At 65.5% G+C, this 56,047-nt stretch carries 57 protein-coding genes and 2 tRNA genes (2 of these 59 cut by a window edge); 37 read left to right on the forward strand and 22 right to left on the reverse strand.

Going from position 1 to position 56,047, the window contains the following annotated elements; translation table 11 throughout:
• From BUA41_RS01790 to BUA41_RS01820, 8 genes are all read right to left on the reverse strand, one after another.
• Positions 1-1,903, reverse strand: the 5' portion of a protein-coding gene (locus tag BUA41_RS01790) for an ABC transporter permease (RefSeq protein WP_072819121.1). 461 nt of this gene lie to the left of the window's left edge; only the first 1,903 of its 2,364 coding nucleotides appear in the window; the start codon lies at positions 1,901-1,903; the stop codon falls past the left edge of the window.
• A 7-nt stretch (positions 1,904-1,910) separates the two neighbouring features.
• Positions 1,911-2,639, reverse strand: coding sequence for an ABC transporter ATP-binding protein (locus tag BUA41_RS01795; protein ID WP_072819124.1), 729 nt, complete (start codon positions 2,637-2,639; stop codon positions 1,911-1,913).
• A gap of 27 nt (positions 2,640-2,666) precedes the next feature.
• Positions 2,667-3,176, reverse strand: coding sequence for a SpoIIAA family protein (locus BUA41_RS01800; protein WP_072819126.1), 510 nt, complete (start codon positions 3,174-3,176; stop codon positions 2,667-2,669).
• Between the two features lie 185 nt (positions 3,177-3,361).
• A tRNA-Leu gene (locus tag BUA41_RS19150) sits at positions 3,362-3,444 on the reverse strand.
• 107 nt (positions 3,445-3,551) lie between these two features.
• Complete coding sequence (locus BUA41_RS01805; RefSeq protein WP_072819128.1) at positions 3,552-3,839, reverse strand: type II toxin-antitoxin system RelE/ParE family toxin; 288 nt, start codon at positions 3,837-3,839, stop codon at positions 3,552-3,554.
• Positions 3,836-4,030 (reverse strand): type II toxin-antitoxin system RelB family antitoxin, encoded by a 195-nt coding sequence (gene relB / locus BUA41_RS01810; RefSeq protein ID WP_072819131.1) that lies wholly within the window; start codon positions 4,028-4,030, stop codon positions 3,836-3,838. The genes BUA41_RS01805 and relB overlap by 4 nt, the downstream gene beginning before the upstream one ends.
• Before the next feature lie 120 nt (positions 4,031-4,150).
• Positions 4,151-4,480: an addiction module antidote protein gene (locus tag BUA41_RS01815; RefSeq protein ID WP_072819132.1), complete on the reverse strand. Its 330-nt coding sequence runs from the start codon at positions 4,478-4,480 to the stop codon at positions 4,151-4,153.
• A 163-nt stretch (positions 4,481-4,643) separates the two neighbouring features.
• A tRNA-Leu gene (locus BUA41_RS01820) sits at positions 4,644-4,730 on the reverse strand.
• 151 nt (positions 4,731-4,881) lie between these two features.
• Between BUA41_RS01820 and queA the strand changes: the two genes are divergently transcribed.
• The 5 genes from queA (at position 4,882) to secF (ending at position 10,373) form a co-directional block, all read left to right on the forward strand.
• Positions 4,882-5,922, forward strand: a complete 1,041-nt coding sequence (gene queA, locus BUA41_RS01825; RefSeq protein ID WP_072819441.1) for a tRNA preQ1(34) S-adenosylmethionine ribosyltransferase-isomerase QueA — start codon at positions 4,882-4,884, stop codon at positions 5,920-5,922.
• A 35-nt stretch (positions 5,923-5,957) separates the two neighbouring features.
• Positions 5,958-7,076 carry a tRNA guanosine(34) transglycosylase Tgt gene (tgt, locus tag BUA41_RS01830; RefSeq protein ID WP_072819133.1) on the forward strand — a complete coding sequence of 373 codons (1,119 nt, stop codon included), beginning with the start codon at positions 5,958-5,960 and terminating at the stop codon, positions 7,074-7,076.
• 125 nt (positions 7,077-7,201) lie between these two features.
• Entirely contained in the window at positions 7,202-7,531 is a 330-nt protein-coding gene (yajC, locus tag BUA41_RS01835) for a preprotein translocase subunit YajC (protein WP_072819134.1), read from the forward strand.
• 70 nt (positions 7,532-7,601) lie between these two features.
• Complete coding sequence (gene secD / locus BUA41_RS01840; RefSeq protein ID WP_072819135.1) at positions 7,602-9,452, forward strand: protein translocase subunit SecD; 1,851 nt, start codon at positions 7,602-7,604, stop codon at positions 9,450-9,452.
• Positions 9,453-9,464: 12 nt separating this feature from the next.
• Positions 9,465-10,373: a protein translocase subunit SecF gene (secF, locus tag BUA41_RS01845; RefSeq protein ID WP_072819136.1), complete on the forward strand. Its 909-nt coding sequence runs from the start codon at positions 9,465-9,467 to the stop codon at positions 10,371-10,373.
• A gap of 26 nt (positions 10,374-10,399) precedes the next feature.
• On the opposite strand, the gene BUA41_RS01850 is transcribed toward secF, so the two are convergent.
• Positions 10,400-11,842 carry a sigma-54 interaction domain-containing protein gene (locus BUA41_RS01850; protein ID WP_072819137.1) on the reverse strand — a complete coding sequence of 481 codons (1,443 nt, stop codon included), beginning with the start codon at positions 11,840-11,842 and terminating at the stop codon, positions 10,400-10,402.
• Between the two features lie 199 nt (positions 11,843-12,041).
• On the opposite strand from BUA41_RS01850, the gene speB reads away from it, so the two are divergent.
• The 4 genes from speB (at position 12,042) to BUA41_RS01870 (ending at position 17,683) form a co-directional block, all read left to right on the forward strand.
• Positions 12,042-12,995 carry an agmatinase gene (gene speB, locus BUA41_RS01855; protein WP_072819138.1) on the forward strand — a complete coding sequence of 318 codons (954 nt, stop codon included), beginning with the start codon at positions 12,042-12,044 and terminating at the stop codon, positions 12,993-12,995.
• Positions 12,996-13,029: 34 nt separating this feature from the next.
• Entirely contained in the window at positions 13,030-14,415 is a 1,386-nt protein-coding gene (locus BUA41_RS01860; protein WP_084671043.1) for a YjiH family protein, read from the forward strand.
• Positions 14,416-14,579: 164 nt separating this feature from the next.
• Positions 14,580-16,187: a 5-guanidino-2-oxopentanoate decarboxylase gene (locus tag BUA41_RS01865; RefSeq protein WP_072819139.1), complete on the forward strand. Its 1,608-nt coding sequence runs from the start codon at positions 14,580-14,582 to the stop codon at positions 16,185-16,187.
• Between the two features lie 35 nt (positions 16,188-16,222).
• Positions 16,223-17,683, forward strand: a complete 1,461-nt coding sequence (locus BUA41_RS01870) for an aldehyde dehydrogenase family protein (RefSeq protein WP_072819140.1) — start codon at positions 16,223-16,225, stop codon at positions 17,681-17,683.
• Positions 17,684-17,752: 69 nt separating this feature from the next.
• On the opposite strand, the gene BUA41_RS01875 is transcribed toward BUA41_RS01870, so the two are convergent.
• Positions 17,753-18,547, reverse strand: a complete 795-nt coding sequence (locus BUA41_RS01875; protein WP_072819143.1) for an inositol monophosphatase family protein — start codon at positions 18,545-18,547, stop codon at positions 17,753-17,755.
• A 159-nt stretch (positions 18,548-18,706) separates the two neighbouring features.
• On the opposite strand from BUA41_RS01875, the gene BUA41_RS01880 reads away from it, so the two are divergent.
• The 14 genes from BUA41_RS01880 to der all read left to right on the forward strand — a co-directional run bounded on the left by BUA41_RS01880 (position 18,707) and on the right by der (position 32,103).
• Complete coding sequence (locus BUA41_RS01880) at positions 18,707-19,486, forward strand: RNA methyltransferase (RefSeq protein ID WP_072819145.1); 780 nt, start codon at positions 18,707-18,709, stop codon at positions 19,484-19,486.
• A gap of 112 nt (positions 19,487-19,598) precedes the next feature.
• Positions 19,599-20,516, forward strand: coding sequence for a serine O-acetyltransferase (cysE, locus tag BUA41_RS01885; RefSeq protein WP_072819148.1), 918 nt, complete (start codon positions 19,599-19,601; stop codon positions 20,514-20,516).
• Between the two features lie 131 nt (positions 20,517-20,647).
• Positions 20,648-21,118: a Fe-S cluster assembly transcription factor gene (locus BUA41_RS01890; RefSeq protein ID WP_072819150.1), complete on the forward strand. Its 471-nt coding sequence runs from the start codon at positions 20,648-20,650 to the stop codon at positions 21,116-21,118.
• A 29-nt stretch (positions 21,119-21,147) separates the two neighbouring features.
• Entirely contained in the window at positions 21,148-22,305 is a 1,158-nt protein-coding gene (locus BUA41_RS01895; protein WP_072819152.1) for an aminotransferase class V-fold PLP-dependent enzyme, read from the forward strand.
• 10 nt (positions 22,306-22,315) lie between these two features.
• A complete protein-coding gene (locus BUA41_RS01900) occupies positions 22,316-22,642 on the forward strand; it encodes a HesB/IscA family protein (RefSeq protein ID WP_072819155.1) in 327 nt (108 codons plus the stop codon).
• Between the two features lie 112 nt (positions 22,643-22,754).
• Positions 22,755-23,183, forward strand: coding sequence for a nucleoside-diphosphate kinase (ndk, locus tag BUA41_RS01905; protein ID WP_072819156.1), 429 nt, complete (start codon positions 22,755-22,757; stop codon positions 23,181-23,183).
• A 60-nt stretch (positions 23,184-23,243) separates the two neighbouring features.
• Positions 23,244-24,383 carry a dual-specificity RNA methyltransferase RlmN gene (gene rlmN, locus BUA41_RS01910; RefSeq protein ID WP_072819158.1) on the forward strand — a complete coding sequence of 380 codons (1,140 nt, stop codon included), beginning with the start codon at positions 23,244-23,246 and terminating at the stop codon, positions 24,381-24,383.
• 122 nt (positions 24,384-24,505) lie between these two features.
• A complete protein-coding gene (gene pilW / locus BUA41_RS01915; RefSeq protein WP_072819162.1) occupies positions 24,506-25,252 on the forward strand; it encodes a type IV pilus biogenesis/stability protein PilW in 747 nt (248 codons plus the stop codon).
• Positions 25,253-25,277: 25 nt separating this feature from the next.
• The gene (locus BUA41_RS01920; protein ID WP_072819164.1) at positions 25,278-26,315 is read left to right on the forward strand and encodes a RodZ domain-containing protein; all 1,038 of its coding nucleotides are present in this window, start codon (positions 25,278-25,280) and stop codon (positions 26,313-26,315) included.
• 9 nt (positions 26,316-26,324) lie between these two features.
• Entirely contained in the window at positions 26,325-27,440 is a 1,116-nt protein-coding gene (gene ispG / locus BUA41_RS01925; RefSeq protein ID WP_072819166.1) for a flavodoxin-dependent (E)-4-hydroxy-3-methylbut-2-enyl-diphosphate synthase, read from the forward strand.
• A 70-nt stretch (positions 27,441-27,510) separates the two neighbouring features.
• A complete protein-coding gene (gene hisS, locus BUA41_RS01930; RefSeq protein WP_072819168.1) occupies positions 27,511-28,791 on the forward strand; it encodes a histidine--tRNA ligase in 1,281 nt (426 codons plus the stop codon).
• A gap of 85 nt (positions 28,792-28,876) precedes the next feature.
• Complete coding sequence (locus BUA41_RS01935; protein ID WP_072819170.1) at positions 28,877-29,536, forward strand: YfgM family protein; 660 nt, start codon at positions 28,877-28,879, stop codon at positions 29,534-29,536.
• On the forward strand, positions 29,533-30,690 hold the full coding sequence (bamB, locus tag BUA41_RS01940) for an outer membrane protein assembly factor BamB (RefSeq protein ID WP_072819172.1): 1,158 nt from the start codon (positions 29,533-29,535) through the stop codon (positions 30,688-30,690). Before BUA41_RS01935 ends, bamB begins: the two co-directional genes overlap by 4 nt.
• A gap of 9 nt (positions 30,691-30,699) precedes the next feature.
• Positions 30,700-32,103, forward strand: a complete 1,404-nt coding sequence (gene der, locus BUA41_RS01945) for a ribosome biogenesis GTPase Der (RefSeq protein WP_072819175.1) — start codon at positions 30,700-30,702, stop codon at positions 32,101-32,103.
• Positions 32,104-32,136: 33 nt separating this feature from the next.
• Here der and BUA41_RS01950 read toward each other — a convergent pair whose 3' ends face one another.
• From BUA41_RS01950 to BUA41_RS01965, 4 genes are all read right to left on the reverse strand, one after another.
• Positions 32,137-33,756 (reverse strand): diguanylate cyclase, encoded by a 1,620-nt coding sequence (locus BUA41_RS01950; protein WP_072819177.1) that lies wholly within the window; start codon positions 33,754-33,756, stop codon positions 32,137-32,139.
• Positions 33,749-34,135 (reverse strand): response regulator, encoded by a 387-nt coding sequence (locus BUA41_RS01955; protein WP_072819179.1) that lies wholly within the window; start codon positions 34,133-34,135, stop codon positions 33,749-33,751. Before BUA41_RS01955 ends, BUA41_RS01950 begins: the two co-directional genes overlap by 8 nt.
• Entirely contained in the window at positions 34,098-35,348 is a 1,251-nt protein-coding gene (locus BUA41_RS01960; RefSeq protein ID WP_175546917.1) for a sensor histidine kinase, read from the reverse strand. The genes BUA41_RS01955 and BUA41_RS01960 overlap by 38 nt, the downstream gene beginning before the upstream one ends.
• A gap of 87 nt (positions 35,349-35,435) precedes the next feature.
• Positions 35,436-36,299 (reverse strand): ATP-binding protein, encoded by an 864-nt coding sequence (locus tag BUA41_RS01965; RefSeq protein ID WP_072819184.1) that lies wholly within the window; start codon positions 36,297-36,299, stop codon positions 35,436-35,438.
• Positions 36,300-36,412: 113 nt separating this feature from the next.
• Here BUA41_RS01965 and BUA41_RS01970 point away from each other — a divergent pair, with 113 nt between their 5' ends.
• A complete protein-coding gene (locus BUA41_RS01970) occupies positions 36,413-37,207 on the forward strand; it encodes a M48 family metallopeptidase (protein WP_072819187.1) in 795 nt (264 codons plus the stop codon).
• On the forward strand, positions 37,207-37,464 hold the full coding sequence (locus tag BUA41_RS01975; protein WP_072819190.1) for a hypothetical protein: 258 nt from the start codon (positions 37,207-37,209) through the stop codon (positions 37,462-37,464). Before BUA41_RS01970 ends, BUA41_RS01975 begins: the two co-directional genes overlap by 1 nt.
• A 9-nt stretch (positions 37,465-37,473) precedes the next feature.
• On the opposite strand, the gene aroE is transcribed toward BUA41_RS01975, so the two are convergent.
• The 5 genes from aroE to BUA41_RS02000 form a co-directional block, all read right to left on the reverse strand.
• Entirely contained in the window at positions 37,474-38,286 is an 813-nt protein-coding gene (aroE, locus tag BUA41_RS01980) for a shikimate dehydrogenase (RefSeq protein WP_072819192.1), read from the reverse strand.
• Positions 38,287-38,453: 167 nt separating this feature from the next.
• Positions 38,454-39,377, reverse strand: coding sequence for an oxygen-dependent coproporphyrinogen oxidase (gene hemF, locus BUA41_RS01985; protein WP_072819194.1), 924 nt, complete (start codon positions 39,375-39,377; stop codon positions 38,454-38,456).
• Positions 39,378-39,560: 183 nt separating this feature from the next.
• Complete coding sequence (tsaC, locus tag BUA41_RS01990) at positions 39,561-40,115, reverse strand: L-threonylcarbamoyladenylate synthase type 1 TsaC (protein ID WP_072819196.1); 555 nt, start codon at positions 40,113-40,115, stop codon at positions 39,561-39,563.
• A gap of 64 nt (positions 40,116-40,179) precedes the next feature.
• Positions 40,180-41,265: a DNA-processing protein DprA gene (gene dprA / locus BUA41_RS01995; protein ID WP_072819198.1), complete on the reverse strand. Its 1,086-nt coding sequence runs from the start codon at positions 41,263-41,265 to the stop codon at positions 40,180-40,182.
• Positions 41,262-42,353 carry a LysM peptidoglycan-binding domain-containing protein gene (locus tag BUA41_RS02000; protein ID WP_072819443.1) on the reverse strand — a complete coding sequence of 364 codons (1,092 nt, stop codon included), beginning with the start codon at positions 42,351-42,353 and terminating at the stop codon, positions 41,262-41,264. Before BUA41_RS02000 ends, dprA begins: the two co-directional genes overlap by 4 nt.
• Positions 42,354-42,596: 243 nt before the next feature.
• Here BUA41_RS02000 and def point away from each other — a divergent pair, with 243 nt between their 5' ends.
• The 6 genes from def (at position 42,597) to BUA41_RS02030 (ending at position 48,809) form a co-directional block, all read left to right on the forward strand.
• Complete coding sequence (def, locus tag BUA41_RS02005) at positions 42,597-43,109, forward strand: peptide deformylase (RefSeq protein ID WP_072819200.1); 513 nt, start codon at positions 42,597-42,599, stop codon at positions 43,107-43,109.
• Positions 43,110-43,225: 116 nt separating this feature from the next.
• Complete coding sequence (gene fmt, locus BUA41_RS02010) at positions 43,226-44,215, forward strand: methionyl-tRNA formyltransferase (protein ID WP_072819202.1); 990 nt, start codon at positions 43,226-43,228, stop codon at positions 44,213-44,215.
• On the forward strand, positions 44,212-45,528 hold the full coding sequence (rsmB, locus tag BUA41_RS02015; RefSeq protein WP_072819204.1) for a 16S rRNA (cytosine(967)-C(5))-methyltransferase RsmB: 1,317 nt from the start codon (positions 44,212-44,214) through the stop codon (positions 45,526-45,528). The genes fmt and rsmB overlap by 4 nt, the downstream gene beginning before the upstream one ends.
• A gap of 96 nt (positions 45,529-45,624) precedes the next feature.
• Positions 45,625-45,831, forward strand: coding sequence for a dodecin (locus tag BUA41_RS02020; RefSeq protein ID WP_072819206.1), 207 nt, complete (start codon positions 45,625-45,627; stop codon positions 45,829-45,831).
• Between the two features lie 106 nt (positions 45,832-45,937).
• Positions 45,938-47,311, forward strand: a complete 1,374-nt coding sequence (trkA, locus tag BUA41_RS02025) for a Trk system potassium transporter TrkA (protein ID WP_072819209.1) — start codon at positions 45,938-45,940, stop codon at positions 47,309-47,311.
• Positions 47,312-47,360: 49 nt separating this feature from the next.
• Positions 47,361-48,809 (forward strand): TrkH family potassium uptake protein, encoded by a 1,449-nt coding sequence (locus BUA41_RS02030; protein ID WP_072819211.1) that lies wholly within the window; start codon positions 47,361-47,363, stop codon positions 48,807-48,809.
• Here the strand turns inward: BUA41_RS02030 and BUA41_RS02035 are convergent.
• Positions 48,784-49,173 carry a DUF2784 domain-containing protein gene (locus BUA41_RS02035; protein WP_072819444.1) on the reverse strand — a complete coding sequence of 130 codons (390 nt, stop codon included), beginning with the start codon at positions 49,171-49,173 and terminating at the stop codon, positions 48,784-48,786. The two genes, BUA41_RS02030 and BUA41_RS02035, sit on opposite strands and share 26 nt — an antisense overlap.
• A gap of 113 nt (positions 49,174-49,286) precedes the next feature.
• On the opposite strand from BUA41_RS02035, the gene BUA41_RS02040 reads away from it, so the two are divergent.
• The 6 genes from BUA41_RS02040 (at position 49,287) to BUA41_RS02065 (ending at position 55,319) form a co-directional block, all read left to right on the forward strand.
• Positions 49,287-50,510, forward strand: coding sequence for a TraB/GumN family protein (locus tag BUA41_RS02040; protein WP_072819213.1), 1,224 nt, complete (start codon positions 49,287-49,289; stop codon positions 50,508-50,510).
• A gap of 77 nt (positions 50,511-50,587) precedes the next feature.
• The gene (gene arfA, locus BUA41_RS02045) at positions 50,588-50,725 is read left to right on the forward strand and encodes an alternative ribosome rescue factor ArfA (protein ID WP_072819216.1); all 138 of its coding nucleotides are present in this window, start codon (positions 50,588-50,590) and stop codon (positions 50,723-50,725) included.
• Positions 50,726-50,878: 153 nt separating this feature from the next.
• Entirely contained in the window at positions 50,879-52,294 is a 1,416-nt protein-coding gene (locus BUA41_RS02050) for an amidase (protein WP_084671044.1), read from the forward strand.
• 52 nt (positions 52,295-52,346) lie between these two features.
• A complete protein-coding gene (locus BUA41_RS02055) occupies positions 52,347-52,748 on the forward strand; it encodes an ectoine synthase (protein ID WP_072819218.1) in 402 nt (133 codons plus the stop codon).
• Between the two features lie 141 nt (positions 52,749-52,889).
• Positions 52,890-54,452, forward strand: a complete 1,563-nt coding sequence (locus BUA41_RS02060; protein WP_072819221.1) for a bifunctional GNAT family N-acetyltransferase/carbon-nitrogen hydrolase family protein — start codon at positions 52,890-52,892, stop codon at positions 54,450-54,452.
• A 6-nt stretch (positions 54,453-54,458) separates the two neighbouring features.
• Positions 54,459-55,319, forward strand: coding sequence for a M90 family metallopeptidase (locus BUA41_RS02065; protein ID WP_072819224.1), 861 nt, complete (start codon positions 54,459-54,461; stop codon positions 55,317-55,319).
• Here BUA41_RS02065 and BUA41_RS02070 read toward each other — a convergent pair.
• On the reverse strand, positions 55,256-55,594 hold the full coding sequence (locus tag BUA41_RS02070; protein WP_072819226.1) for a hypothetical protein: 339 nt from the start codon (positions 55,592-55,594) through the stop codon (positions 55,256-55,258). The genes BUA41_RS02065 and BUA41_RS02070 overlap by 64 nt on opposite strands.
• Before the next feature lie 18 nt (positions 55,595-55,612).
• Positions 55,613-56,047 carry the 3' portion of a LysR family transcriptional regulator gene (locus BUA41_RS02075; protein ID WP_072819446.1) on the reverse strand. The gene runs 423 nt beyond the window's last position, so the window shows 435 of its 858 coding nt (coding positions 424-858); the start codon falls outside the window, past its right edge; the stop codon is at positions 55,613-55,615.

A 56,047-nucleotide genomic window follows, 5' to 3' on the forward strand; every position in this document is an offset into this window, starting at 1 on the left:
CAACGGTCGGCATGTCCTTGAGCTGGCGATAGACGCTCTCGCGCTGTGCTCCATCGACGCGCAGGTAGGCCCCGGAAACGCGGTTGGGTTCGCGCAGCGCGCGATTGAGGGCCCCAAGCTCCATATAGGCGGGAGAGCCGAGCAGGGTCTCGGCAATGCCGATCACCGGGATATCGAGCACCGGCTGGCGTCCCTCCCGCACCTCGACGGTCAGCGTCTCGCCCGGTGCGATATCGAGAATGTCGGCGAGCGCGGTAGCCAGTATCACGCCCTCCTGGCGCATGGGGATCGTCGCCACGTCCTGGTCCACCGCGCGATTGAGGCGGGGCTCTGTCACCAGCCCGTTGATCACGCCTCGATACGTCTTGAGCCCATTGCGCAGGACGGCGGGCACGATGCGCACCGGTTCCACCTCGATGACACCCGGCATGCGCTGCAGTTCGAGGATGGCGTTCTCGGACAAGGCCTCCGTGAAGGTGACCGTGACGTCGCTGCGGTCGATCACGCTGAAGGTCAAGGCGAGGGTACGGTCGAAACCGGAAAGGATCGAGATCATGCCGACCGACAGCGCCATCCCGGCGGCGATGCCGATCACGGCGCCCGCCATGCGCCCGGGCTGCCGTGTCAGGCGGCGCAGTACCATGCGGCTGGGCTGATCGAGCAGTCGGTTCAGGGATCGGCCGATCCGCCCGGCACGGCTGTAATCCGGTGGCGCAGGCGGGCGCATGGCGGTGGCGGGGGTCAGCGCAAACACACCGCGCAGGACGACCAATCCGCCGGCCGATGCCGCCAGCACGCTGACGCCGAAGCCGATGACGAAGGCTTGCGGATCGAGCTGAAACACCAGGAACGGGAACTTGAAATACTCGAGATAGACCCCGATCAATGCCCGGCCGGCGGCGATGCCGGCCAGGCAGCCGGCTAGAGCGCCGCCTGCGGCAATGGCGAGGATCAGCTTGAAGTAGTGCGCGCCCACCTCGACGTTGGTGTAGCCGAACGCCTTCATCAGCCCGATCTGCTCGCGCTCGGCTTGAACCATTCGCGAGACGACGATGTAGAGCAGGAAGGCTGCCACCCCGAGGAAGATCGGCGGCACCCCGCTGCTCATGGCGCGCAGGCCGCTGATTTCCTCGCTCACGAAGCGGTTGGACTCATGATTCTCCAGTCCGTAAGCCCCCAGCCCGCCATGGGGATCGAGAATACGGTCCACCGCATCGAGAACGGCGGCCCGTTCGTCACCACGGCCAACGGAGAGGAGCGCTTGGTTGAACGCGCCCTCCATGTCATAGGCGGCAGCAAGTGCCGTGCGACTCATCCAGATCACGCCGAAACGGCTGTCATCGGGGGCCAGCTCACCGGGAGCGGTGGTGTAGAGAAACTCCGGCGACTGTGCGAGGCCGACAATCCGAAACGTCCGCCGAGCCCCGTTCATCGTCGCCGAGAGCGCATCGCCGGGTTGCAGGCCATGGGCCTTGGCGAAGCCCTCGAGCAGCAGGATCTCGTCCGAACGATCACTGTCCAGTCGGCGCCCGGCACTCAAATAGACATCGTTGAGCCGCGGTTCGCCGAAATCGGGCAGCGAGACGGCCTGTGCCCGCAAGGGCAGGTCCACCCCGGGTAGATCGATGAGTGCGCTGCCGGTGACACGCCCCTCGGCGGCGGACACGCCGGGAATGGCGGCCAAGTCAGCGATCAGTCGATCCGGCGCGCGCGTGACCGGAGCGAAGATGTCGGCCAGCCGATAGCGTTCGTAGTAGGCGCGACGGGTCTCATCCAATGACGTGACAAGGCCGGTCATCATGACCAGCATCAGCACGCCCACGCCGATGACGGCGCCAATGGCGATGGCCTGTCCCTTGATGCGCCACAGGTCGCGCAGGAGCTTGCGATCAAGCGGGCTCACGGCGTGCTCACCATTCGATGTCCTCCGGTGCGAGCTTGGTCGCGTTGACGATCACCTCGCGGATCGCCCCGTCGGCGAAATGGATCACTCGGTCGGCCATGGCCGCGGTCGCCGCGGCGTGGGTGACGATCAACACCGTCGCGCCCAGCCGCTCGTTGACGTCCTTCAGTACCTTGAGCACGGCACGCCCCGTTGTACTGTCCAGTGCGCCGGTCGGTTCATCGCAGAACAGCACCGTCGGCTGCTTCGCGACGGCACGAGCGATGGCGACCCGCTGCTGCTCGCCGCCGGATAGCTGCGCGGGGAAATGATCGGTCCGCGCGTGCAGGCCGACGAGGGCGAGCGCGTCGTCGGGATCCATCGGATCGCGAGCGATCTCGGTGACCAGCTCGACATTCTCATGGGCCGTCAGGCTCGGCATCAGGTTGTAGAACTGGAACACGAAGCCGACATGATCGCGTCGGTAGCGCGTCAGCTGCCCGTCGCTTAGCGCCGTCAACTCTTGATCCTGGAAGAGAGCCTGCCCATCGCTGGCCCGATCCAGCCCGCCGATGATGTTGAGCAGCGTGGACTTGCCGCTGCCCGAGGGACCGAGCAGCACGACCAGCTCGCCGGCGGGAATGTCCAGATCGACCCCGCGCAGGGCGTGAACCGCCGCCGGTCCCTCGCCGTAGACCTTGGTCAGGCCGCTGATGCGGTACGCGGTGGCACCCTTCTGGGGCGATTCAGCGGCCATCGTGCTTACCTCTGCAAGGGCGACAGTTCACGTTAGCTGTGCCGGCGTATCATTCAGCCGGCTCGGCCTCGAGCCATGCCCAGGCATCCTCTTCGCGATCCGCGGGAAAGGTCCGCATGTCGATACCTCGATCAGCGCGTTTGCGCTCATGTCCGTAAGGCGTGTGAGATCCACATAAACACCAAGCTGGGCGTGCTGCTGCAGCTTATCGTCAAGAATACCTCGATAGTCCTGGATGCCCTCGCCGGTCAGCTTCCCATCGAGCGCCAAGGCGATGACATGCTCCGGGGCTGTGACTTGTTTCAACATCAGGATTCCTCTTTTCGGTCGAATTTCCGCTGTTTCGGCGCGCGCAAGCCACTTGGAGACTATCCATCCGGCATCACGCTTCGCGAGAAAAACGCTCGGCCACTCCCGAAAACTGTTGCCGAGCTCCGCGTAGAATGCACCGAACTCATCGAGTCGGCGCCTCGTGTCTTCATCCGTCACCGACAGCCGATCCCTGGCATGCACTACAACAGCATGCGCCTTCATCATGCGATCGACAGAGCCTTGCAGCAGGTGTAGGCAAGGTGGAGTGGCGAACTGGAAGTAGTCCCGCCGCTCGCCCCGTTGTGCGACACGCTCGATAACACCGAGACGCTCGAGGAAGCGTATGTTCGTGCTTATGCTGACCCGGCTCGCCTCGAGTCACTGGGCCAAATCGGCAAAACCCAGCGTTTTGGTGGTGCGGGGGTCGGACTCGAACCGACACGCTATCACTAGCGGCGGAGTTTGAATCCGCTGATTATTCAATTTAATCAGCTTCTTAGTAGCGGTTATTCTAAAATTCCCAACTCCTGTCCCAATACTCGAAATGCGCTTGGGCGATACGGGATGACACCGGATGAAGCACCAGTGAAGGCGAAAGCGTCACTCGCTCGGTGGGTACTCTTGCCGAGTGTGCAGCACGGCGACCACCTCCACACGATCAGCGGCTACACGATAGACGAGAAGGTAATTTGGATGGGCCACCAACTCCCGCGTTCCAGGGACGCGGCCAGCCGGGTACAGGTAGGGATGCTCTGACAGCAACAGCGGGGCCGACTCCAGCCGGGCTTTCAGGCGGCGGGCGGCCCGGGGGTCGCGCTCGGCGATAAAACGCACGATGGATGCCAGTTGCTCGCGGGCAGTGGCCCGCCAGTGCAGCGGGAGCGTCACGCTTGGCGACTATGCCGGCGCTCGGCGTCCTGAATGATCGCCTCCATGTCCGCCATCACTTCATCATGCGGGATCGTGGGGCGCGTGTCCGCCAGGCTCTCGGCTACCCGCTCACGAAACCAGCGGTCATAGCTGGCGGCCTGCTCCTCGGTCTCGAACTCGGAGACGATGGGGGAAAGCGGCGTGGTCATGGTGGCCTCCCTCATATCTCATATCACTGAATTTCTTGCAGTGTATCTTACTGCCCGTGGCGAGCGCCAGGCGGCTGACGTTTTCTGTGCACGGGCACTGTAGCGCCAGCCGGAGCCAGATCAGGAGGCAGGATGCGTCAGGTCGTGGAAGCGAATGCCGGTCGCCTTGATGACAGCGGTCATGGTGCGCAGGGTCGGATTCCCCTTGGGCGATAGTGCCCGGTACAGGCTCTCGCGTGAGACCTTGGCACGTTCGGCCACGGCCGCGATGCCGCCCTGGGCTTCCACCACATGACGCAGCGCCATTAGAAACGCCGACTCCCCGCCCTCCTCATCCAGCTCCTCGAAGGCGGTGCGCAGGTAGTCAACGGCCATCGCCGGGTCATCGCGCAGCATCTCAATCACAGCGGTGTCGGCATCACCCTGCGGACCACTCTCGAATGTCAACATTTGTCGCCCCCCTCGCGGGGTTTGGACCTTGAGTTTTCTTACCCTCTCATGGGGTCTGGACGTGATGAAGCGCCATCGCCCATACCTGTCCCAATAAGAGGAGATCATTGGACGATACGCCGTGGAGGTAACGCAAGAAAGGAGAGATAAACTATTGAAATTGTGGTGCCGGTGGTCGGACTCGAACCGACACGCTATCGCTAGCGGCGGATTTTGAATCCGCTGCGTCTACCAATTCCGCCACACCGGCAGCGGGACGCATTATACGGGGCTTCGTCGCGGCGTCAATGCCGGCCTGACTTCTCGGTCTCACTCGGCTATCATGTGCGCCCTGTCGAACGGCCCCGAACGCTTTGGGCGCGGGCTTTCCCCTATTCATCTTGCCTGGCAATCCCGTTTTCATGCAGCGTGCCGATTTCCATTTCGATCTCCCCGACGAGCTGATCGCCCGTTATCCTTCCGAGCAGCGCAGTGACTGCCGGCTACTGTGCGTGGATGGCGAGAGCGGTGAGCTGGCACATCGACGTTTTCCCGACCTGCTCGAGCTGCTCGCCCCGGGCGATCTGCTGGTATTCAACGATACCCGGGTGATCCCCGCCCGGCTGCATGGCCACAAGGCCAGCGGCGGACGCGTGGAAATGCTGCTCGAACGCCCGCTGGACGCCCACCGTGGCCTGGCTCACATCCGCGCCAGCAAGTCGCCCAAGCCCGGCACCGAACTGATCTTCGAGGGCGACATCCACGCCGTCGTCGAAGGCCGCCGCGAGGCGTTGTATGAGCTGCGCTTTCTTGGCGAGACGCCCTTGGTCGAACTGCTCGAACGCCATGGCCACATGCCGTTGCCCCCCTACATCACCCGCGAGGACGAGCTCGCCGATCGCGAACGCTATCAGACAGTCTACGCGCGGCGCGAGGGTGCCGTGGCCGCGCCCACCGCCGGGCTGCACTTCGATCAGCCATTGATGGATGCCCTGGGCGAACGGGGTATCGAACACGCCTTCGTCACCCTGCACGTGGGAGCGGGTACCTTTCAGCCGGTGCGGGTCGAGGATATCCGCGAGCACCACATGCACAGCGAGTGGCTCGAGGTCGACGAGAAGGCCTGCGAGCAGGTGCGCGCCGCCCGGGCACGCGGCAAGCGCGTCGTGGCGGTGGGCACCACCAGCGTGCGCTGCCTCGAGAGTGCCTGCCTGAACAGCACCGATGGCGAGATCACCCCCTTTCGCGGCGAGACCGACATCTTCATCTACCCAGGCTATCGATGGCGCTGCGTGGATGCCCTGGTAACCAACTTCCACCTGCCGGAATCGACGCTCTTGATGCTGGTCTCTGCCTTCGTCGGTCGCGATACGATCCTGCACGCCTATCGCGAAGCCGTCATCGAGCAGTACCGTTTCTTCAGTTACGGCGATGCGATGTTCTTGACGCGCAAAACGCCTTGATTTCGACCGAGACCCCCATGCGAAACGATTGCTTCATGAAGTTCGACCGCCTGGCCAGCGACGGGCGCGCCCGCCGCGGCCGGCTGACGTTCCCCCGCGGCACGGTGGAAACCCCGGCCTTCATGCCGGTGGGCACCTACGGCACGGTCAAGGGCATGACGCCCCAGAGCGTCGAGGAGATCGGTGCCGAGATCATCCTCGGCAATACCTTCCATCTGTGGCTGCGCCCGGGCACCGAGGTGATCGAGGCCCATGGCGACCTGCACGACTTTTCCCAATGGCAGGGGCCGATCCTCACCGACTCCGGCGGTTTCCAGGTCTTCTCCCTGGGGGCGATGCGCAAGATCACCGAAGCCGGCGTGCATTTTCGCTCGCCGGTGGATGGCGCCAAGGTGTTCATGGGCCCGGAGGAGTCGATGGCGGTACAACGTTCGCTGGGTTCCGACGTGGTGATGATCTTCGACGAGTGCACGCCCTACCCGGCCACGCCGGACGAGGCTCAGCGCTCCATGGAGCTTTCCCTGCGCTGGGCCGAGCGCTCGCGAATCGCTCATGGCGACTCCCCCTCGGCGCTGTTCGGCATCATCCAGGGCGGCATGTATCCGGAACTGCGCAAGCGCTCCCTGGAAGGGCTCGAGGCGATCGGCTTCGATGGCCTGGCCATCGGCGGGCTGTCGGTGGGCGAGCCCAAGGCGGAGATGATCGAGGTGCTCGACTATCTGCCGACCTGGATGCCGGAGGACAAGCCGCGCTACCTGATGGGGGTCGGCAAGCCCGAGGACCTGGTCGAGGGAGTACGGCGTGGCATCGACATGTTCGACTGCGTGATGCCGACCCGCAATGCCAGAAACGGCCACCTGTTCACCGCCGAGGGCACGATCAAGATCCGCAACGCCAGGCATCGCCACGACACCCGGCCCCTCGAAGCGGATTGCGACTGCTACACCTGCCGGCACTTCTCGCGCGGCTATCTGCATCATCTGGATCGCTGTGGCGAGATGCTTGGCGCGATGCTCAACACCATCCACAATCTGCGCCATTACCAACGGCTCATGGCCGGTTTGCGCGGTGCTATCGAAGCGGGTACATTGGCGAACTTCGTGGGAATGTTCTATGCGCGGCGCGGCTTACCGGTGCCCGACGCACCGCACTGAGCCCTGGGCGATACCGAGCGGCATCCAGGCGGAACACCCAGGGAAGACCCGTTTTTGGCCGAACCCGGAGTGTCCGGCCCTCTAATACTCGCAATCTTTGAAACCTTGTCCGGAGACCTCAACCCATGCTGGATTTCTTCATTTCCCAGGCCCACGCCGAAGGTGGCGCACCTGCGGGCGGCGGCATCGCCCAGATCGTGATGCTGGTCGGCTTCGTGCTGATCTTCTACTTCCTGCTGTGGCGCCCGCAGTCCAAGCGCGCCAAGCAGCACAAGCAACTCATCAGCAGTCTCTCCAAGGGCGACGAGATCGTGATCGGCGGTGGCCTGATCGGCCGCATCACCAAGGTCACCGATGACTTCATCTCCATGGAGATCGCCGAGGGCACCGAAGTCAGCGTGCAGAAGAACGCCGTCGCTGCGGTACTGCCCAAGGGCACCCTGAAGTCCATCTGATTCCGCCTTCACGCTGCCGATGCCCCGTCGGCAGCGTCTTCATCGCGTCAGCAACAAGGACCGGGCTTCCATGCTCAACCGTTACCCCCTGTGGAAGTATCTGCTGATACTCATCGTGCTCGTGGTTGGGCTGATCTACGCCCTGCCCAATCTCTATCCCGAGGACCCCGCCGTCCAGATCAGCAGCTCGCGCAGCAACGTCACCCTCGACGAATCCCGGCTCGATCGGCTGCGCAACGCCCTCGACGAGGCCGGCATCGACATCAAGGGCATCGACCCGCAAGCCAACGGTGCCTTGATTCGTCTGACCGATGCGGACGAGCAGCTCGAGGCACGCAACATCGTCAACGAGACCCTCGGCGACGAATTCACCGTGGCCCTCAACCTGGCGGAATCGACGCCGGCCTGGCTCGAGAGCCTGGGCGCCGCGCCCATGAACCTGGGGCTCGACCTGCGGGGCGGCGTGCACTTCGCCCTGGAAGTGGACATGGAAGCCGCCCTCACCCAGCGTCTCGAGGTCAATGCCAGCGCCATGCGGGAAAGCCTGCGGGACGAACGCATCCGCTACCGGGACACCACCGTCGAGGGGCGCACCCTGACGCTGACCTTCGCCAGCGAAGAGGACCGCAGCGAGGCCCGGAACATCATCCGTCGCGAATTCCCCGACTTCCAGTACGAGAATCGCGACGCCGGGCGCGGTGCGGTGCTGGCGATGACACTGACCGAGCAGCAGGTCAGCGAGATCCAGGACTACGCGATCAACCAAAACCTCACCACGCTGCGCAATCGCGTCAACGAACTGGGGGTCGCCGAGCCGCTGGTACAGCGCCAGGGGCCCAGCCGCATCGTCGTCGAACTGCCCGGGGTCCAGGATACCGCCGCCGCCAAGCGCGTGGTGGGCGCCACCGCCAATCTGGAGTTCCGCCTCGAGGCGCGCCCGGACACCCCGGCAAACGAGACCGAGACGCTCCCCTTCCGCAACAACGAGAATCGCACCGCCGAGCTGATGCGCGACGTCATCATCACCGGCGACAGCGTTTCCAGCGCCAGCCGCAGCTTCGACGAGAACGGACGCCCCCAGGTCAACATCAACCTGGACGGCACCGGCGGCACGCTGATGAACCGAGCGACACGTTCGAACATCGGCCGGTCCATGGCGGTCATCTACATCGACAACCAGACGCGCACGCGCACGGTGATGAAGGATGGCGAGCAGGTCGAGGAGCGCATTCCCTATACCGAGCGCGGCATCATCAGCCTGGCCACCATCCAGAGCGCCCTGGGCAACAGCTTCCGCATCACCGGACTGGACTCCCCCACCGAAGCCGAGGAATTGGCCCTGCTGCTGCGTTCAGGCTCCCTGGCCGCCCCCATCTACTTCGTCGCCGAACGCACCATCGGCCCGAGCCTGGGCAAGGCCAACATCGAGCAGGGCATCCTCTCCGTCGAGATCGGCATGCTGCTGGTGGTGGCCTTCATGCTGATCCGCTACAAGGCCTTCGGCGTGGTCGCCAACCTGGCCCTGGTGACCAACCTGGTGCTGCTGCTGGCGGCCCTGTCGATGCTCGGCGCCACCCTGACCCTGCCGGGCATCGCCGGCATCGTGCTGACCCTGGGGATGGCGGTGGATGCCAACGTGCTGATCTTCGAGCGCATACGCGAGGAGCTGCGTGCCAGGATGCCGATCCAGCAGGCGATCCATGCCGGCTACGAGCGTGCCTTCACCTCGATCATCGATGGCAACCTGACCACCCTGCTGGTGGCGGTGATCCTGTTCTCGATCGGCACCGGGCCGGTGAAGGGCTTCGCCGTGACCCTGTCGCTCGGCATCCTGACCTCGATGTTCACCGGCATCCTGGTCTCCCGGGCGATGGTCAACCTGACCATCGGCGGCAAACCGATCAAGAAACTCTGGATTTGAGAGGCTAACGCGATGCGACAGTTCGATTTCATGGGCAAGCGCCGCTATGCCTTCATTGCGTCCGGTGTCCTGCTGCTGGTGTCGGTGCTGACCCTGCTGTTCCAGCAACTCAACCTGGGGCTGGACTTCACCGGCGGCACCCTGGTCGAGGTACGCTACGCCAGCGCCCCGGCCCTGGACACGATTCGCCAGCTGCTCGAAGACGCCGGCTTCCGGGACGTCTCGGTACAGACCTTCGGTGCCACCAACGAGATACTGGTGCGCCTGCAGCAGGCCTTCGACCCGAACGTCGGCGATCAAGTCACGGAGATCCTGCGCCAGAGCGGCGAAAGCGTGAACCTGGTGCGCGCCGAGTTCGTCGGGGCCCAGGTCGGCGGGCAACTGCGCGACCAGAGCGGCCTGGGCATGCTGGTGGCGCTGGGCGTGGTGATGCTCTACGTGGCCTTTCGCTTCCAGTACAAGTTCGCCTTCGGCGCTCTGCTGGCGTTGATCCATGACGTGACCATCGTGCTCGGCGTGTTCTCGCTGTTCCAGCTCGAGTTCGACCTGACGGTGCTGGCGGCGATCCTGGCGGTGATCGGCTACTCCCTGAACGACACCATCATCGTCTACGACCGCATTCGCGAAAACATCCGTAAGTCGCGCATCGACGACATGGCGGTGATCTTCAACGACTCGATCAACCAGACCCTGGCCCGCACCCTGGCCACCTCCGGCACCACCCTGCTGGTGCTGCTGGCACTGCTGCTGCTGGGCGGCGACATGATCCACAACTTCGCCCTGGCACTGATCATCGGCGTGATCATCGGTACCTTCTCGTCCGTGTACGTCGCCTCGGCGCTGCTGATCGCGATCAAGCTCGAGCGCGAGGATCTGATCCCGGCGAAGAAGGAGAATGCCGAGGAAGAAGAGCTGCCTTGAGCCACTTCCTTTGCCGATAAGACTCGTCACCCCGCCCCGGCGGGGTGTTGTAAGGTTTTTTGTCCGGCACCGATGCGCAGGCCATGTTTTCTCAGCTTGCGCACCACGCTGGGCTGGCTGATGCCCAGTCGCTCGGCCAGGCCATAGGTGCTGGTGGCCTGGCGGCTCAGCGATTCCAGGATCTGTCGTTCGTGGACCTCCAGGGCCTGCTTGAGGGTTTGCCCCTCTGTCAGCTCCGCCAGGCCGGCGGGAGGGGCGTCGATCGAGGGTCCACGCTGCAGGCCGGCATGCAAGGCGTCGTTGCCCGGGGCCCCGATCACTTCATCCGGCGCCGCCAGCCAGGCACGTTCCATCCAGTTCTCGAGTTCGCGCACATTCCCGGGCCAGTCGCGTCCCATCAGTTCGGGCCACACGCTGGGGTGCAGCACCTTGGTACGCCCATAGCGCCGATTCAGGCGCTCCAGCTGCAATTCCACCAGGCCGGGCACGTCCTCGCGGCGTTCACGCAAGGGCGGTAGCGTCAACGGAATGACGTTGAGCCGGTAGTAGAGGTCGAGACGAAAGGCGCCGCCCTCGACCCGGGCGGCAAGGTCCTGGTTGGTGGCCACCACCAGACGAAAATCCACGCGCCGTGCCTGGGTATCGCCGAGCCGGGTGACCCGTCCATCCTGAATCACCTTGAGCAGCTTGGTCTGCATGGCCAGCGGCAGTTCGCCGATCTCGTCGAGAAACAAAGTGCCGCCATCGGCCATTTCCAGCACGCCAGCCTTGCCCTGGCGAGCCGCGCCGCTGAAGGCCCCGGGCTGATAGCCGAACATTTCCGACTCGAACAGCGCCTCGGGAATGGCGGCGCAATTGACGTCGATGAAGGGGCCGTCGTGGCGCGCGCTCCAGCGGTGCAACTGGCGGGCGAAGGCGGTCTTGCCCACGCCGGACTCGCCAAGCATCAGCACCGTGGCGTCGGTAGGCGCGACCCGCTTGATCAGCAGCGCCACCTCGCGCATGACGCCGCTGCGCACCTCCAGGTTGTCGAGTTCCAGGTCGTCACCCAGGGACGCCGAGCCGCCGCGTTTCAGGTGCTCGCTGAAGCGTCGCTGGAGCAGCGTGTATTCATCCTGGAGCAACTGCAGATCAGTGAGATCCATGGAACGCGAGACGATGCGTTCAAGCTTGCCGTCGACGAATACCGGATGCGCCTCGGCGATCACCCGGCGCCCGGTGCCGGTGTGCTGCATGACCTGCGCCGCCTGCCCGGTACGAATCACCTCCATGGTCACCGAGGGGGATAGCACCCCGCGTTCGACCAGATCCTGCACGGTCGTGGCGCAGAGCTCCTCACTGCTCAATCCGTAGACCGCCGCACTGCCCGGGCTGACGTCGAGAATGCGGCCACTGGCCTCGACGATGAAGAAATGGTCGTGAGCCGTGTCGACGATGGTCTTGAGTACCGCGGTATCGATGTCGCCCATGAACGCTCCCGCGCGATTCACATATGCATCAAACAATACACAGGTGAATCGCCGGACACCAGTGACGATGCACTCATGAATCATTCAGCGCCCGAGCCGCTTCAAGAACAGAACCTTACAAGTTGGCACGTTTCTCGCATGATAAATGCACAACACATCGACAAGGGTGATCGAACCCTTTTTCAAGGAAGCGACCCACATGAGCGACAAGACCCTCAACCAGCCCCTGGGCGGCAACGAGATGCCCCGCTTCGGCGGCCCGGCCACCATGATGCGCCTGCCGACCCAGTCGAGTGCCGCCGGCCTGGACGCGGCATTCATCGGCGTGCCCATGGACATCGGCACTTCCAATCGCCCCGGCACCCGCCTGGGACCGCGCCAGATTCGCGACGAGTCGCGCATGTTGCGCCCCTACAACATGGCGACCCGGGCCGCGCCCTTCGACAGCCTGCAGGTGGCGGACATCGGCGACGTGCCGATCAATACTTTCAACCTGCCCAGGAATCTCGACATCATCACCGACTACTATGATGAGGTGCTCGCCCAGGATTGCGTGCCGCTGACCCTGGGCGGTGATCACACCCTGACCTGGCCGCTGCTGCGGGCCATCGCCAAGAAGCATGGTCCGGTCGGCCTGATCCATGTCGATGCCCACGCCGATGTCAACGAACACATGTTCGGCGAACCCGTGGCCCATGGCTGCCCCTTCCGCCGGGCGCAGGAGGAAGGCCTGCTGGACAGCCGGCGAGTGGTGCAGATCGGCCTGCGCGGCACCGGCTACGCCGCCGACGATTTCGACTGGTGTCGCGAACAGGGATTCCGGGTGGTACAGGCCGAGGAGTGCTGGTACAAGTCGCTGGCCCCCCTGATGGCCGAGGTCCGCGAGCAGATGGGTGACGGCCCGGTGTACATCTCCTTCGATATCGATGGCCTGGACCCCTCGGTGGCGCCCGGCACCGGCACCGTCGAGATGGGCGGCCTCACCGCCCAGCAGGGACTCGAGATCGTGCGTGGCGCCTGGGGGCTGAATGTGGTCGGCGGCGATCTGGTGGAAGTCTCGCCCCCCTACGATCCCAGCGGCAACACGGCACTGATGGGTGCAACGCTGCTCTACGAAATGCTGTGCGTGCTGCCCGGCGTGCAGCGCCGCTAAACCTCAACCCCAGAACAACAAGGGAGTACTTCCCATGGTTTCTCCAGTGGAAACGTCCACGGGTCCCTATGACCTCAAGGGCGGCAAGTTCAGTCGTCGCGGGCTGCTCAAGTTTCTGATCCCCTCTTTGATCGGGATCGGCATGTTCCTGATACCCTTCGCCTCGGGCGAGAGCATCAACATCGGCATGGGGTTCCTGGCCGATGGCCTGAAGGCCCTGCTGGGCGAAGCCCTGCCGCCGCTGGCCGCCCTGATCCTGTGTATCTCCGCAGTGGTGACCGTGCTCGTCAAGCTCACTCGACCGACCTGGCTCAAGGGGTCGCTCAGGGAGCTGTTCGATGTCGATTGGCTGTGGCTCGCCCTGCGGGCGCTGGGCGCCCTCTTCGCGGTCATGACGCTGTTTCAGGTAGGCCCCGGGGTCATCATCGCCTCGACCACCGGCGGCGTGATGCTCAACGATCTGGCGCCGGTGCTGTTGACGTTCTTCTTCTTCGCCGCCCTGCTGCTGCCGTTCCTGGTCGACTTCGGCTTCATGGAGTTCATCGGCAGCCTGGTGCGCAAGCCGTTTCGCATGATCTTCGGCCTGCCGGGACGCAGCGCCATCGATGCCACCGCCTCCTGGATGGGCTCCGGCACCGTGGGCGTGCTGATCACCACCCAGCAGTACGAACAGGGCTACTACAACCAGCGCGAGGCCGCGGCGATCGCCACCAACTTCTCCATCGTCTCCATCGCCTTCGCCCTGCTGGTCGCCTCCTTCATCAAGATCAACCACCTGTTCATCGAGTTCTATCTCACGGTACTGGTCGCCGGCCTGATCGCCGCCGTCATCGTGCCGCGCCTGCCGCCGCTGTCGCGCAAGTCGAACCGCTACCACGAGCCGGTGGGCTGCCAGATCGCCGAGGAGAGCACCGGCGGCATGGGCATCCTGCGCTTCAGCCTGGCCCAGGCCGTGGCCCGGGCCGAGAAGTCGCCGGGGCCGGGCCAGCTGGTCCGCATCGCCCTGTTCAACGTCGCCGACATCTTCTTCGGACTGTTGCCCCTGGTCGTGGCCATCGGCACCGTGGCACTGGTGCTGGCCGAGTTCACGCCGCTGTTCACCTGGCTCTCCTATCCGATGGTGCCGGTCCTGGAGTGGCTGGGGATTCCCGAAGCCCAGGCCGCCGCCCCGGCGACACTGGTCGGCTTCGCCGACATGTTCCTGCCGGCGGTACTGGCCACCAACATCGAGAGCGAGCTGACCCGCTTCGTGATCGCCTGCCTGTCGCTGACCCAGCTGATCTACATGTCGGAAATCGGCGCCCTGCTGCTGAAGTCGAAGATACCGCTCAAGCTGTGGGAACTGCTGGCGATCTTCCTGCTGCGCACCGCGATCACCCTGCCAATCATCGCGTTGATCGCCCACGTCTTCGTGTTTTGAGGAAAAATGCCTGTGCTCGATCATACTGCGTTAAAAATCAGCTCAAGATGCTCATTTACGACTTGTAAACTCCGCTCTTTCGCTGATTTTTGCCTTGTCTGATCTTCGCTCACCGACTTTTCCTTACCTTGGTTTGACCAAGGCAAATGGAGGGACTTGCTTACATGACCTGTGCCGAACTGCTGATCCGCCTGCTGCGCGAACGCTACGATGTCGATACGGTGTTCGGCATCCCCGGGGTGCACACCGTGGAGCTGTACCGCGGGCTGGAGGGAAGCGATATTCGCCATGTCACCCCGCGTCATGAACAGGGCGCGGGCTTCATGGCCGACGGCTACGCCCGGGCCAGCGGCAAGCCGGGGGTCTGCCTGATCATCACCGGCCCCGGCATGACCAACATCGCCACCGCCATGGGCCAGGCGCTCGCCGATTCGATCCCCATGCTGGTGATTTCCAGCGTCAATCGCCGCGACACCCTGGGCCGAGGTCAGGGGCGGCTGCACGAGCTGCCCAGCCAGCAGCAGATGCTGGCCGGGGTGTCGCGCTTCAGCCATACCCTGCTCGACCCCGGCGCCCTGACCGAAGTGCTGGCCCGCGCCTTCGCCATCTTCGCTTCGGCGCGCCCGGGGCCGGTGCATATCGAGATTCCCATCGATCTGTTCGACGCCCCGGTCGAACCGCCAACTGCGTGGCAGGCACCGCGGCTGTTCCGTCCGGCGCCCGACCCCCGGGGCCTGGCGATTGCTGCCGACTGGCTGCACGAAGCGCAGCGCCCGCTGGTCCTGCTCGGCGGCGGCTGCGTGGACGCCCCCGAGGCGGCACGCGCGCTGGTCGAGCGGCTCGATGCCCCCGTGCTGACCACGATCAACGCCAAGGGACTGCTGGGCATCGACCACCCGCTGGACCTGGGCGCCAACGGCGCCCTGGCACCGGCGCGAGAACTGGCCCTGAATGCCGACGTGATTCTCGCCGTAGGCACCGAGCTCGGCGAGACCGATTACGACGTGGTCTTCGATGACGGTTTCGAACTCGCCGGGCGGCTGATTCGCATTGATATCGACCCGCAGCAGCTGGCACGCAACCAGACCGCCAGCCTGGGGCTGGTCGGCGATGCCGCTCGTGCCCTGGAACTGCTGCTCGAGCACCTTCCCCGACCGCTGTCCCGGGAGGGCGCGAAGCGTGCCTGCACCATTCGCGACGCCCTGGCACTGGACACCGACCCGGCCTTCGCCGATTTCGTGCCACTGTTTTCTACCCTTCGCGAGGCCCTGCCCGAGGCGATTCTGGTGGGGGACTCCACCGCCCCGGTGTATGCCGGCAACCATCTGGTCTCGCAATCGGCGCCACGGCGCTTCTTCAATGCCTCCACCGGCTACGGCACCCTCGGCTACGGCCTGCCGGCGGCCCTCGGTGCCGCCCTGGCCAAGCCCGAATTGCCGGTGGTGGCGCTGGTTGGCGATGGCGGCGTGATGTTCACCCTGAGCGAGCTGGCCACCGCCGTGGAGGAGCGCCTGCCGGTGATCGTGGTGCTGTGGCACAACGCCGGCTACGAGGAGATCCGCCGCTACATGGACGCCCACGAGGTGCCCCGGCTGGGTGTCGATCTCCAGGCACCGGACTTTCAGCAGGTCGCCGCCGGGTTCGGCTGCACGTCCCTGCGGGTCGACAGCCCGGCAGCCCTGGCCGAGGCGCTGTGCGGGCGTCCCGATGGGCCGATGCTGGTCGAAGTGGATGCGCGGGCCTGGCACAACGCATTGCAGGCAACCAGCTGACGCTACTTTACGATCATGGTTCTGAAGGAGATTCCATGCAACGCCTCGACCAGCAATTCATCGACAACCAGTGGGTGCCCTCCCGGGGCTCGCGCCGCCTGCCGGTCACCAATCCCTACAGCGAGGAAGTGATCGCCGAGGTCACCGCCGGCGACAGCGCCGACGTGGAGGCGGCCGTGGCCGCGGCACAACGCGCCCTGCCGGGTTGGCGAGCGCTGACGGGGGCGCAGCGGGCCGTCCATCTGGAGGGCTTTGCCCAGGGGCTGACGAAGCGACGTGACGAGCTGATTCGCCTGTCATCGACCAATAACGGCAAGGTGCTGGCCGAGGCGGCGATCGATCTGGACGATGCCATCGCCTGCTATCGCTACTATGCCGGTCAGGCCCGCGCCCTGGATGCGCGCCAGGGAACGCCGGTCACGCTGGAGATGGAAGATGTCGAGGCGCTCGCCTATTTCGATCCGGTCGGCGTGGTGGGGCTGATCACCCCCTGGAATTTCCCGCTGGTGACCAGTGCCTGGAAACTCGCCCCGGCCCTGGCCGCCGGCTGCACGGCGGTCCTCAAGCCCTCGGAGGTCACCCCGCTGCCCGAACAGGTGTTGGCCGAGATCGCCCTGGAAGTCGATCTTCCGCCCGGGGTGTTCAACCTGGTGCATGGCGACGGCGAGGGGGTCGGGGCTCCGCTGGCGTCCCACCGTGATGTCGACAAGGTGTCGTTCACCGGCAGCAACCGGGTCGGCGAGGCGGTGATGCGTGCCGCTGCCGAGGGCAGCCGGGGCATCTCGCTGGAACTGGGCGGCAAGTCCCCGATCCTGGTGATGGACGACGCCGAGGTCGAGCAGGCCGCCGACTACGTGATGGCCGGCCTCTATTTCAACGCCGGCCAGATCTGTTCCGCCACCTCGCGCCTGCTGGTCCATGAACGGATTGCCGAGGCGTTGTACGCGGTGCTGGGCGAGCGCATCGATGCACTGCGGTTCGGCGACCCGCTGGACGAAACCACCGGCATGGGGCCGCTGACCAGCGCCCGACAGCGCGACGCCGTCAACGGCTACCTGGCCATCGCCGCCCGGGAGGGGCTGACGCCGGTGCGCGATTCCCGCGACCGCGAACTGCCCGCCCGGGGCTTCTTCGTCGCCCCCACGCTGTACCGGGACGTGCCCCTCGACAGCCGCCTGTGGCGAGAGGAGATCTTCGGCCCCGTGCTCTGCGGCCATGCCGTGACCAGCGAGCAGGAAGCCATCGAGCTGGCCAACGACAGCGACTTCGGCCTGGCCGCCACCGTGGTCAGCGGCGACCCCGAGCGGGCCAGGCGCATCGGCCGCCAGCTACAGGCCGGCAGCATCTGGTTCAACAGCGAACAACTGGTCCTGCCACAGACCGCCTGGGGTGGCTTCAAGCGCAGTGGCATCGGCCGCGAACTGGGCCCCTGGGGCCTGGCCAGCTATCAGGAGGTCAAGCATGTCATCGGCCCGTCCGCCCAGGTGCCCCCCTGAACGCACGAACCCCCGCTCGACGAGCGGGGGTTCGTGTTCCGATGCGACTGTGCCAGCCCCGGGCACTGCTCAAGCCGGGGCTTTGAGCACCTGTACCATCGCCTTGTACAACCGCGGCCCGGCCGCCATCAGATTGCCTTCGAGCTCTACGCCGGGGGCGCCGTCAGGACCGCCCATCAGCGCCCCGGCCTCCTTGAGCAGCAGGGCGCCGACCAGGCTGTCCTGCTCCTCGAGACCCAGCACCAGTGCCGCATCGGCACGCCCGGAGGCCATCTCGGCGATGTCCAGCAGCGGGCAGCCCGAGGCGGTCAGGGTATCGACCTGAGGGCCAAGACGCTGCACCAGGTGCAGGTAGGTCGGCAGGTGTCGCTCCCGCAGCCAGCTCTCCGGCAGGCCCATGGCGATACGCGTGCCGGCCACGTGGGTGGCCTTGGTCACCCGGATGCGCTTGCCGTTGTGCTGGGCCCCGCGTCCGCGGCTGGCCAGGTATTCGTCGTCGCTGAAGGGGCAGATGATCACCGCATGCTCGGGGCGCCCCTTGACCAGACACACCAGGGACAAGGCGAAGTCGTCGCCGGCCACGCAGAGGTTGGAATAGCCGTGGAAGGGTTCGATCTTCCACAGGATGTCGCGGCCTTCGCCCTCGCCGTCACGATGCGGGGTGAAGCGCCCCGCGACGCCATGTTGCGGATAGCCGCGGGCCAGCTGACGCACGATAAGGGTTTCGGCATTGCGCGCGGTATCCTCCAGCAAGCCTTGGAGGTTGTGATCGCCGTGCGCATTCTCGATACGCTCGCGGACGCGCAGGAATTGTTCGGCAGCACTGCGTGCGGCACGCAGGGCATATTGGACCATCGGATGCATGATCGGGCCTTGGAGAGTCGATGACTGTTAAAGAACGCCACGCATGCTAGCAAAAAGTCGCATGCCGGGCCACGATAATCGCGCCACGCCGCCATCCCCGCGTTGCCGTGATAGACTTCGCGAGTTCCTGTTTTCCCGATTTTCGGATGATCCTTCGCCATGCTCGACCGCCCCTTCTCTCTCGCTCAACTGCGCATCGTCCTCGTCGGCACCAGCCACCCCGGCAATGTCGGCGGCGTGGCCCGGGCCATGAAGAACATGGGGCTTGACGATCTGGCGCTGGTCACGCCACGTTGCGAGGTGCGCACCAGCGAAGCCGTCTCCCGCGCCTCGGGAGCGGACGAACTGGTCGCCGCCGCGCCCGTTCACGACACCCTGGAGAGCGCCGTGGCCGACGCCACCCTGGTGGTGGGTGCCAGCGCGCGTTCGCGAAACCTGCCCTGGCCGATGCTCACGCCGCGACAGCTGGGCGGCTGCCTGGTCGCGGAGCTCACGCCCGCCGATGCCCGGGTGGCACTGGTCTTCGGCCGCGAGGATAGCGGGTTGACCAACAACGAGCTGCAACGCTGCCATCGCCATGTGCACATCCCGACCAACCCGGATTTCAGTTCGCTGAACCTGGCCGCCGCGGTGCAGGTGCTGGCCTATGAATGCCGCCAGGCCTGGCTGCAGGAGGCGCACCCGAGCGAGGCCGAGTCCGCCATGCCCTTCGGGCTCGAATGGGACAGCCCCCTGGCCAGTCATGCCGACCTGGAGCGTTTCTTCGACCATCTGGAGCGTGCATTGATCGCCGTCGAATTTCACGACCCGGCACAACCGCGGCAACTGATGGCCCGGCTGCGTCGCCTTTACCTGCGCGCACGACCCGACCAGATGGAAATCAGCATCCTGCGTGGCATCCTCAGTGCCATGGAGAAGAAAGCCGGCGCTTCCCGCTGACACGAACGAGGGTACCGCAGACACCTTGCAGGGCCGCCCAGGCACCCCAATAATGAGGAATTCGAGCGGCGCGAGAGTCGACTGCCGATCAGCCCCCTACAAGGATTGCTCCATGTTCAGCCGTCTGCGAGAAGACATCAACAGCGTATTCGCGCGCGACCCGGCAGCCCGCAACGTCTTCGAGGTGCTGACCAACTACCCGGGCCTGCACGCCCTGCTCGCGCATCGCCTGAGCCACTGGCTGTGGCAGAAGAACCTCAAATGGCTGGCGCGCACGCTATCGACGCTGTTTCGCTGGCTGACCGGCATCGAAATCCACCCCGGCGCAATGATCGGCCGGCGTTTCTTCATCGACCATGGCTTGGGCGTGGTCATCGGCGAAACCGCCGAAGTGGGGGACGACGTCACCCTCTACCAGGGCGTCACACTGGGGGGGACCAGCTGGAACAAGGGCAAGCGCCACCCCACCCTGGAAGATGGCGTCATCGTCGGCGCGGGCGCCAAGATTCTTGGCCCCTTCACCGTGGGAGCCGGCGCCAAGATAGGCTCCAACGCCGTGGTCACCAAGGCGGTGCCTGCCGGTGCCACGGTGGTCGGCATCCCGGGCAAGATCGTCAAGCGGGCCGACCCGGATGTCGAGGAAGAGCCCCCCTTCGACCCGGAGCGACGCGAGGCGATTCGCCAGAAGTTCGGCTTCGATGCCTACGGCGTGAGTCAGGACATGCCCGACCCGGTGGCCCACTCCATGCAGGCCATGCTCGATCACATGCACGCCGTGGATCAGCGCATCGAGGTGATGTGCGCCACGCTGCGCAAGCTCGACGCCAGCTATCGGGCAGGCCAGCTGCCGGCGTTGCGCGACGAGGACTTCGCGGGGATCCTCGACGAGGCCGACACTCCCTGCCCTCCCAACGAGAAGCGTCCGCCCGAGGAAAGGCCGCCCTCGCCAGACGAGGACGCCTCTGGCGACAGGGTTGCCTCGCCCGAGGCGTCCACGCCTGCTTCCAGACGCGCAGGGAATGAACGCTGAGCATTGGCGGCTATTGTTGACCGTTCTACTCGGTTTTCTCATAATGGCCCCATCCCGTCGAGGTGACCAGCTGGATTGCCACCTTGACGTCATTTCTCGGCCATCCGACCGACTCTCTGCGTTCGACACCTATGCGCCTGACCACGAAAGGACGCTACGCCGTCACTGCCATGCTCGACCTGGCCCTGCATGCCGATCAACGTCCGGTCAGTCTGGCCGACATCGCCCGGCGTCAGGATATCTCGCTGTCGTACCTCGAGCAGCTTTTCGCCAGGTTGCGCCGCTCCGAGCTCGTCACCAGCGTGCGCGGCCCCGGCGGCGGCTACCTTCTGGCCGTGACCCCGGCGGAGGTATCGGTCGCCCGAGTCATCGATGCCGTCGATGAGTCGGTGGATGCCACCCGCTGTCAGGGCCTCGCGGACTGTCAGGGAGGCCGGACCTGCCTGACACATCACCTCTGGAGCGAACTCTCGGCGGAAATCCACGGCTTTCTCGATGGCGTGACGCTCGGGGATCTGATCAACCGCCAGGAGGTGCGCAGCATTGCCGCCCGGCAACGACAGCAGTTCGCCGGCGACACCATCGCCATCGACACGCCTTAACCCAACGCTGCGGAACGACGAGCAGGCCCATGGTCACGAACGCCCCCATCTATCTCGATTATGCCGCGACCACCCCGGTCGATCCTCGCGTCGCCGAGGTCATGAGCCGGCACCTGACCCTGGAGGGCGTCTTCGCCAACCCGGCCTCGCGCAGCCACATGCCCGGCTGGCAAGCCGAGCAGGTCGTGGAGGGAGCGCGCCGCCAGGTGGCCGACCTGATTGGTGCCGACCCCAGGGAGATCGTCTGGACCTCGGGGGCCACCGAAGCCGACAATCTGGCCTTGACGGGCTACCTGCGGGCCAATCGTGCCCGCGGCCGCCATCTGGTGACCTCGAGCATCGAGCACAAGGCCATCCTCGACACCGCCAGCGCCCTGGAGGCCGAGGGCTTCGAGGTCACGCGGCTGGTCCCGGAGCGCGATGGTCGCATTTCGCCCGCCCGGCTGGCCGAGGCGATGCGGGACGATACCGTGCTGGTCTCGCTGATGGCGGTGAACAACGAACTGGGCACGATCAACGACGTCACCGCGCTGGCGGAAGTGGCCCATGCTCATGGCGCCGCCCTGCACGTGGATGCGGCGCAGGCGGTGGGGCGCATCGAGCTGGACGTTGCCCGCCAGGGCGTCGATCTGATGTCGCTGTCGGGCCACAAGGCCTATGGCCCCAAGGGCATCGGCGCGCTCTATGTGCGGCGCAGCCCGGACATCCGCCTCGAGGCCCTGATCCATGGCGGTGGCCACGAGCGTGGCATGCGCTCCGGCACCCTGGCGACCCATCAGATCGCCGGCATGGGCGAGGCCTTTGCCCTCGCCGAGGCCGAGGGCGCTGCCGATCAGGAACGCATCGCCGCCTTCGCTCGACGCTTCCTCGGCGGGCTCGAGGGGCTCGAGACCGTTCATTGCAACACCGAAACGAGCGTGTCCGTGCCCAACATCGTCAATCTGGCCTTCGACGGCGTGGATGGCGAATCGCTGCTGATGGCCCTGCGGGGCATTGCGGTCTCCACCGGTTCGGCATGCAACTCGGCGAGCCTCGAGCCATCCTATGTACTGAAAGGCATCGGTGTCCCCCGAGCCCGAGCACTGACATCCCTGCGCTTCAGCTTCGGACGCTTCACCAGCGACACCGACATCGACGCCGCACTCGCCGAACTGCGGCATGCGCTGAACGCCCTGACCCAACATTGAGGAGGTTTTCATGGCACAGTTTTCGATCACTCCTGCCGCCGCCAAGCAGATCCGTCAGGTGCTCGACGAGCGCGGCCACGGCCTCGGGCTGCGCGTCACCGTCAAGCCCAGCGGTTGCTCGGGGTACAGCTACGTGCTCGACTTCGCCGACCAGGAGGCCAGCAACGACGTGGCCTTCGAGGAGCATGGCGCCAAGGTCTTCCTCGCCCCGGAAGCCCTGAACATGCTCGATGGCAGCGAAGTGGACTATGTCTCGGAAGGGCTCAACCGCTTCTTCCGCTTCAACAACCCCAACGTGAAGGATCAATGCGGCTGCGGCGAAAGCTTCAGCGTGTGAATCACGCGCATTGACACGACCCAGGTTTCGCAACGGTTCGGGATGCTCAACGCGCCTCGAACCGTTACAATATCGCGCTTTTTTCGATCACACCTCCAGGAGAGACACCCGCATGGCCACTCAGCGTACGCTATCCATCATCAAGCCCGATGCCGTTGCCAAGAACGTGATCGGCGAGATCTACAGCCGCTTCGAGAAGGCTGGCCTGAAGATCGTCGCCGCCAAGATGCTGCACCTCTCCAGGGAGCAGGCGGAAGGCTTCTATGCCGAGCACAAGGAGCGAGGCTTCTTCGCCGACCTGGTCGGCTTCATGACCTCGGGCCCGGTGATGGTGCAGGTGCTCGAGGGCGATGACGCCGTCGCCAGAAACCGGGACCTGATGGGGGCGACCAATCCCAAGGAAGCCGCTCCGGGCACCATCCGCGCCGATTTCGCCCAGTCCATCGATGCCAACGCCGTGCACGGCTCCGACTCGCCGGAATCCGCGCAGCGTGAAGTGGCCTACTTCTTCGGCGAAGACGAGATCTGCCCGCGCGGCTGATCCGACACTGCGGGGGCACGCCGCCCCCGCCCTCTGCTCCCACGACCTGTCGACATCTCCATGACCGCATCCGCCTTTGCTGCTCAGAATGATCAACGCACCAATCTGCTCGGTCTGTCCCGGGAGCAGATGGAAGCCTTCTTCGTCTCCATCGGCGAGAAGAAGTTTCGTGCTGCCCAGGTGATGAAATGGATCCATCACGAGGGCTGCGACGACTTCGAGGCCATGACCAACCTGTCCAAGACATTGCGGGCACGGCTCGCCCAGGTCGCGGAGATCAGGGGCCCCGGCGTGGTCTACGAAGGTGCCTCGAAGGACGGCACCCGCAAGTGGGTGCTGGAAGTCGAGGACGGCAGCTACGTGGAAACGGTGCTGATTCCTTCCGAAAACGGCAACCGCCGCACGCTGTGCGTCTCCTCCCAGGTCGGCTGCTCCCTGGACTGCAGCTTCTGCTCCACCGGCAAGCAGGGCTTCCAGCGCAACCTGACCGCCGCCGAGATCATCGGCCAGGTCTGGGTGGCGTGCCGCAGTGCAGGCCCGCGCCGCGACAGCCTCAGCAGACCGGTCACCAACGTGGTGATGATGGGCATGGGCGAGCCCCTGCTCAACTACGACAACGTCGTGCCGGCCATGAAGCTGATGCTCGACGACACCGCCTACGGCCTGTCCAAGCGCCGCGTCACCCTGTCGACCTCCGGCGTGGTGCCGATGATCGACAAGCTCGGCGACGAACTGGACGTCAGCCTGGCCATCTCGTTGCACGCCGCCAACGATGAACTGCGCAACGAGCTGGTGCCGCTCAATCGCAAGTACAATATCAGCACCCTGCTCGAGGCCTGCCAGCGCTATCTGGCGAAATGCGCCGACACGCGCATGGTCACCATCGAGTACACCCTGATCAAGGATGTCAACGATCAGCGCCAGCACGCCGAACAGCTCGCCGAACTGCTCGAGACGTTGCCGTGCAAGATCAACCTGATCCCTTTCAACCCGTTTCCCCACTCGGGCTACGAGAAACCGTCGCGCAACCAGGCGATGCGTTTTCAGCAGTGGCTGTATGAGCTGGGTTACACGGCACCGATCCGCATGACCCGGGGCGATGACATCGATGCCGCCTGCGGCCAGCTGGTCGGGCGCGTCAAGGACAGGACCCGGCGTCACGAACGCTATATTCAATCAATCCAGATCGATGCCGATTAACCTTGAGAGACGATCTTGACTTGGAGCGCTCGCGACGCTTTGATGAGTACGCCTCGTCTAATACCACTGGTCATTAAGCAGGCCGTCCGGGGCCGTACGGCAGGCCTCCAGCAGAGGGCATCATGAGCCAACCTCACCGATCTTCGTTGCCTGTCAGGCTCTCGGCCGCGCTATTCGCCGTGGCCTGGCTGTCCGGCTGCGCCACGCCGACGCCGGATGGCGACCGGCAGCCGGTGGATCTCGACCAGGCGCTCACGCTCAACGTCACCATGGGCATCGAGTACATGGAGCAGGGCAACCTGGCCCGGGCCCAGTCCAAGATCGACCGAGCGCTCGAGATCGAACCCGACTCTCCCCAGGCGCTGCACGCTCAGGCCCTGATCTATCAGCGCCAGGGGGAAAGCCAGATGGCCGACCGTTTCTTCCGGCGCGCCTTGTCCATCGCGCCGGACTTCACTCGAGGCCGCAACAACTATGCGGCATTCCTGTATTCTCGGGGGCGTATCGAGGAATCCTGCGCCCAGCTCGAGCGTGCCAGCCAGGACATCAAGTACAATAATCGTGCCCAGCTGTTCACCAACCTGGGCCAATGCCAGTGGGAGCTCGGCGACGTCTCGAATGCCCGGGCGAGCCTGAACCGCGCTCAGGCCATCGACCCTCGCACTGCTCGCAGCCACCTGATCCTGGCGCGGATCGATCACGCCGAGGGCAACCCGGATCGCGCCTGGGAGCAGTTGCAATCCTTCATCCGACTGGCCGGCACCACCCCCGAGAGCCTGCGACTCGCTGCGCAGCTTGCCAGGGCCCGGGGCGATGACGCTGCCGCTGCCTTCTATTCACGGCAGATAGAGGCCCGGGACGCACCTTGACCGAATCGAAGAGGAAAGCTCAGCCATGAGCGAAACACAAGAACGACAGGAAGCGAGTTTCGAGCCCATGCACCAGGCATCGCCCGGTGAATTGCTCAGGCGCGAGCGGGAAAACCAGGGGCTCGGTCTCGAGGAGGTGGCGGTTCAGCTCAACCTGCGACCGGCGGTGGTCGCGGGCCTCGAGGCCGATCGCTACGACGAGGTGCCGATCGCCGCCTATCGCCGCGGCTATCTGCGGGCCTACGCACGCTTGATGGGCATCGACGAGCGTGAAGTGGTGGACGCCTACAACAGCCAGCACGGCCACGGCGATCTCGAGCGCAAGGTGACCCCCGTGCATGCGGCCAACCCCCCTTCCCGGGTCGGCTCCTGGATCTTCAAGCTGGTCACGTTGCTGGTGATCCTGGGCCTGATCGCCCTGACCCTGCTCTGGTGGCAGAGCCGCGACGGCAACGATGTCCTCGCCGGCCTGGGCAACGGCGAAACCGTCGAGATGGAGGCCGCCGACGGCGAATCGGCGGATGCCGCGACCAGCGACGCCGCGCCTGCCGAGGCAAGTTCTGCCGGGGAGAGCCCTGCCGAGGCGAGCACCGACGACGACTTGCCTCCGCTACCGGCGGAGGACGAGGAACTGGGGCTCGTCGAGGAGAACGCCGCCGACACGCAGACAGCAAGTACCGAGGAAGTCGCCGAAGGCGACACCGGCAGCATGATCGAACCGGGCACCGCACCCACGATCGACGAGGGTGACGGCGCCGTCGAGGCCGAGGAGACCTCGACGACCTCCGAAGCGCAGACCGCCGCGGAACCGGCACCCGACGGCCGGCGTCTGATGTTCACCTTCAACGAGCAGTCCTGGACCGAGGTCTTCGACGCCAACGACCAGCGCATCCTGGTCGGCCTGCAGGCCGCCGGTACCGAGGCAACGGCCGAGGGCGATCCCCCCTTTCGCCTGACCATCGGCAATGCCAGCGGTGTCGAACTGCGCTACCGTGGCGAAGAGGTCGATCTCGGCGCCCGGGCCGGCGGCACCAATGTCGCTCGTTTCACCTTGGGAGAATGAACCACGCCTATGTACGCTCAGTCTCCGATACAACGGCGCAAGTCGCGCCAGATCCATGTCGGCTCCGTGGCGGTGGGGGGCGATGCCCCGATCTCCGTGCAGAGCATGACCAATACCGACACGCTCGATGTCGATGCCACGGTAGGCCAGATCGAACGCCTTGAAGCCGCCGGCGCCGACATCGTGCGCGTCTCGGTGCCCACCATGGAGGCCGCCGAGGCCTTCGGCCGCATCAAGCGCCGAGTCCAGGTCCCCCTGGTGGCCGACATCCATTTCGATTACAAGATCGCCCTGCGGGTCGCCGAACTTGGTGTCGATTGCCTGCGCATCAACCCCGGCAACATCGGTCGCGAGGACCGGGTGCGGGCGGTAGTGGAAGCGGCACGGGACAACGGCATCCCGATCCGTATCGGCGTGAACGCCGGTTCCCTGGAAAAGGACCTGCAGAAGAAATACGGCGAGCCGACGCCCGAGGCACTGGTCGAATCCGCCCTGCGCCACATCGACCATCTCGAGCGCCTCGACTTCCCCGACTTCAAGGTCAGCGTCAAGGCATCCGACGTGTTCATGGCCGTGGCCGCCTATCGCCAGCTGGCCGCACGGATCGAGCAGCCGCTGCACTTGGGGATAACCGAGGCCGGCGGCCTGCGCTCGGGAACCGTCAAGTCGTCGATCGGCCTGGGGATGCTGCTGATGGATGGCATCGGCGACACCATTCGTGTCTCGCTGGCCGCGGACCCGGTCGAGGAGATCAAGGTCGGCTACGACATGCTCAAGAGCCTCAAGCTACGCTCCAAGGGCATCAACTTCATCGCCTGCCCCAGCTGTTCTCGACAGAACTTCGACGTCATCGGCACCATGAACGAGCTCGAGGCGCGTCTCGAGGACGTCATGACGCCGCTGGACGTATCGGTCATCGGCTGCGTGGTCAATGGCCCCGGCGAAGCCAGGGAAACCGACATCGGCCTGACCGGCGGCAGTCCCGCCAACCTCGTCTATCTCGATGGCAAACCCGCCTCGAAGCTGCGCAACGACCACCTGGTGGACGATCTCGAGCGGCTGATTCGCGACAAGGTGCGCGAAAAGCAGGCGGCGGAGCAGGACATGATCGCCCGCCAGGGCTGACATATCGTTTCGGCCGATCGACGTTACGGGTAAGATAGCCGGCCGATCGGCATGTCAGGAGTACCTTTTTTTGAGCAAGAAGATCCAGGCCATCCGTGGCATGAACGATCTGTTGCCCGAGCAGTCGCCGCTATGGCAGTACTTCGAGCAGCAGATCCAGTCCTTGATGCGTCGCTACGGGTATCTCGAGATCCGTACCCCCATCCTCGAGCAGACGGCGCTTTTCGCGCGCTCCATCGGCGAGGTCACCGATATCGTCGAGAAGGAGATGTATACCTTTGCCGATCGTAATGGCGACAGCCTGACCCTGCGCCCCGAGGGGACCGCCAGCTGCGTGCGCGCCGCGATGGAAAACGGCCTCCTGCACAACCAGACCCAGCGCCTGTGGTACCAGGGGCCGATGTTCCGTCACGAGCGCCCCCAGAAGGGGCGCTATCGCCAGTTCCATCAGGTGGGGATCGAGGCCTTCGGCATGGAAGGGCCGGACATCGACGCGGAGGTCATCCTGCTTTCGGCGCGCCTGTGGAAGGCGCTGGGCCTGTTCGATCATGTCACCCTGGAACTCAACTCCCTGGGTTCCCTGGAGGCCCGGCGCGCCTACCGGGAGACGCTGGTCGCCTATTTCGAGTCCCACCACGAGGTGCTCGACGAGGACTCGCGACGACGCCTGTCGAGCAACCCGTTGCGCATCCTCGACTCCAAGAATCCCGACATGGCCGAGATGCTGGCTGGCGCCCCGCGGCTGCTCGAGCATCTCGACGAAGCATCGCGCGTGCATTTCGCCAGGCTCACCGAACTGCTCGATGCCGCCGGCATCCCCTATCGCCTCAACCCCCGGCTGGTGCGCGGTCTCGACTACTATTCGCGCACCGTGTTCGAGTGGACCACCACCGCCCTGGGCAGCCAGGGCACGGTCTGTGCCGGCGGGCGCTACGACGGCCTGGTCGAGCAACTCGGCGGCAAGCCGACACCGGCGGTGGGGTTTGCCATGGGGATCGAGCGCCTGATCCTGTTGCTCGAGACCCTGGATCTGGTGCCTGCCGAGACGCGACACGGCCCGGACGCCTACCTGCTGGCCATGGGCGAACGTGCCGAGCAGGAGGCCCTGCTGCTGGGGGAGCGGCTGCGCGACGTCCTGCCCCGGTTGACACTTCAGGTGCACTGCGGCGGCGGCGGCTTCAAGAGCCAGATCAAGAAGGCCGACAGGAGCGGCGCACGCCTGGCCCTGATCCTGGGCGAGGACGAGCTCGACCGGGGCACCCTGGGACTCAAGTTCCTGCGCGAGGAGCGCGAACAGGAGACCCTGCCCCGGGAGGCGATGATCGAGCGCCTGGAGGAGCTGTTGCGCTGAACGGGTGCCGCGCACCCATCGATCTCCTGTCGAAGAGCACGGCAGACCCAGCCAATTATCGGATAGATTGCAGAGGAGACCGCCCGTGGCGGAGCTTAGAACCGAAGAAGAGCAGCTTGAGGCGATCAAGCGCTGGTGGAAGGAGAACGGCACCTCGCTGATCGCCGGGGTGGTGATCGCCATCGCCGGTGTCCTGGGCTGGAACGCCTGGCAGGACTATCAGGCGAACCAGGCCGAAGCGGCCTCGTTGCGCTATCAGGAGTTGCTGGCCCTGGCCGGGCAGCAGACCCTGGAAGAGGATGCCCTGGCCAGGGCGCAGCAACTGGTTGGCGAACTGGCCGACGAGCATGGCAACACCCTCTACGCGGATCTCGCCGCCTTGATCCAGGCGCGGCTTTCGATCGCCGACGGTGACCGTGAGTCGGCCATGACCGCCCTCGAGGCACTGATCGCCTCGACCGATCGCGATTACCTCAAGGGGCTGGCACACCTGCGCCTGGCCCGGCTGCAACTCGCCGCCGGCGAGGCCGAAACGGCACTTGCCACCCTCGAGACCGACACGCCCGATGCCTTGGGAATCCAGCGCGCCGACACCCGAGGTGACATCCTCGTGGCCCTGGGACGCGACGACGAGGCACGCGATGCCTACCAGCGTGCCCTGCGGCTTTCCCGGGAAGCGGGTCAGCCGGCCTATGGCCTGCAGCTCAAACTCGACAACCTCGGGGCGGAGAACGCCACGCTATGAAATCCTATCCTCTGATCGCCTCTGCCGCACTGATAGCCCTGCTGGCAGGCTGTGCCGGCAAGGTCGAGCCGGAATACCCCCCCAGTGAGCTCACCGCCTTCGATCCCCAGGTGGTCCTCGACGAACGGTGGGACCAGGATGTGGGTGACGGTCTGGGTACCGCCCGCTACCCCATCACGCCGACCCTGGACGATGGCCGGCTGTTCGTCGCCGACCAGTCCGGGCTGCTGCGCGCCATCGATGCCGAGAATGGCGAGACGCGCTGGGAGGTAGCACTGGACGCCCCGGTCTCGAGCGGACTGACGGCGGTGGCGGGTCGAGTCTACCTCGGCACGCGCAACGGTGAAGTCCTTGCCCTGGACCAGGAAGATGGCGAGGAGATCTGGCGCTCGCGGGTCTCCAGCGAGGTGCTCGCCGCCCCCCAGGCCAACCGCAGCCTGCTGGTGGTGCAGAGCGTGGATGGCGCCGTCACCGCGCTCGATCGCGAGAGCGGCGAGGAGCGCTGGGTCTACACCACCAACCAGCCGGCACTGACGCTACGGGGCACGGGCACGCCACGGGTCATCGAACAGGTCACCTTCGCCGGCTTCGCCAACGGTCGCGTGGCGACCCTGGACAATCGTAGCGGCCAATCGTTGTGGGATCTGCGCGTCGCCGTGCCCCAGGGACGCAGCGAAGTCGATCGTCTGGTCGACCTGGACGGCCAGCCCCTGCTGACCCGGGATGGGCGTCTCTACGTCACCAGCTACAACGGCCGTTTGCTGGCCCTCGAGGCCACCAGCGGCGAAATCCTCTGGTCTCGGGAAATGTCCAGCTATCTCACCCCGCTGCTGGTCGGCGATACCCTGTTCACGGTCGACGAAGCCAGTCACGTACTGGCCCTGGATGCCCTCTCGGGCCGCCTGCTGTGGGAATCCGACGCCCTGGAAGGGCGCTGGCTGACGGCACCGGCGTTTGTCGATGGCCATATCGCCCTGGGGGACTACGAAGGTTACCTCCATCTTCTCGACGCCGATGACGGCGCCATCGCCGGCCGCGAGGACCTCGGCGGCGATGGCATCAGCCTTCCCCTGCTCGCCGACGAGGGGCGCCTCTACATCATGACCAACGACGGCGAGCTGAGTGCCTTCGACGTCGAACCGGTCGAGGATTGATACACAGCCATGAACCCCGTGATCGCTCTGGTCGGCCGGCCCAACGTCGGCAAATCGACCCTCTTCAACCGCCTGACCCGCACGCGAGACGCGCTGGTGGCCGACTTCCCGGGGCTGACCCGGGATCGCAAGTACGGCAACGGTCAACTCGGCGGCAAGCTCTATACGGTCATCGACACCGGCGGGATCAGCGGTGACGAGGAAGGCATCGACGCCGCCATGGCGGAGCAGTCGCTGGTGGCCATCGACGAGGCAGACATCGTGCTGTTCATGGTCGATGCCCGGGCCGGGCTGAACGTCGCCGACGAAGCCATCGCCAACCACCTGCGGGTCAACCAGAAGAAGACCTGGCTGGTGGTCAACAAGACCGACGGCCTGGAAGAGCACTCGGCGATGGCGGACTTCTGGACCCTGGGCCTGGGCGATCCCCAGCCCATCGCCGCAACCCAAGGCCGCAACGTCACGGCACTGATCGACAAGGTGCTGGCGCCGTTTCCCGAACGCGGGGAGGGCTATGCCACCCCTGCCGTGGACAAGGGGATTCGCATCGGCGTGATCGGACGCCCCAACGTCGGCAAGTCGACCCTGGTCAATCGCCTGCTGGGCGAGGAGCGCGTGGTGGTCTTCGACGAGGCCGGCACGACCCGGGATGCCATCGAGATTCCCTTCGAGCGCCGCGGTCGCCCCTATGTGCTGGTCGATACCGCCGGAGTGCGACGCCGCAAGAACGTCAGCGAAATCGCCGAGAAGTTCTCGATCATCAAGACCCTGGAGGCGATCAAGGAGTGCCACGTGGCGATCGTGGTGCTCGATGCCCGCAGCGGGCTGGTCGAGCAGGACCTGCACCTGCTCGACTACGTGCTGACATCGGGTCGCGCCCTGGTGCTGGCCGTGAACAAGTGGGACGGCCTGGAAAGCGAGCAGCGCGAGAAGATGCGCGCCGACATCAAGCGCCGCCTGGGCTTCGCCGACTATGCCGACCTGCATTTCATCTCGGCGCTGCACGGCACCGGCGTGGGCGATCTCTACCCGTCCATCGAGCGGGCCTTCAAGGCCGCCACCGCGCACTGGTCGACCAACCGTCTGACCACCATCCTGCAGGACGCCGTCGGCGAACATCAGCCTCCCCTGGTGCACGGGCGGCGCATCAAGCTGCGCATGGCCCACCAGGGGGGCAGCAACCCGCCGATCATCGTCGTGCACGGCAACCAGACCGATGCCCTGCCGGAGGCCTACAAGCGCTACCTGACCAACACCTTCCGCAAGGTGCTGAAGATTCGCGGCACACCGGTGCGCTTCGAGTTTCGCTCCGGCAGCAATCCCTTCGACAGCAATCCCGACGCCAGCGATCGGGAGAAGGCCAAGAAGCGGGAGCTGGCGAGGACCAAAGAGGCACGACGCAACCGCCGCTAGATGCATTCCGCCAAACGAGATTATGGGGCGGCATCAGTCCCGTTCTATCTTGACCACCCGGTTGCGCCCGCCTCGCTTCGCCCGGTACATCGCCAGATCGGCGGCGTCGAGCAGCATTTCGGTGGTATCCCGCGTGTTCATGCTGGCCACGCCGGCACTGAAGGTGGCGTGGAAGGTCTTGGGACCCGCCACGCACTCGAGTTCCTGGAAGTGCTGGCGCATGCGTTCGATGACCCGGTAGGCGTCTTCCAGCGTGCAACTGGGCAGCACGGCAACGAACTCCTCGCCGCCATAGCGGCCGACATGATCGACGCGCCGCAACCGCTGCTTGAGGAGGTTGGCCAGGCGCCGGATCACCTGATCCCCCACGGCGTGGCCATAGGTATCGTTGATCGACTTGAAGTGGTCGATATCGAGCATGGCCACGCAGACCGCGGCACCGCTGCGACGGGCGCGGGCGATTTCCACCTCGACCATCTCCTTGATGGCCGAATGCTTCATCAAGCCCGTCAGGCTATCCCGGTCCAGGGCGGCGCTGAGCTGTCGGGAGCGCTTGGCCCGGGCCAGCATCGCCGAGGAGAGCGCCTCGTCGCTGATGGGCTTGCACAGGAAATCGTCTCCGGCCTGGGCCAGGGCCAGGGCCTGCCGATGGGCATCGGTTTCCACGGAGAGATAGATCAGCGGGACCCTGAGCCAGTCCTCGTCCAGGCGAATGACCCGGGCAAGCTCCGGGCCCGAGCAGCCGGGCATGTTGATGTCGATGAGCACCACGTCGGGCTGGAAGGTGTGCATGACCTCCAGCACCTGGGACGGGTCGGCCACGACCTGGGAGTCGATACCCGATGCCAGCAGAACCAGACGATAATGCTCCGCGAGCTGCGCATCGTCATCGACGATCAGTACCCGGTAGGCTTCCTGTTCGGGCAGGTGCGTCAGATGGCGTATCCGCTGCTCCAGGGCCGGCATGTCCAGGGGCGGCGTGAAGTACCCCTTCACCTCATGCCTGACCGCATCCAGGCGCCCCTGAAAGGTATCCTCGTCGCTCAGCAGCAGCAGCGTGGGGAGCTTCGACAGGCCCGCCAGGGCCTTGACCCAGCGTGACCGGGGCGATCCCGTTTCATCGATCAGCAGGATATCCGCGGACCACGGCCCCAGTTCGGCGGCCTCCTGCATCAGGAACCAGTGGCAGGCGTAGCCGAGCCCCTTGAGGGTGGTGACCAGGCTGCGCGACTGCTGATGATCGCCGAGTATCGCGATGCGCGCGCGACGACTGTCTGCTGCCAGCGGAGACGACGTCGATACCGCTCCCGCGGGAAGGGTATCGGCTTCCAGCTGGGCAAGACAGGCCCTGGCGCGCTCGAGCAGCGCCGCGAAGTCGTCGCTCGTCGGCGAGCGGCGTTCATCGAGCCATTCCTGAACCTGCAGCTCCATGCTGCGACAGCTGGCACCCAGCTGCGCGAAGCCGAAGGTCCCGGCGGAACCGGCGATGCGATGCAAGCCATGGCGCAGGGCTTCCAGCGTCGCCCGATCGCCTGTGGCGGCGTCTCCCGGAGGTTGCATATCGGCCAGCAGGGCCTTCAACTCGTTCTTCAGGCGCTCGACATACTGCCTTCTGAGCGTCTCCAGCTGCCAATCGATGTCGCTGTCATTCATGCCGCGTTTCCCAGATATGGCGAATCTGCCCGGCCAGGGTCAGAGGGTCGAAGGGTTTGATCACCACATCGAGCGCACCGAGCGATCGATAGTGGGCCAGTTCCGCCGGCTGCACCCTGGCGGTCATGAAGACGACCGGGATGCGATCGGTTCGCGGGTCGTCCCGCAACCTCGCCAGGAGGGCGGGGCCATCGAGCTCCGGCATCATGACATCGAGCAGCATCAGGTCCGGGCACCAGGCGACGGCCTGGTCCAGGGCCTCATGCCCGCTGGCACAACTCATGACCTCGAGTTCGCCGACGACGCCTAGGGCGACGCTGACGACCTCCCGGATCGAAGGGTCATCCTCGACATGGAGGACGCGTCGCAGGGACGTCATATCCGTGCCTCATGCAGTGTCGTGAACAGAGGTCACAGCGCGAGAACTCGAAGGAGAAGCATGTCCCCTGGCCTTCTTCCGAGGTGAAGGAGAGGATGCCCCACATTCGCTCCACCAGCTCCCGGGTGATCGCCAATCCCAGCCCCGTCCCTCCCTTGTGCCGCGTCTTGGGCGTATTGGCCTGGGAGAACTTCTGGAAGATTCGCGAACGAAAGGCAGCGGGGATGCCGGGCCCCCGGTCGGAGACACTGACCCGGGCGCGATCCTCGACCGCCTCGACCCGCACCTCGACCCGCTCTCCGGGGGGCGAGAACTTGATGGCGTTGGACAAAAGGTTCGTCATGATCTGCCGGAAGCGGGTGGCATCGACGTTGATCGTTGCCTGGTCGAGCCGCGACACCAGGACGAGGCTCACCCGATGCTGCGCCGCGAAGGCACGGTTGGCGTCCAGGGACTCTTCGACCAGCGCCATGAGCGGTCGCTCCTGGAGATCGAAGGCCATCCTCCCCGCCCCGAGCTTGTCCATGTCGAGCAGGTCATCGAGCAGGTGGGCGAGTTGCCGGGCATTGTGATGAGCCATCGTCAGCATCTCCCGCGCCTGCTCGGGCAGTTCGCCCAGGGCACCACCGGCGGCGAGGCCCAGCACCCCATTGATGGAGGTAAGAGGAGTCCGCAGTTCGTGACTGACCGTGGAGACGAAGTCGCTCTTCATCTGCTCGATCTGCTTGCGTTCGGTGACATCATGAATGAACCCGTGCCACAGCACGCCGCCATCCGTCTCGCGTTCGGGTATCGCCTGCCCCTCGAGCCACACGACACGTCCATCGGAATGGTGCAGGCGGTATTCGCTGTGCCAGGGTGTCAGCGTCTCGGCGGAAACCTCGATGGAACGCAGGACCTCGGGCAGGTCATCCGGGTCGATCATGGCGAGGGCGCGGGTGGCATCCCGGCGAGCTTCTTCGGGAGAGAGTTCGTAGAGGGCGCGGATCGCCTCGCTGGCGTAGGGGAAGGTGTAATGGCCGTCCGGCGTGCGTCGAAACTGATAGATCAGCCCGGGTATCTGGGAGGCGATCTTGTGCAACCGCCGCGTCGGCTCATCGAATGCTTCCTGCGCCGCCGCCTGCCCATCGGGCAGCCCCTGCCGATGCGGTCGTTCGGCATCTGCCTGGGTGCGCTGTCTTGCTCGCCAGGGGTGCAATGTGAAAAAAAGCATCCCGAATCTCGGCATGGTCATGTGGTTCAATGATCTGTGTTAAACATGCGCGCCATGATGCCATGAAACCGGGGAGCGGACACTCCCTCACACCGCCTGCGACCGGGTACCCACCCACTGGCAGGCAAACTGCCAGGCGGCCCGTCCGCTTCTCACCCCGCGCAGCGTCGCGTAGCGCAGTGCCTCCGTGCGGGCGTCCTCGTCCCAGCGATCAGTTCCTGACAGGTGGGCGACCCAGTGTCGGCACGCCTGCAGATAGGTCTCCTGATCGAAGGCGTGGAAGGCCAGCCACAGCCCGAAGCGATCGGAGAGGGAAATCCTCTCCTCGACGGCATCGCCATGATGAAGCTCGTCGCCGACCAGATGGGTCTGGGCATTGTCGGACAGGGATTCGGGAAGCAGATGCCGCCGGTTGGATGTGGCGTAGAGCAGGACGTTCTCCGGCGGGCCGGTCAGGGTACCGTCGAGCACGCTCTTGAGCGCCTTGTAGGCATCGTCGCTGCCCTCGAAGGAGAGATCGTCGCAATAGACGATGAACCGCTGCGGCGTGTTGCGCAGGTGCTGCACCAGGGCAGGCAGCCCCACCAGGTCATGACGATCGACCTGGATGAGCCGTAATCCGTCGTCCGCCAGGCTATTGAGCAACGCCCGTACCAGGGAAGACTTGCCGCTGCCCCGGGCGCCCCACAGAAGCGCGTGGTTGGCCGGCAGGCCTTGCAGGAAGGCCCGGGTGTTGGTGAGCAGTGCACGCTTCTGGCGCTCGATGCCGACCAGATCATCCAGGCGCACGGCATCACGAGGCACCACGGGCAGCAGATGCCCGCCGAACGGGTGACGCTGCCACAGGGCGGCGACGTCCCGGGACCACTCCAGCGTCGGCGGCCGGGCGGGCAGCCAGGCCTCGACTCGATCCAGCAGCAGATTGAGGCGTTGGGTCAGTTCGGCATCCATCGTGGCTTGGCTCCTCGTCGACAATGGTTGACCCCGCAGGGCATCCGGGTATCTTGAAGCTCAACACCCTCGTGGTCCAGACGGGCAACGCCCGGGAAATCAGGAGAGACAACATGCAATGGATCAAACGCGGCGCGCTGGGGGCGCTCATCGTCTCGCTCGTGGCATGCAGCCAATCCCCTACCGGCCGCTCCCAGCTGACGCTGTTTTCCGATGAACAACTCAGCGAGATGGGCCAGAAGAGCTTCGCCCAGTACGAGAAGGAGCTCCCGGTCGCCCAGGGCCAGGTCGACCGCTATGTGCAGTGCGTGGCACAGGCAATCACCCGGGAGCTCGGTTCCGGCGGACAGTGGGAGGTCAAGGTCTTCGAGGACGAGTCCGCCAACGCCTTCGCCCTGCCCGGTGGCTATATCGGCGTGAACACCGGCCTGCTCGATGTCGCGAAGAACCAGGACCAGTTGGCGGCCGTGGTCGGTCACGAGATCGCCCACGTGCTGGCCAGCCATGCCAACGAGCGCGTCTCCCAGCAGGCAGCCACCCAGACCGGCCTCTCGGTCGTCCAGGCTGCCGCGGGACTCAACAGCGCCGGTGGCCAGCAATTGATGGGGCTGCTGGGCATGGGCGCCCAGTACGGCATCCTGATGCCCTTCTCGCGCAAGCAGGAAAGTGAAGCGGACGTGCTGGGTCTGAACCTGATGGCCCGGGCCGGGTTCGATCCGCGTACCAGCATCGCGCTGTGGCAGAACATGTCCGCCAACAGTCAGGGCCAGCCGCCGGTATGGATGTCGACCCACCCCAGCCACGGCCAGCGCATCGACAATCTTCAGGGGCAGATGGACGAGGCCATGCGCCTCTATCAGCAGGCCCAGGCCGCCGGCAAGACCCCCAGCTGCCAGAGACCGGGCTGATGGCGCGCTGGGGCGTGCTGCTGCTGATCGTGCCGGTTGTCGCCTTGATGGGCCTCTATTTCTGGGAACTGGGTGACATCCGCGAGTGCCAGCTTTCCGGTGGCCACTGGGATTACCTGGCGGCCACCTGTCGCGAGCAGCCCCAACCCTTCGTGCCGTTCATCGAGCGGCACACGCTAATGGTGAACGGCGGCATGCTGCTCGCGATGGCGGGCCTGGTGATGTGCGTGGTGGGACTCTACGTCAGGCGCCGTTAGGCGCGGCGCCTATCTCTCCGGGCGCAGCCGCTTGCGCACGGCGGCGGTGTCCGGTCGCACGTTGCGCCACAGGAAGAAGGATTCCGCCGCCTGCTCCACGAGCATGCCCAACCCGTCGGCGGTACGCGCCCCGTGCTCGCCGGACCAGGCCAGGAACGCCGTGGGTTCGTCGCCGTACATCATGTCGTAGGCGAGAGCGTCGTCGGCGAAGAGGTCATCGGGCAAGGGCGGTATCTCGCCGCCGAGACTGGCGCTGGTACCGTTGATGACCAGATCGAAGGTGCCCACCACTTCATCGAAGCCGCCCCCGGTGGTTTCCCCCAGGTCGAAAAACTCCCTGGCGAGTCGCCGTGCCTTCTCGGCGGTGCGGTTGGCGATCATCAGCGTCGCCGGCCGGGCCCCCAGCAATGGTTCGAGGATGCCACGCACCGCACCGCCCGCCCCCAGCACCAGGATGCGGGCCTTCTCCAGGGGCGCCGCCTGATACTGGAGATCGCGTACCAGCCCGATGCCGTCGGTGGTGTCGCCGCAGGTCTCGCCATTGTTGCCCAGCACCAGCGTATTCACCGCCCCGGCGCGCCGGGCACGCGGACTGAGCACGTCGCTCAGGCGGCAGGCCTCCTCCTTGAAGGGCACGGTCACGTTGGCCCCGCGCCCGCCGGACGCGATGAAGCGGTGCCAGGCCCCGGCAAAATCGTCCAGCGGCGCCTCGATGGCCTCGTAGGTCAGCGCCTGGCCGGTCTGCTCGGCAAAGGCCGCATGGATCTGCGGTGATCGTGAGTGGCCAATCGGATGGCCGAACACGCAGTAGCGATCGCTCATGGTTCTCCTCCTTTATTACTCTGAGAAACGCTTGATAAGCAGCCGAGCAACATGAAGCGCAAGGCACCCGGCGCACAGAAGCCGGAGCCTAGGTGGTTATAGGTGAGGACTTCGACCGGGCTGGCGCACCAGCAGCGGCTGACAGAGCGATTCGGTCGTGCAGACGATTATTCAGCGCTTTCTCCCAGCCAGTCCCGGGGGCGCAGATAATCCCGATACAGCACCTCCTCGCGGCTGCCGGGCTCCGGCGTCCAGCCATAATGCCACTCGACCGCCGGTGGCAGGGACATGAGGATCGACTCCGTGCGTCCGCCGCTCTGCAGGCCGAATAGCGTGCCGCGATCCCAGACCAGGTTGAACTCGACGTAGCGCCCGCGGCGATAGCGCTGGAAGGCGCGCTCACGCTCCCCGTAAGCCTCGTGCCGCCGACGCTGCACGATCGGCAGGTAGGCTTCGAGGAAGCTGTCGCCGACCGCCCGCTGGAAGGCGAAGCAGCACTTGAACTCCCATTCGTTGAGGTCGTCGAAGAACAGGCCGCCGACCCCGCGGGTCTCGTCCCGGTGCTTGAGATAGAAGTACTCGTCGCACCAGCGCTTGTAACGCGGATAGACATCGTCGCCGAAGGGTGCGCAGGCGTCCCGGGCGACCCGGTGCCAGTGCACCACGTCCTCCTCGACCGGATAGAAGGGGGTCAGATCGAACCCGCCACCGAACCACCATACCGGTGGCTCGCCTTCCTTCTCGGCGATGAAGAAGCGCACGTTGCCATGGCTGGTGGGCACGTGGGGATTATGAGGATGTAGCACCCAGGAGACGCCGACGGCATGAAAGCTGCGTCCGGCAAGCTCGGGCCGCGCCGCGGTCGCCGAGGCTGGCAGCGTCGCGCCGAAGACATGGGAGAAGTTGACGCCGCCCTTCTCGAACACGCCGGCGTTCTCGATGACCCGCGACCGGCCGCCGCCACCTTCCGGGCGGTCCCAGGCGTCTTCGCGAAAGTCGCCGCCGCCGTCCGCCTCGGCCAGCGCCTGGCACAGCCGGTCCTGCAGGTCCAGCAGATAGCGCTTGACGTCCTCGAGCTTGGCGTGGGCCACAACGACTCCTTGTATCCGGTCGACTTCGGTTAGGGAATTGCTGAATAAATCGCCGAGCGAAATGAAGTGCAAGGCGCACGGAGCGCAGAAAACGAGACATAACATGGAGTTAGGCGAGTTTTCGAGCACCGCGCAACGCAGCAATTCGTTCGTGTAGGCATTTATGCAGTGATTCCCTAGTGGTTATTCGCGCAGGACCCCACCACTATGGAGGTCGCGGATGGTGCTGGGTCGAGCATAGCCGCCCAGGGGACCCTCGACCACCAGCACGGCGCCAGCGAAATGCTCGCGGACACTGGCACTGTCGAGCGCCGGTGGTTGCTGGGCGCGATTGGCCGAGGTGGACACGAGAGGGCCACCGAAGGCGGCACAGAGTTCGGCGACCACGGGGTGATCGCTGACCCGCAGGGCCACGCTGGCATGCTGGCCCCGCAGCAGGAACCGGGAGCGACCGTTGTCCGGCACCAGCCAGGTGACGGGTCCCGGCCAGCTGGCCGCCAGGCGTTCGCGATCGCTTGCGCCCAGGCCCGTCAGCCAGGGTTCCAGCTGGGCGATATCGCCGGCGATCAGGATCAGCCCCTTGGCCGGATCGCGCTGCTTCAGGCGAATCAGCGTCTCCAGGGCCGCCTCGTTGTCCGGGTCGCACCCCAGCCCCCAGACCGCTTCGGTGGGGTAAGCGATTATTCCGCCTTCGCGCAGCGTGATGACGGCGGACTCCAGGGTCTGAGGATCGATCATCGAAAGTGGGTTCGGCTCGCTGAATGGAGCGCGAATTCTAACATGCCCAGGGTCGCTCAAGAACCTACCGGGGCTGACGTACCCAGCCGCCCGGCACCTGCGCCACCCAGCCATCGAGTTCGAGTTCCAGCAGGCGTTGCTGGCAATGGCCAAAATCATGCCCGCTCAGCTCGATCAGGACGTCGAGGGGCGTCGGAGAGTCGCTGAGCAGCACCAGCAGCGGGTCGTCGTTCTCGCGGGTTGCCGAGGAGGACGCATCGCGGGCCACGGGAGCGGCCAGCCCCCAGTGTTCCAGTTCGGCCAGGATATCCTCCACGCCGGTCACCAGGGTCGCCCCCTGGCGCAGCAGGGCGAGACAACCGCGGGCCTGGGGGTTGTGGATCGAGCCAGGCAACGTGAATACCTCGCGATTCTGCTCCATGGCCAGGCGCGCGCTGATCAGCGACCCGCTCTTCTCCGCCGCCTCGACCACCAGCACACCGAGGGTCATGCCGGTGACGATGCGATTGCGTCGTGGAAAGAAGGCCGGGTTGGCACGCACGCCCGGGGCATGTTCGCTGAGCAGCAACCCGCCGCCATCGAGCATGCGGCGATAGAGATCGCCATGCTGGGCGGGATAGACGACATCGACACCGCAACCGAGCACGCCGATGCTGCGTCCCCCGGCGTCCAGGGCCGCACGATGGGCCCGGCCATCGATGCCCAGCGCCATGCCGCTGACCACGCAGAAGCCCCGCTCGGCGAGCTCGGTGGCAAAGCGCGCCGTGTTGCCCAGGCCCTCCCGGGTGGGGCGACGCGATCCCACGATGGCGATGCCGGGTGTTGCCAGCGCCTCGAGATCGCCCCTTGCCCAGAGCAGCGGCGGCGGATCGGGCAACGGATCGAGCAGTTGCGGCCAGCCGGGATGCGCCGGCGTCAACAGGTGATGCGCCGGGTGGGCCGTCTCCCAGCTCAGGGCTCGCTCCAGCGCCGCCTGAAGGGGACTGCGAGCGGGATGATCGAGCCACAGCCGCAGCGCATCCCGGGCGACCGGGGGGAGTAACGCCAGCCAGCCCAGGGGCCACTGCGGCTGGTGTTCACGCAGCGCTGCCAGGCGTCTCGGTCCGACACCGGGCAGCAGGGACAGCAACAGCCAGTCCGTTGTGGTCATGGCGCCTGGCGCTGTCCCAGGCCGGCCATCATCGCGGTCTCCTGGGGCGCATGGACCCGATCGCCTACCGCCAGGCTGCGGCTGGCCTGCATGACCAGGGCATAGCTGACCCGTTCGTAGGTGTGAAACACCATCAGCAGGCCGGCTTCCTCGCCGGGCAGGCGCAGTGTCTCCCCGGTCACCGGGTCGGTCACGATCTCGCCGAGCTGCTCGGCAGCCAGCACGTGCCCCGGCTCGACCCCATCGCGACGCCCCAGGTCCAGGGCCACGACATCCAGGCGGCCGATGAAACGCACCCCGCCGGGCACCGAGAGAATCTGCCCCTGGCTCGTCGCGGGCGCCATGCGGGGCTGGAACTGTGGTGTCACCGGCAACGACTCCAGGGGAAGCACCTTGTCGCCAGGGCGAATTTCCTGACGCGACGAGGTTACCTCGAGCAGGGTGATGCCCCCTTCCTGACGCAGGAAGCGCGCCTCGCCCAGGGTCTCCATTTCCAGCCCGAGGAACTCGCCGGTGTCCGGGTCGCTATAGCGCTGTCCGGGTCGATAGAGGCCGAGGCGCTGCCCCAGCGGCACTTCACCGCGCACATAGAGACGATCGCCGGCACCACTGATGATGCGTTGATCGTCGCCGGCCACGACATACGGCACCCCTGCGACCTCCCCGGGGGCGACGACGCGATTGCCGTCCAGGAAGTTGCGAACGATGTCCCAGGGCAATGGAGGGATGGCCTCCCGGGGATCCAGGCGACGCACCCGGGGCGAGAGCCGGACGACGCTGTCCCGGTCGCGCTCGACCCCCAGATAGGGCTGCCCGTCACGGTAGTAGAGGTAAATGATGTCCCCGGGATAGATCAGGTGCGGGTTGGCGATCTGGGTATTGACCTCCCACAGTTCGGGCCACTGCCAGGGGTTGTCGAGAAAATGCCCCGAAATGTCCCACAAGGTATCGCCCTTCACCACCTCGTAACGGTCGGGGGCATCGCTGCGAAGGTCGTTCTGAAAGGCCATGGCGGGAGTCAGCAGTGCCGTGCACAGCACGCCCATGGACCACCCGACCAGCCGCCGAGGCCACTTGGCACCATCCATCATCTTTTCCATACCCTGCTACCTGCTGAAGTTCTCGAGAATGCAGAACTTTTGGTTTTTATCCAGTCCAATGGGGTGAAGCCACCATCGAACGCGAAGAGTACATAAGAGACATATCGGCAAAGTTGCGCGATAGTTTGGTACTATTGCATCAATGCATGCCGCGACGTTTCAGCGACCCGTTGAACCGCCCTATAATGAAGGCATGTTTCTGATCCACCGGATAACGGTTATTCCAACGCCATGGCCAAGTTAGAGATCCTCGAATTCCCCGACGAGCGCCTGCGTACCAAGGCCGCCCCGGTCGACACCGTCGACGGCGAGGTGCTGGCCCTGGTCGACGACATGCTCGAGACCATGTACGACGCCCGGGGCATCGGACTGGCGGCGACGCAAGTGGACGTGCACCGCCGGGTAATCGTCATCGATGTCAGCGAAGACCAGTCCCAGCCACTGGTGCTGATCAATCCCGAATACACCCCGCTCGGCGACGAGCGCGAGCCGATGCAGGAAGGTTGCCTATCGATTCCCGAGTACTATGCCGACGTGCCCCGCGCCCTGCGGGTTCGTCTCAAGGCGCTGGGGCGCGACGGCAAGCCCTACGAGCTGGAAGCCGACGGCCTGCTCGCGCACTGCATACAGCATGAGCAGGATCACCTCGAAGGCGTGCTGTTCGTCGATTACCTGTCGCCGCTCAAGCGCGACCGGATCATGAAGAAGATGCAGAAACGCCATCGCCAGATGCAGACTGCCTGAGCCTCGTGCCTCTCCTCTTTTAGCAGCAAAGGCCTGCCATGCAGGCCTTTGGCGTTTTAGTCCTTTCCCCGCTCCGTTATCATTGTTCCCATGCTTTCCCATCACGGATGATTCTGATGACGTCTTCCCTGCGGGTGATATTCGCCGGTACGCCGGACTTTGCTGCCGAAAGCCTCAAGGCCCTGCTGGCCAGTTCACACGAGATCGCCGCCGTCTATACCCAGCCCGACCGCCCCGCCGGCCGGGGGCGCAGACTGGCGCCCAGCCCGGTCAAGGCGCTCGCCCTCGAGCACGGGCTTTCGGTGCGCCAACCCGCCACGCTGAAAACGCCGGAGGTCCAGCGGGAGCTGGCCGCCTTCGATGCCGACGTGATGGTCGTGGCCGCCTATGGCCTGCTGTTGCCCCAGGCGGTGCTCGATACACCGCGGTTGGGGTGCCTCAACGTGCATGCCTCGCTGTTGCCGCGCTGGCGCGGGGCCGCTCCCATTCAGCGCGCCATCGAGGCCGGCGACCGCGAATCGGGCATCACCATCATGCAGATGGAAGCCGGGCTCGATACCGGCGACATGCTGTTGATCCGCACCACCCCCATCGACGCCACCACCACCGGCGGCGACCTGCACGATCGCCTGGCGCACCTGGGGGGAGAAGCCATCGTGGCCGCCCTGGACGCCCTGACGACGAGCGGGCTCACGGCGATGCCACAACCCGCCGATGGCGTGACCTATGCTCGCAAGCTCTCCAAGGCGGAAGCGGAGATCGATTTCACGCGCCCTGCGGCCGAGCTGGCCCGGCGCATTCGCGCCTTCAACCCCTGGCCGGTGGCCTGGACGCGCCTGGATGGGCATCCATTGCGGTTATGGCTTGCCGAGCCGGAATCCGATGAACAGCCTCCTCCGGGCCGGCCGCCCGGGACCCTGCTGGCGGGGGCAACTGATGCCCTGCGCGTCGCCTGCGGCCCCGAGGGGCGCCAGGTGCTGCGGATCACCCGCGCTCAGTTGCCCGGCGGCAAGCCCCTGGCGGCCCGCGAACTCCTCAATGCCAGAGCCGAGCGATTCGCTCTCGGCACGTTACTCGGCACCCCCAATCAGGAGACGATCGAATGAATGACGCGCCCAGTGGACAGGGAGTCCGCGTTGTCGCCGCCCGCGCCCTGGTTCCGGTCCTCACCGGCAAGGGATCGCTGTCCAGCCTCGACGACGGCGAGGTGCCCCCGCGGGACCGCGCCTTCCTGCGGGCCCTCTGTTACGGCGTCTGCCGAACCCTGCCCCGGCTCGAGGCGCTCGCCGGAGAGCTCTTGCGCAGCCCCTTCAAGGCACGGGACGTCGATGTCCAGGCGCTGCTGCTGCTGGGCATCTATCAATTGCTCTACCTGCGCGTTCCCCCGCACGCGGCGGTGGGCGAGACCGCCGGCGCGGCGAGATTGCTGAACAAGGAGTGGGCAACCCGGGTGCTCAACGGCTGCCTGAGGCGTCTGCAGCGCGAATCGGAGGAGCTGCAGGCCCGCGTCGATCTCGATCCCAGCGTCGCCCTGCTGCACCCCGGCTGGCTGCTCAGGTCGCTGCGCCAGGCCTGGCCCGAGGAATGGCAGGCCATCGCCGAAGCCAACAATCAACCCGGTCCGATGACCCTGCGCGTCAACCGTCGTCTCGTTGATCGCGAGGATTATCTGGCGCGGCTGGAGGCCATCGGCAAGCAGGCCACGCCCTGTGCCCATGCGCCCTGGGGCGTGACCCTTGCCGAGCCCTGCGACATCAACGAGCTGCCGGGCTTTGCCGAGGGTGTGGTGAGCGTCCAGGACGAGGCCGCGCAGCTCGCCAGCGACCTCCTGGCCCCCGCCCTGCTCGACCGCCCCGATGCCAAGGTGCTCGATGCCTGCTGCGCGCCGGGCGGCAAGACCGCCCATCTTCTCGAGTCCTTCGACATCAACCTCACCGCCATGGACAACGACGCGGTGCGTCTGGCGCGGGTCGATGCGACCCTCAGGCGATTGAACCTCAAGGCGCGACTCAGGCACGCCGATGCCAGCACCCTCGACTGGTGGGACGGCGCCCCCTTCGACGCCATCCTTCTCGACGCGCCCTGTTCCGGCAGCGGCGTCATTCGTCGCCATCCGGACATCAAGCGCCTGCGGCGCCTCAGCGACGTGCGCGATCTGGCGACTCTCCAGGGACGGCTGCTGGACACCCTGTGGCAGACCCTGACCCCGGGGGGCACCCTCGTCTACGCGACCTGCTCGGTGATGCCGGAAGAGAACACCGACGCGCTCGAGGCCTTCCTGGCTCGCACCGCCGACGCCACGGTGACGACCCCGGGCGACGCAGCCTGGGGACGACCGGCCGGCGCCGGCCGCCAGCTCCTGCCGACGCCCGGAGGGCACGACGGCTTCTTTTATGCGCGTCTTGGCAAGGCTTCGTGAGCGAGAACGCCTGATCGCTCGCCGGGTACTGGCGCGAGCGCCCCGGCACGATCTAGGCTGTATGCACCATTTGTCGTACCGCTAAAGGAGACGTTCATGTCCAGCCATGTCTACAAGCAACTCGAACTGACCGGTTCCTCGGCCACCGGGATCGAGGATGCCGTCGAGCAGGCCCTCGCCAAGGCCAACGAGACCCTGCACGATATGCGCTGGTTCGAGGTCACCGAGACGCGCGGTCATATCGAGCATGGGCGCATCGCCCACTGGCAGGTCACCATCAAGGTCGGTCTTTCTCTGGACTGACGGCGTCGATCGGGCCCGAGCCTTCCAGGGCCGGGCCTGTCCCTCACCCTCCGCACTGGTTTATGCTAGCTCTCCACGACGAACCACCCCTGCGGATCCTCCATCGATGAAAATCATCATCCTGGGTGCAGGCCAGGTCGGCGGCACGCTGGCTGAGCACCTGGCCCATGAAGAGAATGACATCACCGTGGTCGACACCGATGCGGAGCGTCTGCGCGAGTTGCACAATCGCCTGGACATTCGCACCGTGACCGGTCCCGCCTCCTACCCGCTGGTGCTGCGCCAGGCCGGTGGCGAGGACGCCGACATGCTGATCGCGGTGACCAACTCCGATGAAGTCAACATGATCGCCTGCCAGGTGGCGCATACGCTGTTTCGCACGCCCACCAAGATCGCCCGGGTGCGGGCTGCCGCCTATCTGACCCGCAAGGGACTGTTTTCCAACGAAGCCGTGCCGGTGGATGTACTCATCAGCCCGGAGCAGGTGGTCACCGACCATATCCGTCGTCTGATCGTCTACCCCGGGGCACTGCAGGTCCTCGAGTTCGCCAGCGGCCAGGCCCAGCTGGTGGCGGTCAAGGCCTACTACGGCGGCCCGCTGGTGGGCCAGGAGCTGGGCTTCCTGCGTCGTCACATGCCCAACGTCGACACTCGGGTCGCTGCCATCTATCGCCGCAACCGGCCGATCATCCCCCGGGGCGACACCGTCATCGAGGCCGACGACGAGGTGTTCTTCATCGCCGCACGGCGGGACATCCGGGCAGTGATGAGCGAACTGCGCAAGGTCGAGCGCGACTTCCGCCGCATCCTCATCGCCGGGGGCGGCAACATCGGCCAGCGACTGGCCGAACAGCTCGAGCACAGCCACCAGATCAAGATCATCGAACGCGACCTGGAACGCTGCAGTGCCCTCTCGGAACGCCTCGACCGCACCGTGGTGCTGCATGGCAGCGCCACCAGCAAGCGCCTGCTGATCGAGGAGAACATCGAGGACTGCGACATCTTCTGTGCCCTGACCAACGACGACGAGGTCAATATCATGTCGTCGATGCTGGCCAAGCGGCTGGGCGCCAAGAAGGTGCTGACCCTGATCAACAACGCCGCCTACGTGGATCTGGTCCAGGGTGGCGAGATCGATATCGCCATCTCGCCCCAGCAGTCGACCATCGGCGGGCTCCTGACCCATGTGCGGCGTGGCGACATCGTCAACGTCCACTCATTGCGTCGCGGGGCTGCCGAGGCCATCGAGGCCATCGCTCACGGCGACTCGCGCTCCTCCAAGGTCATCGGTCGGACCATCGACGAGATCGATCTGCCGGCAGGCACGACCATCGGCGCGGTGGTGCGCGGCAAGGAAGTGCTGATCGCCCACGACGACGTGGTGATCGAATCCGGCGATCACGTGATCCTGTTCGTGATCGACAAGCGCCGCATTCGCGACGTGGAGCGGTTGTTCCAGGTCGGCCTGACCTTCTTCTAAGAACGCCAAAATGAAAATCGATGCCTCATAACGCAAGGAACGCCAAACCATGAGCCTGCGCGTCACGCTGCGCATCCTTGGGCTGCTGCTGATGCTCTTCAGCCTGACCCTGGCTCCGCCAATCCTGATCTCCCTGCTGTTCGACGATGCGGTGTGGGACGCCTTCGTCATCGCCATGGCGATCACCTTCGTCACCGGCGCCGTGATCTACCTGCCCAACCATCGTGCGCGCAAGGAACTGCGTACTCGAGACGGCTTCCTGATCACGGTCCTGTTCTGGAGCGTGCTGGGGCTGTTCGGCTCGCTGCCGCTGATGCTGGCCAGCGACCCGGCGCTCTCCTGGACCGACGCGGTGTTCGAGTCCTTCTCGGGCCTGACCACCACCGGCGCCACGGTGATCACCGGCATCGACCTGTTGCCCGACTCGATCCGCTATTATCGCCAGCAGCTGCAGTGGCTCGGCGGCATGGGGATCGTGGTGCTGGCGGTGGCCATCCTGCCGACCCTCGGCATCGGCGGCATGCAGCTCTACCGCACCGAGATCCCCGGCCCCCTCAAGGATTCCAAGCTGACGCCACGCATCACCGAGACCGCCAAGGCCTTGTGGTACATCTACGCGGCACTCACCTTGACCTGCTTCGCGGCTTACTGGCTGGCCGGCATGAACTGGTTCGACGCCCTCGGCCACAGCTTCTCGACGGTGGCCATCGGCGGTTTTTCCACCTACGACGCCAGTATCGGCTACTTCGACAGCGCCGCCATCGAGATGATCTGCGTCGTCTTCATGATCCTATCCTCGCTGAGCTTCGGCCTGCATTTCGCGGCCTGGCGCGAGAAACGCCTGGGCCAGTACCTGCGCGATCCCGAATTCCGTTTCTTCATCCTGTTCCTGACCCTGCTCAGCCTTGTCACCATCGTGACCCTGCTGGTCAGCCGCACCTACTACGACCTGACCGGCGTGCGCCACGGCCTGTTCGAGGCCGTCTCCATCGCCAGCACCTCGGGCTTTGGCGTCGCCGACTTCTCGATCTGGCCCGGCGCCCTGCCCTTCATGCTGTTCGTCGCCGCCTTCGTGGGCGCCTGCTCGGGCTCCGCCGGAGGTGGCATGAAGGTGATTCGCATCCTGCTGATCCTGAAGCAGGGCATGCGCGAGGTGCTGCGCCTGATTCACCCCAACGCCGTCATCTCGATCAAGGTCGGCAGGATGAGCGTTCCGGACAGTGTGTCCCAGGCGGTCTGGGGCTTCTTCTCGGTCTACGTGATGCTCTTCTTCCTCATGCTGGTCGGCATGCTGGCCACCGGGCTCGATCAGGTCACCGCCTGGTCCGCGGTGGGGTCCGCGCTCAACAACCTGGGGCCGGGACTCGGCGAGGTCTCCAATCACTACGGCAACATCCCTCCCGCGGCCAAGTGGATACTGGTGCTCGCCATGGTACTGGGGCGCCTGGAAATCTTTACCGTGCTGGTGCTATTCACCCCGGCCTTCTGGCGGCGCTGACCCGTCGCCGCCATCGCCTCAGCAGAGACACGTAGACCGGCAGGTTGATGGCGAGCACGCCGAGACCCAGCCAACGCTGGATCGCCGGGGTCAGTCCGGACGGGTAGATCAGCGCGATCAGATAATGTTCGATGAACCCTCCGGCGTAGCCCGACTCCCCGGCGGCACGCAAGAGGGCGTTCTCCAGCGGCGTCAGGGGGCATATCCAGCCGTTGAACTCCAGCGCCGCGGCCCAGATCGCCGCCGGAAGATGCAGCCATGCCAGTCGCGGCCAGCGCAGCGCGGCAAGGCCTCCCAGGACGACGAACAGGATGAACCCCAGGTGAAGCATCAAGACCGCATCGGCGGCCCATCGATAACCCATCGGCATCTCCGCATCGGTGGCATCCACGATGGCAGGAAGGCGACCCCGTGCTTGGACGGCCTTCTCTGCTTCATGGATAATCGACGGTCTGGTTCCGTTGCAAGCGAGCGTCCATGACCGAAATACAGGATATCACCACCGAGGACGCCGTCAGCGGTCCTCGTCGCCTGATCGAGAGCGGTGACACCCGCTACACCCTGCTGGGGACTGCTCACGTCTCCCGGGCCAGTGCCGAGGAAGTGCGCACGCTGATCCGCTCCGGCGAGTTCGATGCCGTGGCGATCGAGCTGTGCGAATCGCGTTACCAGAGCCTGACCAACCCCAACGCCCTGGCCGACCAGGATCTGTTCCAGATCTTCCGCCAGGGCAAGGCCGGCATGGTGGCCGCCAGCCTCGCCCTGGGCGCCTTCCAGCAACGGGTCGCCGAGCAGTCGGGCATCGAGCCCGGCGCCGAGATGCGAGCGGCCGTGAATGAGAGCCGCGAGGCCAGTCTGCCTCTGCTGCTGATCGACCGCGAGGTGGGCGTCACCCTCAAGCGTGTCTATGCCAACGTGCCCTGGTGGCAACGCATGGGCCTGATCACCGGGCTGTTCGGCAGCCTGCTGTCACGCCAGCAGGTCTCCAGCGAAGAGATCGAACGCCTCAAGCAGGGAGACGTGCTGGAGTCCACCTTCAGCGAGTTCGCCGAGCAGTCCGAGGCACTCTATACGCCCTTGATCGCCGAGCGGGATCGCTACATGGCACTGCGTCTGGCGGAAGAGAGCCCTCAAGGTCGCTACCGCCATGTACTGGTCGTCATCGGCGCCGGTCACCTCAAGGGCCTGGCCGGCCATCTCGAGCAGCCGCTGCCACAGGCTCCCGCCGCGGAACGCCAAGGGCTGGAGGCGACTCCGCCGCGTCCTCGCTGGTGGAAGGCCATCCCCTGGTTGATCACCGCTCTGGTGCTGGCAGGCTTTGCCATCGGCTTCTCCCGGGACACCCAGCTCGGCTGGGAGCTGATCGGTGAGTGGTTTCTGATCAACGGCGTGCTCTCGGGTCTTGGCGCCGCCATCGCCCTGGCCCACCCGCTCACCGTGGCGGCCACCTTCTTCGCCGCTCCATTGACCTCGCTCAACCCGACCATCGGCGCCGGTTTCGTGGCCGCCGGGGTCGAACTGGCGCTGCGTCGTCCCAAGGTGCGCGACTTCTCTCGACTGCGCCACGACGTGGCAACCCTCAAGGGGTGGTGGCGCAACCGCGTCTCCCGTACCCTGCTTGTCTTCCTGCTTGCCACCCTCGGTTCCGCCGCCGGCACCTGGATCGCCGGGCTGAGGATCGCCGGCAAGCTGTTCGGTTGAACCATCGGCCACCCTGACTGTCTCCAAGGCGGCACCCAACGGGTTCCGCCTTCGACTTCTCTATCAGGAGAGATTCAATGAAGAAACCCCGAATTCGCGACAACGCCCTGAAGGCGGCATTGCGCACTCCCATGTTCCGCATGCAGCAGCAAAAGCCGAAGAAGGGCAAGGGAAGCTACTCCCGCAAGGGGCGGCGCCATCGCCAAGCGGCCTGAGCAGGCCATTTCGCGATAGCGCTGCGCCCTCGAACGAGCGATGCATCACTCGAAGGATGCCCACCCCCGCCTTTCCGCCCCCATACCGTTTTGCCTCCTTCCAGGCATCTGGCCTAACCTGTATCGTCACCAACACGATGCAAGGAGGCTGACGTGAGCGACACCGACCTGGGACTGATGGATGCCGGGCGACTGGCGGAACTCTTCGGCTCCGGCGAGGCCTCCCCCCTGGAGGCCACCCGAGCGGCACTCGAGCGCATCGAGCGTTTCAACGACAAGGTCAACGCCTACGTCTACGTGGATCACGAGGGGGCGGAAGCCGCCGCCAAGGCCTCGGCCCGGCGTTGGGGCCAGGGCAAGCCGCTGAGCCCGATCGACGGGGTGCCGGTCTCGCTCAAGGACTTGACCAATGTCGCCGGCATGCCGGCCCGCGAAGGCTCGCTGCTGACCTCGGACGCTCACTGCGAGGAAGACGCGCCGCCGGCGCGCATGTTGCGCGAGGCCGGCGCCGTGCTTCTCGGCAAGACCAACACCCCGGAGTTCGGCTGGAAGGCGGTGACCGACAACCGGGTCTTCGGCGCCACCTGCAACCCCTGGGACACCCGCCTGACCCCGGGCGGCTCTTCCGGCGGTGCCGCGGCCGCCGCGGCGCTCAACCTGGGCGTATTGCACCAGGGCGGCGATTCCGGTGGCTCGATCCGCATCCCTGCCGCCTTCACCGGCGTGTTCGGCTTCAAGCCGACCTTCGGCTGGACCCCTCAGTGGCCGCCGGCCAAGGAGCCGACGCTGTCGCACATCGGCCCCTTGACGCGCAGCGTTCGGGATGCGGCACGCATGCTCAACGTGATCGGGCGCTACGACTACCGCGACCCCTACGCCACCCGCGGCCAGCCCGAGGACTGGGGCGTGGATCTCGACAACGACCTGCGCGGCCTGCGCATCGCCTACTCCCCCGACCTGGGCTATGCGAAGGTCGATTCCCAGATCGCCGAGCGTGTGCGGGAAGCCGCCCGGAAGCTGGAAGCGCTGGGCGCCGAGATCGTGGAAATCGACCCCGGGTTCGAATCGCCCATCAAGACCTTCCAGACGCTGTGGTTCACCGCCTCCCTCGAGCTGTGGTCGCAGTGCAGCGAGGAACAGCGTCAGAGGCTCGACCCGGGCCTGGTCGCCAACGCCCGTCATGCGGAGAACTGGCTCGCCGTCGATCTGTTTCGGGCACTCGCCGATCGCGCGCGCCTGACCCAGCAACTCGAGCACTTCAACCAGGAGTACCATCTGCTGATGACGCCCTCGGTGCCCCTCGAACCCTTCGAGGTCAATCACGAGGTGCCGCCGGGCAGCGACATGCGCGACTGGGAAGAGTGGGCGCCTTTCTCCTACCCGTTCAACCTGAGCCAGCAGCCGGCCGCCTCGGTGCCCTGCGGCTTCACCGACAAGGGTCTGCCGGTCGGCTTCCAGCTCGCCGGCGGCAAGTTCGACGACATCCGGGTATTGCGGGCCTGCAACGCCTTCATGGAGGCGCATCCGCCACGCTTTCCCACGGTGCCCGACCCGGCCCATTACGGCTGACCCGCCGCCCCCGCACATCGAAGCACCGCATCGAGAGAAGGAGAAGCGCAGGATGATCGTTCGCACCCACAAGGACGCCGAAAACAGCGCCGTCGATGAAGAGAAGTTCATCAGCCGCCGCTACACCCTGCGGGCGGACGGCATGGGCCATTCCGTGCACGAGACCCATGTCAAGCCCGGCCAGGCACTCCACATGTGGTACAAGAACCACCGGGAAACCGTGATCTGCATCGAGGGAGAGGGCCAGATCGAGGACCTGACCGAAGGCGGCAAGTGGGACCTGAAACCCGGTGTGCTCTATGCCCTGGACAAGCACCAGCAGCACATCCTGAGCAGCGAGAAAGGCATGACCGTGCTGTGCGTGTTCACCCCCTCGCTGGTCGGCCCCGAGGACCACGACGAACAGGGCAGCTACCCGCTTCTCGACGATGATGGTACGGTGCTCAAGCGCTAGATACCCTCTCCACCTGACCGGTCGCAAACCGCTTGATGGGAGGCTTGTAGCCCCCGTAGCCCCCGCGCGTCCTGCCGGCGGGGCACCGCGTGTTACCATCCCAGGAATATTAATATTTCCCCATCAGGACCCCAGACGCCCATGTCCCTAGACGATCTTCACCTCAATCTACGCAATCTGGTACCCGAGGATTATCCCCAGCTCAAGGCGCTGATGGACAGCATCTACGACGACATCGGGGGCGCCTGGTCCAGGTCCACCATCGACAAGCTGATCGACGAATTTCCCGACGGCCAGATCATCATCGAGGATGACGAGCACATCGTCGGCGTGGCGCTGACCGCCCGGGTGGACTACGACGAGTTTTCCAACCCGCACAAGTACGACGACCTGATCGGCCACCGCGAGGTCATCCTCAATGCCGCGGACGGCGACGCGCTGTATGGGCTGGACGTTCTGATCGACCCGGCCTATCGCGGGCATCGCCTGGGACGCCGCCTCTACGAGGCTCGCAAGGACCTGTGCCGCTCCCTGAACCTGCGCGCGATTCTCGCCGGGGGGCGCATCCCCAACTACCACCTGTACGCCCAGGAGATGTCGCCCAGCGAGTACCTGGACGCCGTGGCACGCAAGGAGATCCACGACCCCATCCTGTCGTTCCAGCTGGCCAACGACTTCCTGGTCAAGCGACTGCTGCGCAAGTACCTGCCGGAGGACGAGAAGTCCCAGGGCTACGCGACGCTGCTGGAGTGGAACAACATTCTCTACGAGCCCGCCGAGCGGGTGCTCGAGACCCGCAAGACCCAGGTACGGGTCGGCGCGGTGCAGTGGCAGATGCGCGAGTTCGCCTCGGTGGAGTCGGTACTGCAGCAGGTCGAGTATTTCGTCGATGCCATCGCCGACTACCAGAGCGATTTCGCGGTCTTTCCGGAACTGTTCAATACGCCGCTGATGGGGCTGACCGATCAGTCCGACCAGGTGGCGGCGATCCGCTTTCTCGCCGGCTTCACCGAGCGTTTCAAGACCGAGATCTCGCGCATGGCGGTCTCCTACAACATCAATATCGTGGCCGGTTCGATGATGGAGGTGGGTGACGACGGTCGCCTCTACAACGTGTCGTACCTGTGCCAGCGCGACGGCACCACCGAACGCCAGTGCAAGCTGCACATCACGCCCCAGGAGCGTCGCGACTGGGTCGTGGAGGGGGGCGACGAACTGCAGGTCTTCGAGACGGACGCCGGTCGTGTCGGCATCCTGATCTGCTACGACGTGGAGTTTCCGGAACTGCCACGACTGCTCGCCGAGCAGGACATGGACATCCTGTTCGTGCCCTTCTGGACCGACACCAAGAACAGCTATCTGCGCGTGCGCCACTGCGCCCAGGCCCGGGCCATCGAGAACGAGTGCTATGTGGTGCTGTGCGGCAGCGTCGGCAACGTGCCGTCCATCGAGAACCTGGACATCCAGTATGCCCAGTCCTCGGTGTTCTCGCCCTCGGACTTCGCCTTTCCCCACGACGCGGTGCTCTCGGAATCGACGCCGAACACCGAGATGGTGATCTTTTCCGATCTCGACCTGAACCGGCTCAAGGTAGTGCGCTCGGAAGGCTCGGTCACCAACCTGAAGGACCGGCGCAAGGACCTGTTCGATCTGCGCCTGCGCGACTGGTCCTGGAAGTCCGGCGGCCGGCAAGAGGAGAGCTGACGCATCATGTTGAGCTGGTGGCGTCGCTGGCGGGCCGAGCGTTTCGCGGCCCGCCATCCGTTTCCCGAAGACGCCTGGCGGGAGGCCCGGGCACGCCTGCCGCTGCTGGAAGCGCTGGACAATGACGATGCCCGGCGGCTGGGGCAGCGCGCCTGGCACCTGGCGCACAGGAAGCGACTGACGGTCCCCGGGGAAAGCGAACTCGACCTGCCCGCCCGGCTGGGATTATTCGCCCAGGCAGGCCTGCTGACCCTGGGCTGGAGCAACACGGATGCCTTCGAGGCATTCACCAACGTGCACGAGATCCTGCTGCTGCCGGATGTCTTTCGTCGCCAAGCCTCCGACATGGACGAAGCCGGCGTGGTGCACGAATACCACGACGAACGGGCCGGCGAGACCTGGTATCAGGGCCCGGTGGTGCTATCGCTGACCGATGTCGCGGCGAGCGGCGATTGGAGCGGCTTCAACGTAATCATCCATGAATTCGCCCACAAGCTCGACATGGGCAACTCCCAGGATGTCGACGGCTTCCCGCCCCTGCCGGCGAGCCTGTCGGCCACGACCTGGCATCGCGTCTTCACCGCGGTCTGGGACGACCTGCAGGATCACCTCGAAAGAGGCGTAGAGCCACCCATCGACGATTATGCCGCGAGCCATCCCGGCGAATGCTTCGCCGTATGCTGCGAGTACTTCTTTACCGCACCGCAGATACTGAGCGACGCCTATCCCGAACTCTACGATCTGCTCGCCCACTATTTCCACCAGTCACCGCTGGAGCGTCTGCCCGCCAGCCCCTCGGCGGGTCAATCCGGGGAGGTGGACCAGACCCGGGAGCGCTCCGGCGGTTGCGGGTCCGGGCATTCCTGAGCCCGCGTCGACCAGATCGTCGTGCCGTCGGCACGGTGGCAGACGCTCGGCCCGGAGGCGTCTTCACCCTGTTCCTCGACCCGCGCTTCATTCTCGTCGCGCTCGGAGGGTGTCGTCATGAAACGCGAGCCATCGATGACGATCTCGATATCGCGCTGCCAGACATGGCCACGCCTCGTCTCGTCGGCGAATAGCTGGCCGAAGGCTCCCAGCGCCAGCGCCCCCGCCAGAACGGCGCCGCCGATGCAGCGAACCGCAAACGGTACAAGCGTCATGTCCTCACCCCCTTTCGCTCATGGGCTCAGCCCTTCCCAGAGCAGCACTGCTTCCGGGCGTCGTTCTTGTTTCATCGGCCGCACCAGCCAGAAGCGCTCATCCGTGGCCGCAGGAAGATCAAAAGGCGCCACCAGGTCGTCACGCTCGTTCAACAGCCCCTGATGAATCAGGGCCACCCCGCCGCCCCGGGCCGCCAGTGCCAGCGTCATGATCTGGCTGTCGCAGGAGAGGGTCAGGCAGTGGCGATCGAGACCCGCCACCCCCGCCTCTTCCAGCCAGGCGGACCAGCCCACCGCGAAGCCCGGCGCGTGCAGCAGGGTTTCGCCGACCAGGTCCGCCGGTGCGTGCAGGCGCTCGGCCAGCCTGGGCGCACAGACAGGCAGCATCGCCTCGCTACCCAGCGACTGAAGCTCCACCCCTTCCCAGTCGCCGAGGCCGTAGCGAATCTCGAT

The organism is Modicisalibacter ilicicola DSM 19980 (genome assembly GCF_900128925.1).
Taxonomy (GTDB): domain Bacteria; phylum Pseudomonadota; class Gammaproteobacteria; order Pseudomonadales; family Halomonadaceae; genus Modicisalibacter; species Modicisalibacter ilicicola.

Coding starts and splice junctions, on each gene's coding strand:
- BUA41_RS01795 (WP_072819124.1), bottom strand. CDS start 2,639: ATGGCCGCTGAATCGCCCCAGAAGGGTGCCACCGCGTACCGCATCAGC.
- BUA41_RS01800 (WP_072819126.1), bottom strand. CDS start 3,176: ATGATGAAGGCGCATGCTGTTGTAGTGCATGCCAGGGATCGGCTGTCG.
- relB (WP_072819131.1), bottom strand. CDS start 4,030: ATGACCACGCCGCTTTCCCCCATCGTCTCCGAGTTCGAGACCGAGGAG.
- BUA41_RS01815 (WP_072819132.1), bottom strand. CDS start 4,480: ATGTTGACATTCGAGAGTGGTCCGCAGGGTGATGCCGACACCGCTGTG.
- queA (WP_072819441.1), top strand. CDS start 4,882: ATGCAGCGTGCCGATTTCCATTTCGATCTCCCCGACGAGCTGATCGCC.
- tgt (WP_072819133.1), top strand. CDS start 5,958: ATGAAGTTCGACCGCCTGGCCAGCGACGGGCGCGCCCGCCGCGGCCGG.
- yajC (WP_072819134.1), top strand. CDS start 7,202: ATGCTGGATTTCTTCATTTCCCAGGCCCACGCCGAAGGTGGCGCACCT.
- secD (WP_072819135.1), top strand. CDS start 7,602: ATGCTCAACCGTTACCCCCTGTGGAAGTATCTGCTGATACTCATCGTG.
- secF (WP_072819136.1), top strand. CDS start 9,465: ATGCGACAGTTCGATTTCATGGGCAAGCGCCGCTATGCCTTCATTGCG.
- BUA41_RS01850 (WP_072819137.1), bottom strand. CDS start 11,842: ATGGGCGACATCGATACCGCGGTACTCAAGACCATCGTCGACACGGCT.
- speB (WP_072819138.1), top strand. CDS start 12,042: ATGAGCGACAAGACCCTCAACCAGCCCCTGGGCGGCAACGAGATGCCC.
- BUA41_RS01860 (WP_084671043.1), top strand. CDS start 13,030: ATGGTTTCTCCAGTGGAAACGTCCACGGGTCCCTATGACCTCAAGGGC.
- BUA41_RS01865 (WP_072819139.1), top strand. CDS start 14,580: ATGACCTGTGCCGAACTGCTGATCCGCCTGCTGCGCGAACGCTACGAT.
- BUA41_RS01870 (WP_072819140.1), top strand. CDS start 16,223: ATGCAACGCCTCGACCAGCAATTCATCGACAACCAGTGGGTGCCCTCC.
- BUA41_RS01875 (WP_072819143.1), bottom strand. CDS start 18,547: ATGCATCCGATGGTCCAATATGCCCTGCGTGCCGCACGCAGTGCTGCC.
- BUA41_RS01880 (WP_072819145.1), top strand. CDS start 18,707: ATGCTCGACCGCCCCTTCTCTCTCGCTCAACTGCGCATCGTCCTCGTC.
- cysE (WP_072819148.1), top strand. CDS start 19,599: ATGTTCAGCCGTCTGCGAGAAGACATCAACAGCGTATTCGCGCGCGAC.
- BUA41_RS01890 (WP_072819150.1), top strand. CDS start 20,648: ATGCGCCTGACCACGAAAGGACGCTACGCCGTCACTGCCATGCTCGAC.
- BUA41_RS01895 (WP_072819152.1), top strand. CDS start 21,148: ATGGTCACGAACGCCCCCATCTATCTCGATTATGCCGCGACCACCCCG.
- BUA41_RS01900 (WP_072819155.1), top strand. CDS start 22,316: ATGGCACAGTTTTCGATCACTCCTGCCGCCGCCAAGCAGATCCGTCAG.
- ndk (WP_072819156.1), top strand. CDS start 22,755: ATGGCCACTCAGCGTACGCTATCCATCATCAAGCCCGATGCCGTTGCC.
- rlmN (WP_072819158.1), top strand. CDS start 23,244: ATGACCGCATCCGCCTTTGCTGCTCAGAATGATCAACGCACCAATCTG.
- pilW (WP_072819162.1), top strand. CDS start 24,506: ATGAGCCAACCTCACCGATCTTCGTTGCCTGTCAGGCTCTCGGCCGCG.
- BUA41_RS01920 (WP_072819164.1), top strand. CDS start 25,278: ATGAGCGAAACACAAGAACGACAGGAAGCGAGTTTCGAGCCCATGCAC.
- ispG (WP_072819166.1), top strand. CDS start 26,325: ATGTACGCTCAGTCTCCGATACAACGGCGCAAGTCGCGCCAGATCCAT.
- bamB (WP_072819172.1), top strand. CDS start 29,533: ATGAAATCCTATCCTCTGATCGCCTCTGCCGCACTGATAGCCCTGCTG.
- der (WP_072819175.1), top strand. CDS start 30,700: ATGAACCCCGTGATCGCTCTGGTCGGCCGGCCCAACGTCGGCAAATCG.
- BUA41_RS01950 (WP_072819177.1), bottom strand. CDS start 33,756: ATGAATGACAGCGACATCGATTGGCAGCTGGAGACGCTCAGAAGGCAG.
- BUA41_RS01955 (WP_072819179.1), bottom strand. CDS start 34,135: ATGACGTCCCTGCGACGCGTCCTCCATGTCGAGGATGACCCTTCGATC.
- BUA41_RS01960 (WP_175546917.1), bottom strand. CDS start 35,348: ATGCTTTTTTTCACATTGCACCCCTGGCGAGCAAGACAGCGCACCCAG.
- BUA41_RS01965 (WP_072819184.1), bottom strand. CDS start 36,299: ATGGATGCCGAACTGACCCAACGCCTCAATCTGCTGCTGGATCGAGTC.
- BUA41_RS01970 (WP_072819187.1), top strand. CDS start 36,413: ATGCAATGGATCAAACGCGGCGCGCTGGGGGCGCTCATCGTCTCGCTC.
- BUA41_RS01975 (WP_072819190.1), top strand. CDS start 37,207: ATGGCGCGCTGGGGCGTGCTGCTGCTGATCGTGCCGGTTGTCGCCTTG.
- aroE (WP_072819192.1), bottom strand. CDS start 38,286: ATGAGCGATCGCTACTGCGTGTTCGGCCATCCGATTGGCCACTCACGA.
- tsaC (WP_072819196.1), bottom strand. CDS start 40,115: ATGATCGATCCTCAGACCCTGGAGTCCGCCGTCATCACGCTGCGCGAA.
- dprA (WP_072819198.1), bottom strand. CDS start 41,265: ATGACCACAACGGACTGGCTGTTGCTGTCCCTGCTGCCCGGTGTCGGA.
- BUA41_RS02000 (WP_072819443.1), bottom strand. CDS start 42,353: ATGGATGGTGCCAAGTGGCCTCGGCGGCTGGTCGGGTGGTCCATGGGC.
- def (WP_072819200.1), top strand. CDS start 42,597: ATGGCCAAGTTAGAGATCCTCGAATTCCCCGACGAGCGCCTGCGTACC.
- fmt (WP_072819202.1), top strand. CDS start 43,226: ATGACGTCTTCCCTGCGGGTGATATTCGCCGGTACGCCGGACTTTGCT.
- rsmB (WP_072819204.1), top strand. CDS start 44,212: ATGAATGACGCGCCCAGTGGACAGGGAGTCCGCGTTGTCGCCGCCCGC.
- BUA41_RS02020 (WP_072819206.1), top strand. CDS start 45,625: ATGTCCAGCCATGTCTACAAGCAACTCGAACTGACCGGTTCCTCGGCC.
- trkA (WP_072819209.1), top strand. CDS start 45,938: ATGAAAATCATCATCCTGGGTGCAGGCCAGGTCGGCGGCACGCTGGCT.
- BUA41_RS02030 (WP_072819211.1), top strand. CDS start 47,361: ATGAGCCTGCGCGTCACGCTGCGCATCCTTGGGCTGCTGCTGATGCTC.
- BUA41_RS02035 (WP_072819444.1), bottom strand. CDS start 49,173: ATGGGTTATCGATGGGCCGCCGATGCGGTCTTGATGCTTCACCTGGGG.
- BUA41_RS02040 (WP_072819213.1), top strand. CDS start 49,287: ATGACCGAAATACAGGATATCACCACCGAGGACGCCGTCAGCGGTCCT.
- arfA (WP_072819216.1), top strand. CDS start 50,588: ATGAAGAAACCCCGAATTCGCGACAACGCCCTGAAGGCGGCATTGCGC.
- BUA41_RS02055 (WP_072819218.1), top strand. CDS start 52,347: ATGATCGTTCGCACCCACAAGGACGCCGAAAACAGCGCCGTCGATGAA.
- BUA41_RS02060 (WP_072819221.1), top strand. CDS start 52,890: ATGTCCCTAGACGATCTTCACCTCAATCTACGCAATCTGGTACCCGAG.
- BUA41_RS02065 (WP_072819224.1), top strand. CDS start 54,459: ATGTTGAGCTGGTGGCGTCGCTGGCGGGCCGAGCGTTTCGCGGCCCGC.
- BUA41_RS02070 (WP_072819226.1), bottom strand. CDS start 55,594: ATGACGCTTGTACCGTTTGCGGTTCGCTGCATCGGCGGCGCCGTTCTG.